Raw genomic sequence first — 57,671 nt, 5'->3', positions numbered from 1 at the left:
ACCCACTGGGCACAACTCCTGCATATTCCCGTCCACTACTTGTGGTTCAAATTGCCAGGAAACAGAGACAACAACAACGATCAGATAGATCGAATACAAGATGATGCAATCATAGATAAAATGTCGACCACCAGTGGTGACGCAACCAACGGGCTTGAATCATTCTCACCGCAAAATAATCGCCCTTCTCAACTCCTCATCCAGCTTGAGATGCTCCGACAAGGCGTTACTGAGGCAATCTCGGGCGACGCAGTGACGACAAGCTGCCTAGACTACTGGGAACAGGTGGTCCTACACCACGGCGAAAGCACTCGACATCGGCCCGCTTCCGTGCAATTAGTAGATTTGGCCACAGACTTCGAAGAAATCCAAAGGTTGCTCACTTACAAGACGTCGTCAAGCTCACTACTTCGCCTGACTCGAATAGCAGCACAGATGGCCGGCCTCATATTCTTGACGCTGATCAAAATAGGCAATCCTGCACATGCCCGAAAATGGATTCGTACAGCGCGAATCGCCGCCGATGAGGTAGGAGACCCCACAATATGCTCGTGGGTCCGGGGACAGGAAGCTTACGTGCACTACTATCGCGGCGACTTTGATGCGGCCAGCACTGCGGCACGCGAGGCCCTGGCAATCGCTGGAAGCACCCCGTGTGCAGGCGTACCACTGGCTGCCGCGCTTCAAGCCAGAGCCGAGGCGAGACTCGGCAATCCTCGGGAGGCGCAGCGCTCACTGGACCGAGCAGAAAGCAGCCTCGAAAACCTACCGGCGGAGACGAAAACTGCTTCCGCCTTTGGTTACAACAAAGCCCAGCTGCACTTCCACGCAGGCAACGCGTACACCCATATGAAAATCATTTCTGCAGCGCTACCGGCCCAAGAAGAGGCATTGAGACTGTACCCAGCTAGCGATTTTCTCGACCGGACACTTGTACAGTTCGATCAAGCCATCTGCCTGGCACTACAGGGCCACAACGATGCCGCCTCAACAATTACACTTAACGAGCTGAACAGCTTGAACGAATCCCAGCGTTCAGGCCTGATCACCCAACGAGCATGGGACGTATATAACACACTTCCAATTACCTATCGAAAACACAGCCAAGCCACAGATCTCCACGATGCCCTGGCACTGACTTCTCCTCAAGAAAGGATATAGCCGTGCCGCCGCTCACCACATCGAGGGCCGAGCCGGACGACATCCCATCCATCGCCATCCTTCTGGAAGAGATGGATCGATTCTACGGCGCAACCACGTTTTCACCGCTCGAAGACCGGCTAGCTGCCATCAAAACGAATCTCTTCGAAGAAAACCTCGGCATACACTTAATGCTAGCCAGGAAGAATAACGAGGTTGTTGGCCTCGCATCCTACTCCTTTCTCTGGCCAGCCGTCGGAGTCACCCGATCTCTCTATTTGAAGGAGCTATACGTAAGCAAGCTCCACCGCCGACAGGGCATTGGAAATCTTCTGATGAAGACCTTAATGGAAGTCGCAGTCGAGAACGACTGTAGCCGCCTGGAATGGACAACCGACCTAGAAAACGAGGACGCTCAGCACTTCTACCGCCAGTTCGGCTCGAACCAGCTATCCACAAAGGCATTTTACCGGCTGACCGACTTTCGTCAGACGAGTCGAGCAATAAATCACCCACACTGATTCGCCAAAGCCCGTCCGGGTCGCAATAGAGACCGGCACCGAAGTACCGGTGTCAGCACAGCGCGGACTTCATTGGACTGGTAGGCCTGGAGTCGCAATGGAGACCGGCACCGAAGTGCCGGTGTCAGATCCCAGCAGCGGCAGCCCGGCTGCGCAGCTCGACGTCGCAATGGAGACCGGCCGCGAACGGCCGATGTCAGTCCGAAGCACGATCGCAAATCGGGCATCTCTCTTCAGATATCAACGAACGCTGCACAGCAGCTACCGGAGTAGCCTACCTTCGGCGGAGCGGGCGACGGTCGCTACATGCGTCACGTCCGAATGCCGCCAGACGTACAAGTCCTGACGCGTCAGCCTGGACGACATGTCGAGCACGAACCTGACCACTACCAGCGGTCCCGTCGAGTTTGAGCACTGGTACGACTTCAGCGAGGGCGGTCCGGTGCACCGGGCACTGCTGCCGTTTCCGGCGGAGTCGCCCGCCCCGTTCGAGATCGCCCGCTGGTCGGTCGCCCCAGGGACGGCCAACGACCTCGACGTACACCGGTCTCGTGAGGTATGGATCATCGTGTCCGGCGTCGGCACTCTGACCTGGGCCGACCAGACAACGGTGCTGCAAGCCGGGGACCTTGCGGCATTTGAGAGCAGGGTGCCGCACCAGGTACGCAATGACGGGCCGGAACCACTACACGCTGTCTCCGTCTACTGGCTGCAACCGGGCGACTGATCTCCCGTCCGCCCGCCGATCGGTCGTGATGTAAGGGTGCACTCCCGGCTCGACCAGGATCAGCGCACCACGCCGACGGGATACGCAGTGGCAAGCGATGAGTGTCACTATCATGGAACGCCGTACAGCCGTCGGACTGGGGCGACCATGGCAGATGAGCGTGGACAGGCGGCACCGGGTGCTGGGCAGTCGTTTTCGCACCGCCAGTTCTGGCTCACGTCCGGGCTGGTCACCATTCTCGGTGCGCTGATCGGGGTCGTCGGCACGCTCCTCGCGGCCGGGGGTGGTGGCGGCGATACATCACCGCCACCCGCTACCGCCGGCTCCCGTTCCAGCGGTACGTCTACCGATGCCAGCAGGCAGGCACCGCCTCAGGCGCAGGATGGGTACCTCGTGCGGTACGAAGACGTACAGCTGACTCTGCCTCGGCCCGACGGCACCTGTCTCGACAACGCGGTGACGTTCGTTTCGTCCCGCCCAACCGTGCAGACCGGAAAAATAGCGGCAGCGAGTACCGGCTCCTACGACCTCGTCTACAGCAACTGCCTCGGGGCAAACGAGTACTGGTTGATCGTGCCGGAGTACGACCGTAGCTTCGCGCGAGTCGAGGGTAAGCCGCCAGCCGCAGAGTGCGCGGATGCCGCCAACCTGCAACAGGGTGCGCCGAGACGGATGCTGGCCCAGTCGATCGAGCCTGGCTCGACCTACTGCATGACCACAGCCAGCAATGGTCTCGTACGTTTCACCATCGTGTCCGTCGACTCCAGTCAGAACCTGGTGATCGTGGCTACCGCCTGGACGCAGAAATGATCCGAGCCGGGTCCAGGTCGGACCCTTGGACACAGGTGCATCTGACTACTCGACGTTCGGCTCGTTGGGAGCGGTTCCTCGCCGTCCTGATAACCGGCAGCACGGTCATCGGGATCGGCATCTCCGTCGTCCACAGCGATACGTGGTGGCAGGTGCTGATCCTGGTCATGGCCGGTTTGGCCCTGTTGATGATCGGGCTCGGCCTGTGGTTCTCAGCAGGCCTGGCAGTCGAGGCCACCGAGAAACTGGAAGCCTCCGGGGGCAGAGCACGCGCCGAGATCCTCGCGGCTGAGGAGGACGGTGACGATGACATCGTCTATCGGCTGGATCTGCGCATCGTTCCGCCCGGAGCTGAGGCGTTCGATGTCACGCACCGATGCAGGAAAGCCGTCTGTATTCAGGCTGCGAAACAGACGCCTCCGGTCCATCTGACTGCTCTGGTCGACCCGGTCGAGCGTACCTGGGGCATCGTGCATCACTGACCACACCGGCCGTGGACACCCGTGCGGCCGTCAGTGACGCCTGCTGTCGAAGGGAACCCGACTCGCCCGCCGACCCGCCCACACCAGTGAAGGTTAGTGACAATCATCACTGTGTCAGTGAAGGCATTCTCCGCCCAGTTGTCGACCTTCGGGCACGAATGACGTCGACTGTCGACGATTGCCCAACTCTGACCCGTCATGGCCTGCAGTTTCACACCTGGAGCGGCGGACCGGGAGCGCGCCGGCATGGCCGCGGCAACGATCGCGAGCGACAGCGAGTCCGGACTACCCCATCAAACTTCGACGATCAAAGATATTGATCGCTACAGATCATTCCCCCTACGATCCACCCGTCGTGTCTGCTCCCTGGCGGAGGGTGACGGGTGATGAAGAGGTTGCGGGGTGCACTCGTTGTTGCACTGCTGTTGGCGCTGGTGGTCGGCGTTGGCGGCGTGGAGACGTTGCCGCCGGGTGGGCCCGATCGGCTGGCGGGGGAAAAGGCCGCTGCTGATCAGGATTCCGGATTGCTGTCCCGGCTGGGAGATGCGGCTCGTGCCCTGGTCGGCGGCGGATCGACCACACCGCGACAGGAGCGGGTAAGTCCGGGCCTGACGGTCGAGCGCACGGCCCCGGCGGGCCGCACGGTCAAGCCGGCGAAGCGGGTACGGGAGGTGGTGGCCCGTCGTACGGCAACCACCCGGGTCTTTGAGATGTCAGACGGCCGGGTGCAGGCGGAGGTGTCGACGAAGGCGCGGTTGTACCGCGATGCGGCGGGCCGATACCAGCCCATTGACACCCGCGTGCGAGCCGCCGGAGCGGGTGCGTACGCCAACACCAGCAACACGTTCACCAGTCGGTTCGCCGGCCGCAGCGACGATCTGGCGCGGTTCGAGTTGGGCGGTGAGCGGGTCGTACTGGGCCTACCGGGCGCAAGCCGGTCGGCGCAGTCGCAGGTCGACGGTGACACGATCACCTACCCGGATCTGCTGGACGGGGCGGATGTCAGCTATCAGGTGACCAGCCAGGCGTTGAAAGAGCTGATCACGCTGAAGCGGGCATCGGCCGCCGCCTCGGTGACGTTCCGGTTGGATCCCGGCCGGCTGCGTGTGTCGCAGCGCGAGGATCAGGCGATCGAGTTCCGGGATCCAGACAGCGGACGAGTGCTCCTGGTCATGCCCGCGCCGTTCATGTTCGACTCCCGCGATGATGCCGGGTCACCGTACGGGAAGGTATGGAGCGACAAGGTAACCCAGAAACTCGCCACCATCGGTGGTGTCACGACGGTGACGATCGCAGCGGATCGGGAGTGGTTGGCCGATCCCGCTCGCGTGTTTCCGGTGACGGTGGACCCGACGATCAAGATTCAGCCGACGGTGTCCCAGTCCGAGGACGCGATGATCACCTCAGACGACCCGAACGGCAACTACGACGGCAACTGGCGGTTGTCGGTCGGGACGACGACTTCGTCGCGGGCACGCAGTCTGGTCAGGTTCGATCTGTCGAGCGTCCCCTCGAACGCCACGATCGACTCGGCGTCGTTGCAGATGTACTTCGACCAGGAGCACACGACCAACGAGTACGACGTGCCGCTGGAGGCGCGTCAGGTGACGGCGCCGTGGAGCGAGTCGTCGGTCACCTGGGCGTCGATCAACACGAGCATGGGCACCGGGGCGGCCACCGTGGTCACGGTGGACGACTCCGAAACCAGCAAGATCGGCGTAAGTGGGGACTGGCCGGTGTCGACCAACACCGACCTCATCAAGTACGGCATCAACGGCACCTACCGGTTCAACAAGAACACGGTGGCGGGTGAGACGTTCACCTGGGTACCCACCCTGCCCGAGGACGGCAACTACACCGTGGACGCCCACTACGTGGCCGCGTCGGACCGGTCGACGGCGGCCCCGTACACGGTGCACCATAACGGCGGCAGCGCCACCAAGACGGTGAACCAACAGGGACCGCTTCCAGCACACTGGGCGACGCTGGGGACGTTCCCGTTCAGTGCCGGTACGACCGGGCGCGTCGTTCTTGGCGACACCGGAGTGTCCGACTCCGTCGCGGTGAACGCCGACGCGGTGCGCCTGACCAAGGCCGGCGCGGTGAAGAAGGCCAACGAGTCGAGCGTCTGGCACAGCTACCCGGTGACGAACCTGGTGCAGTCGTGGTTGACGGGGACGCCGAACTACGGATTCATGCTGAAGGCCGCGGACGAGACCAATCTGGGGCGTGGCGGTCCGCGTTATGAAGCGGCTGAGTACGCCTACAACGGGGAAAACGAGAACACCCCAAAGCTGATCATCAACTATGGCCGGCCGGGGGTGTCCCTGGATCCGCCAACGAAGATCTACTCCACCGGTGCCGAGCTGAAGTGGTCCGGCTACACCGGCAGCGACATCGTGGAGTACCAGGTGCACCGGTCGGTGTGGCAGACGTACACCCCGTCGGCGGCCACGCTGGTCGCTCCCGTGGCCAGGACCGCAACGACGTTCACCGACACCACCGCCGTGCCAACCCCGGTGGACTCCACCGATCCCTTCGGCCAGGTCTACTACTACATGGTGGCGGTGAAGACCGCTGACGGCTCGCTGATTCCGGCACCGACGCAGATCGTACGGCTGCCGCGCGCCGGACGGGTGGTGCAGATCCTGCAGGGCGACGCGGCGGACACCACACTGTCGTCGACCCGGTCGACCACCGGGCACGACGTGCTTGCCGGCAACCCGTGGCTGATGGTGGCCAACGACTCCAGTACCTATGGCACGACCCGGGCGGTGATCCGCTTCCCCGGGGTGTCGGCCATCCCGGCCAACGCCCAGATTCTCGACGCCGAGTTCGACCTGTGGTCGGTGAGCACCCCGACGCCGGCCAACGCCACCTACGAGGTGCACGCCCTCAACCGGTCCTTCGATGAGGCCACCGCCTCGTGGTCGAAGGCCGACGCCGTCAACAACTGGACCACGGCGGGTGGGGACTTCGACCCGGCCGTGCCGGACGCGGTGACCGGCAACACCGACGACCCGGCCTGGCGCATCTGGTACGTCAAGGACGCCGTCCAGGGCTGGGTGGCCGGCACGAGCAGCAACAACGGCCTGCTGGTGAAGTTGGCCAACGAGACCACGCCAGCGGAACGGACGATCTTCCTGTCCAGCGAGGCAGCGGAGCCGCAACTCCGCCCGAAGCTGGTGGTCACCTACATCGAGCCGATCGCCGAGTCAACGTACTACGCACCGGCCACGCCGGCCCAGGTGGCTCCGGCCAGCACCTACAGCGCCCCGGTGACCGTTTCGAACCCGACCCGGACCGACTGGAAGGCGACCGACTGGGAGTTGTCCTACCAGTGGGAGCGGGCCGACGGCAGCCCAGCGACGGATGCCAGCAACCAGGTGGCCACCGCACTGCCGAAGGACATTCCGGCCGGCGGCACGGTGGACATCGCGGCGCAGGTGAAGACCCCCGTGGCGAGCACCGAGGGCAACAAGCGCACCGACTACGTGCTCAAGTGGCAGTTGCGTAACAAGGCCACCGGCAAGTGGCTGTCGGAGACGACTCCCATTGCTCCGCTGCCGCAGAACGTGGCGGTCGAGGAGCCCACATCCGATCAGTTGGGGTTGGAGAAGTTCTACTCGTACGCGGGAAAGAACACCGGTGCCGGCGGCACTCTGATGAACAACCTGTACGCCGGGAACACCGTCTGGTCGTACGACGCGTTCAGCAACCCGTCCCGGGGCCTCTCCACCTTCGTACGCCTGGCCTACAACTCCCTCGACACCTCCGACACGGTCGCCGGGTACGGCTGGTCGTTGCAGGCCTCGTCGATGATGCGACTCGGCACGCCGCTGGACTTCCACCCCAACCCCAACCCGACCAAGGTCACCCTTACCGACGGGGATGGCACGAGCCACTGGTTCACCTGGGACGCTGCCGCCGGGCGGTGGAAGAGCCCCAAGGGTGTGCACCTCTACCTACAGCGTCTCGTCGAGTGCGGCAACAAGACCGAGGAGTCCCGAGCCTGGTTGTTGACCCGCCCGGACCGTACCCAGTTCTTCTACGACTGCGACGGTTACCTGTCGGCGGTGGCGGACAACAACGGCAACGAGCTGCTGTTCACCTACGAGGAGCGGAAGTCGAACAACAAGCCGACCAAGTTCCTCAAATACCTCACCGACCCAACCGGCCGGCAGACCCTGACCATCGACTACTACGGCAAGGGCGAGGACTACGACTACATCGATGACACGACGTGGACCCGTCAGTCCGCCACCAGGCTGACCAACCCGCACATCATCGACCACGTCAGGCAGATCACCGACGTCTCCGGTCGGAAGCTGACCTTCACGTACACCGACAAGGGGCTGCTCGGTGAGTTGATCGACGGCGCCGGCTCGGACCAGCCCAAGGTGTTCAAGTTCGCCTACGACATGACCCAGGGCAACAAGAACGTCAAGCTCGTGCGGGTCACGGATCCTCGGGGCAACGCCACCAACCTCGCCTACTACTCCCCACCGCAGGACGATCCGAAGTTCCACTGGGCCACCAAGACCTACACCGACCGGCTGGGGCACCCGTCGCAGTTCGCCTACACCGATCCGGACGGCCCGCAGGGCAACACCATCCACACCACGGTCACCGACGCGGAGAACCACGCAACCACCTACCAGATGGACGGCTACGGCCGGCCGACGCAGACCACCAACGCCAAGAACCAGGTCACGAAGCTGGGGTGGGACGACGACCACAATGTCGTCCGGCTCGAAGAGCCGAACGGAGCCGTTTCCACCTGGTCCTACGACCCGAAGACCGGTTATCCGCTGGAGAGCAAGGACGCCGAGGCGGTCAGGAACGGCACCCCCGGCACGGTCCTGACCTACCAGTACCAGCTCGACGGGTACGTCGCAGACCTGACCAGTAAGACCAGCCCGGAGGGCCGGAAGTCGACCTTCGGCTACACCCTCGAAGGCGACCTGGAATGGGTGGTCGACCCGCTCGGTAACACCACCACCGACCCGAACGACTACCGGACCTCCTACACCTACGACGACTGGGGCCAACTGCTAACGGCGACCGACGCAAACGGCAACGTCACCACCAACAGCAGCTTCGACCCCAACGGCTACCCCCGGACGATCACGGATGCCCTCGGGAAGTCGACGGCCTTCGTCTACGACGTGCGCGGCCAGGTCCTCAAGGTCACCGACGCGTTGGGGAAGGAGACCACCCAGACGTACGACACGTTCGGCCGGCTCCTGGTGAGCAAGGTCCCGAAGGACCAGGCCGCCGAGAAGTTCATCACCACTCCCGCGCCGGTCTACGACCCGAATGACAACGTCACCGAGTCCACCGCACCGAACGGCGCGGTCAGCACAGCCGTCTACGACCCGGCCGACCAGCTCACCTACACCCTTGCCCCGGTGGACCAGGCCGGTGACCCGGAGCGGAAGACGTCGTTCACGTACGACAAGGTGGGCAACCTGCTCACCACCACCGAGCCCAAGGGCAACCTGACCGCCACCGCAGGGGACTACGTCACCACCAACACCTATGACGAGGTCTACCAGCTCACCCAGGTGGTCAACGCCGCAGGCCACAGGATCAGCTACGAGTACGACACGGTGGGCAACGTCGTAACCGTCATAGATCCGCGCAAGAACGTGACGGCCGATACGGCGGACTACACCACCAAGTACACCTACGACTGGGCGTACCGGCTCATCAGGACCACCGACGCGCTGGGCAAGTACACCACCACCACGTACGACCGGGACGGCCTGGTCACGGCCTCCACCGACCAGCTCGGCTACACCACCCAGGTCACCTTGGACGCGCGGGGCAACCCGACCGAGGTGAAGGTGCCACATCGGGACACCGCCGGCGTCATCAGCTACAACACCACTCGCTACGAGTACGACCAGGTCGGCAACCGGACCAAGGTGATCAGCCCCCGGGGTGTGGCCACCACCGACGACCCGGACGACTTCACCGAGGTAGCCGTCTACGACGCACTCAACCGGATCAAGGAAACCCACACCGCGTACGACAGGGACCACGCCCGCTACAACGCGCCGGACAGGACCATCTACTCGTACGACGACATCGGCCGACTCACCACGGTCAGCATGCCGCCGTCAGCCGGTGAGTCGGTACGCAACGACACCTCCTACACCTACTTCGACAACGGCTGGACGCGGTCGAGCACGGACCCGTGGGACATCGTCGCCACCTACGACTACGACCAGCTCGGCGCGCAGACCGCCCGTACGCTCACCTCGGCGGGTGGCTCGTCGAACCGGACCATGACCTGGACCTACTACCCGGACGGCAAACTGAAGACCCGCGCCGACGACGGTGTCCCGGTCGGCAGACAGGTCGTGCTGGTCGACAACTCCGACTTCAACAACACGACCGTCACCGGCACCTGGGCGGCGGCCGGTACGGCGGCCGGCAGGTACGGCCACAACTACGCCACCAACGCTGCCGGGACCGGTGCCGACAAGTTCACCTGGCAACTCAACACCCCGCAGGCCGGCACCTACGAGGTCTTCGCCCGCTACCCGCAGGTGACCGGTGCCGCAGCCGACGCCAGATACACGGTCACGCACAGTGGCGGCAGCACCGTCAAGACGGTCGACCAGACCACCAACAGCGGCACCTGGGTGTCGCTCGGCTCCTACAGCTTCGCGGAGGGCAACACCCACAGCATCTCGCTGTCGGACCAGGCCAGCGGCACGGTGGTCGCCGACGCGGTCAAACTCGTCCGTGACAACTCCAACGACACCGACAACGAGAAGCACGACTACGCGTACCAGTACGACGCAAACGGAAACCTGACCACCATCACCGACGCCTCCCCCGGCACACGCGTCGACACGTACACGGTCACCTACACCGGATTGAACCAGGTCCAGAAGGTGATCGAGGCCAAGGCCGGCACGACGGTCAACACCACCACCTTCGGCTACAACGAGAACAGCGCCCCGAAGACCAGGGAACACGGCAAGCAGTACGCGACCTACGAGTACGACGCGCGGGACCTGTTGTCGAAGGTGACCAACGGAAAGTCGGCGACCGATGCCGACCCGAAGGTGACCACGTACACCTACACGGATCGCGGCGAGCGGCTTCGCGAGGTCAAGGGCAACGGCAACACCGTCGACTACACGTACTACCTCGACGGGCGTCTCAAGACCCAGGTCGAGAAGAAACCGAACGGCACGCTGGTCTCCGACCACGTCATCGAGTACGACGCCAACGGCAACCGGTCGCGCGACACCAGCACGAAGATGAACGCCGACAACCACGCGGCGACCCTGAGCAGCGTCACCGACTACGCCTACGACCCTCGAAACCGAATCTCGTCGGTCACGATCACGGGCACCGGGGCGGGCACCGAGACGTACGTCCACGACGCCAACAACAACGTCATCGAGCAAACGATCAAGGGCACCACGACAAGCTTCAACTACGACCGCAACCGTCTCCTCACCGCCACGGCCGGTGGCTCGACAGCGTCCTACAACTACGACCCGTTCGGTCGACTGGACACCATCACCTCCGCCGGCACGGTGATCGAGCGCAACGTCTACGACGGCTTCGACCACGTCATCGAAAACCGTAAGGACAACGGCACCAGCACCTCGACCACGAAGTACACGTTCGATCCGCTGGACCGGACCACCACGAAGACCACCGACGCCGGTACGGCGAAGGAGAAGACCACCGTCTTCAACTACCTGGGCCTATCGACCGAGGTCCTCGACGAAGAAGTCGCCGGCACGGTGACCAAGTCCTACCAGTACTCCCCCTGGGGTCAACGGCTGTCCCAGGTCAAGCACAACAGCGACGGTACGGAAGAGGACGCCTACTTCGGCTACAACCCGCACACCGACGTCGAGCAACTGACCAACGCAGCCGGCGACACCAAGGCCACCTACGGCTACAGCGCGTACGGGAGCAACGACGACGCCCAGTTCACCGGCATAGACAAACCCGACACCGCCGAGCCCACCAAAGAGCCGTACAGCGCATACCGGTTCAACGCCAAACGCTGGGACCAGAACTCCGGAAACTACGACATGGGATTCCGGGACTACAGCCCCGGCCTGAACCGGTTCCTGTCCCGTGACACCTACAACGGTGCTCTTTCAGACCTCGACCTGGGCCTGAATCCCTGGACCAGCAACCGATACGCCTTCGCGGGTGGAAACCCGATCAGTGGCATCGAGAACGACGGCCACAACATCTTCGGAGACATCGTCGGTGGCATCGTCGACGGCGCCAAGGACTTTGTCGGCGGTGTCGTCGACGGAGTCGTAGGCACCTACAACCACATCGTCGATGGTTACTCCGCAGCCGGCGACACGATCCAGGCCGCCGCAAGTGGTGACTGGGACGAGGCAGGTGACTCGGCCAAGAAACTCGGCGGCACGCTCGTCGCCGGCTACACCTCGCCCTACACCATGGTGTGGAGCATGGCCACCGATATCGGCAGCACCTGGTGGACCGGCGTCCAAGCAGCGGCCAAAGGGGACCTGGGAACCGTAGCCCGCTCTGGCACCAAGAACCTGCTGAACATCGGCAGCGTGGCTGCCCCGACCAAGATCCCCGCGCTGCGCGGCTGCCGCGGAAACAGCTTCGTCCCGAGCACCCTGGTGGTAATGGCAGACGGATCACGCAAGGCGATTGAGGAGATCCGCGTCGGAGACGAGGTCCTGGCCACCGACCCCGAGACCGGGCTGACCGAGGCGCGCTCGGTGGAGGCGCTGATCGTCGGCGAAGGTCAGAAGGACCTGGTCGAGGTAACTGTGGACACCGACGGGGCGGACGGGGACAAGAAGGGCAGCGTCATCGCCACCGACCAGCATCCTTTCTGGCTGGAGGATCTCAAACGATGGGTCGATGCCGAGGACCTGAAGCCCGGCAACTGGCTGCGTACCAGCACTGGGAACCTGGTCCAGGTCATCGAACTGAAGGAGTGGACCCAAGCTGCCCGAGTCCACAACCTGACCATCAGCGGCATCCACACGTACTATGTGGTAGCTGGCGACGAGCCAATCCTCGTACACAACTGTGGTAAGACCCCTCCGGGCGTTAGCTGCAACTGTTTCCCCGCGACGGGTGCGGGTCCAAACGTTCCGCCTATTCGCGTTGAGGGGGCGTGGACTCGAGGTGACATCGGACGAGGGGCACATGGGCTTCGCCCGAGACACTTGGGCGACAGAATTGAGATACACCACGCAGATCAGTTGCCTGGCTCGCCAATCCATGAACTAGATCAGGTGGTCCATAGAGGGCCTGGGTCACAGTTGCACCCGAATATCCACAACCAGGGGGTAACCAAGGCTATGCGAGCGGAGGACACCAACCTACACTGGTGGTATCGCTCGCAGGAGCAGGGCTGGGGCTTCTACGACCCCGATCTGTGGTTCGACAATTGGCCTGATTAGAAACGGCAGGGAGAGGTACTGGTGGAGTTCGACGAGTTTGAAGCCCAGGTTGAGGTCTTTCGCGCAGAAAGAGCGAGTAGGCGATATCCTCCTGGGTTTCAACTCTTTGACTCTTGGACGGCAACTCGCGACGATATTACTGCGGTTGAGGAAGAGTTGGGGACGGAACTACCATCGAAGTACAAGATGTTCATGCAGGTATTCGGCGGAGGTGCATTCTCATTCGTCGAACTATTGCCAGTCAAGTCGCCAGATGGCCACACAGAGGATCTACTAACCGTAAATAAGGGACAGTTCGCTGTTCGCAATTTTGTTGCAATTGCCCCCGTTGGCACCGGCGACTGGTGGGGATTTGTGTCTGAGAACGGCGCGTGCCAAGAGTGGGTGAGCTTCCTCGACCATGAAGACGGCGCTGTCCAGCTTGACTCCGCAGACTTCCTTGAGTTCGTATCGTCTAAGGGGCTGCGCATAGGTCGTTGACATCTGCGAATACTCGTCGACATTCCGGCATCGACGGTCAGACCATGTCGCTTGACCCATGGGGGTGATGCGAGATCGACCAATGTCAGCTCATGGTTGCTGAGTGTGGGACTGTTCAATGACGCAACGCGTGAACATGCGACAGCAGTTCCCGACACACCGATACCATGATCGTCATCCACGGCGAAAGATAGATGGCAGCCGATGGATGGGAGTTGAATCCTGATGTCGAGATAGCCAGGTACGACTGGCAGAGACTGAAATCCTTCAAAGGTGACGCCGCTGCTCTCCCGTCAGCTATCAATGCACTTGTGTTCGCAGAGTCGGAAGAGTCGGCGGAGAAGGCTTACTGGCAAATCGACAACGTCGCCCTACTTCAGGGGCGCCTTTCAGAATGCGTCGCCCCGCTAGTGTCACGCCTGGTCGCGGGTCTACTTCATGCATGCAGCAGCGGTCGCGCCTACATCCTCGACTTGCTGGCGGCCATCGCCGATGACTACGACGATCACGTTGATATCGGACACGTCGGTCCGGTCTCCGTCAGGGACTGTGCGCATCGGATGGTGGTGCAGTTTTCTCTGCATGTAGACGAGCTACGACTTGCTGGAAATCCGAGCTGTGTAGACATACTTCTTATGCGCGAAATCTACGAGGAAAGGCTTACGGTACAGGTGAAGCAGATCCTCGATGAAGCTCTTCACCTAGATTCATGCGCCAATATCATCGACCTCATCGAGACTTCGTTGGCGGATCTAGGCTGAATGGTGAACGGTCACCGAAGATTCGAGTGTTGATGATTGGTTAGCGTGAAATTGTAGCCCTTCCAGCTAACCGTCGCGAGTGTCCGTGCTGCAATTCAGCGTAAGCGTCGAGTTGATATTCGGATAACTACACCATCTGATGGCGTAGGCGCGGTCGGGGTCGGTTAGTCGCATATAGATGAGCGACGTGGAGGGTGCGGCCGATGTCGACCGACGGGTAGCCACCATTGCATACTGCCTCTCGACACGTGTCCTTAGCGCATCGTCTAGGACGATCAGCCGAACCGTGGTGCGTCGGCCGGTTCGGACGGGCCGTGGTAGATCGAGTTGTAGAGGATTGGGAACGCGGATCGGAGCCAACTCCGGAAGGTGTTCTCACCACCGGTGGTGACGTGCCCCTGGCCGACGTCGAATGAGACTACGTTTGCCAGCCCAGCGAGCGCCTGCTGGTCGTAGCCGTTGCGCACCAGCGTCCTCGGCACGTTGAACTGGTCCCGGTTGGTCGGTGTCGCGTCCCTGCCCGGCAGGTCGAATAGCTCCCGCGCGGTGTTCGCGCCGTCGCCGATGGCAACCGGGTCGCCGCCGCCCTGGTACGAACGCCCGCAACTACGCCCAGCCGGCTTAACCGACGCCGCGAGCACAGCCGAATTCCGCCCGCGGGCCGCTACCCAGGGCGTGGTGTAGATGGCGTAGACGGCACGTCGGTCTCGGTGGACACCCGCCCGAGCACTGCGCGGACCTGGGCGGTCGGTCGGATGATCATCGTCCCGGGCGCGAACAGGTGTTCCGCCCCGTGAGGTTGGGGATGCGGCTGGCGGAAGATTGGCCGGCGAGGGTGGTGTGTCTGCGGTGATGATCGGGCGGTTTCCAGGGGTGGTCGCAACGCCTGCCCGTTGGGGCCAGGGTCACTGGCCGCGCCGTTGCCCAGCGGGACCTTCGGCCCTACTGGCCAGGGTGTTGCCGACGCAGGGTCGACGGGAGTGCACGATCCACGGAAGGTGACCATGACGACGACCGGGCCCCTGCGAGTCGACCTCCATATCGGTAAGGAACAGGCCCGCACCGTCCATCGGCCGTTCTTCACCGCCGCGATCCTCTCCGTCCTGACCGTCGGCGCCAGCTGGGGGGTGCTCATCCTGTGGCGGATCGGGTTCGCCGAACGCTTCACCGGCGTATCGATCCACGAGATCAACGCACACGGGTACGCCCAGATCACCGGCTGGGTCGGGCTGTTCATCATGGGCTTCGGCTACCAGGGGTTGCCGAGGATCATGCGTACGAAGCTGGTCGCTCCTCGCCTGGCGATGGCCGTCTTCGGGGTCACGCTGGCCGGCCTGCTGCTCGCCACCACCGGTCTGGGCGTGGCCGGCCGGGGCACGACGGCGACGTGGACCATCATCCTGGCCGTGCTCGGACACGCGCTGACGTTGGCCGCGACCGTCACCTTCGCGGTGCAGCTAGCGATCACGTACCGGCGCAGCGGCCGAGTGGTGCGCCCGGGCTTCGTCGGCTTCGTCGGCTCAGCGCTCGTCTGGCTCGTCGGCCAGGCCGCCTTCGCCCTCTGGCACACCTGGATGACGATGACCGCCGGCAGCCACGAAGAGATGCTCTGGTACATCGCCACCTACCAGGCCCCACTGCGTGACCTCCAGATCCACGGGCTCGGGCTGTTGATGATCCTCGGCCTCTCCAGCCACCTGCTGCCGCAGTTGTTCGGGGTGGCCCGCACGTCGAACCGCCGGGTCTGGACGGCGCTGGTCCTCATCAACCTCGCCATCGTCGGCGAAGTCGTGGTGTTCGTGTGGTACCGGTGGGTCGACGACCACCGGGTGGCCGCGCTGCTCATGGTGCCGTGGCTGATGCTCGCCGTCGGCACCGCAATCATGGTTTGGCCCTGGCGGCTGTGGCGCCGGCTGCCCCGGGCAGACCACCGGTCCGGCAAGTTCATCCGGGCCGCGTACGGGTGGCTGGCGGTCTCCCTGGTGATGCTGCCGCTGATGCCCATGTACCAGATGGTCAGCGGCATACCCTTCAGCCACGCCTACTACGGGGCGATCCGGCACGCCATTACCGTGGGCTTCATCTCGTTGATGATCATGGGCGTGTCGGCCCGCGTGGTACCCACCCTCCGCGGCATACCCCCGAGGTCGCTCGGGTCGCTCATGGGCCCGTTCCTGCTGGTCAACACCGGCTGCCTGCTACGGGTCTCGCTGCAGACCCTCACCGACTGGCATCCGGTCTTCTTCGCGGTGGTCGGCGTCAGCGGTCTGTTCGAACTCACCGGCCTGGCCTGGTGGGGTGCGGAGATGCTGCGACTGATGCACCGGCCGGTGGTGCACGGACGCGACCGGTCCGGAGCCCTGGTCGTGGCTCGGCCGCCCATGGCTTCCGCAGCGCTGTGACGCCGGTCACCATTGCCTGCTAATTGACCTAGGTCATGCAGGCGACTCGCGCCACCACCCACGATGGCCGTACGTGAAGCAGGAGGGAGTCCAGGTGCACGAACACGACGACCGGTGGTGGAACCGGCTGTGGCACCGGGTCGCCGGACACTCACCGGACACCGCGGACCAGGTCCACTCCGCGCTGGAGTCCTCGCGCGAAGGCATGCGGGCACTGTGGGTCTCCCTGCTCGGTATGGGGGTGACCGCCGTCGTTCAGGCGGTCATCGTGGTGCTGTCCGGCTCCGTGGCGCTGCTCGGCGACTCGTTGCACAACGTCGCAGACGCGCTGACCGCCGTACCCCTGGGCATCGCCTTTCTCATCGGCCGGCGGGCCGCGACCCGCTCCTACACCTACGGCTACGGCCGGGCCGAAGACCTCGCCGGAATCGTCATCGTGGTAGCCATCGCCAGTTCTGTCGTCCTGGCCGGGTGGACAGCGGTCAACCGCCTGCTCCACCCGGCAGAGGTCACCCATCTGCCGTACGTGGCCCTTGCGGGAGTTGTCGGTTTCATCGGCAACGAACTGGTTGCCCGGTACCGAATCCGGGTGGGCCGGCGGATCGGTTCGGCCGCGCTGGTCGCCGACGGCCTGCACGCCCGCGCCGACGGGTTCACGTCGCTGGCCGTCATCGCCGCCGCAGCGGGTGCCTGGGCCGGTTGGAGCTGGAGCGACCCGGTCGTAGGACTCGCCATCGCCGTGGCGATGACCTTCACGCTCAAGGACGCGACCCGCGAGGTGTACCGGCGGCTGATGGACGCCGTCGACCCGGCGCTCGTCGACCAGGCCGAGGCGGCACTGCAGGCCGTCGCCGGGGTACGCGACGTAACCGCCGTACGGATGCGGTGGATCGGCCACCACCTGCACGCCGAGGCCGACCTCGTCGTCGACGCCGACCTGACGTTGCTGGCCGCGCACGAGGTGGCCGCCGACGCCGAGCACCAACTCATGACGGCCATACCGAGACTGGCCGGTGCCACCGTGCACACCGACCCCGCCTGTTACCCGGGCGCGCATCACCACGCCGACCTGTCCCAACAGCGCCGGGACCGGCTCGCCCAACTCGCACAATGACCACGTGCGTTACGGGGTGCAGAACCATCTTCGTGGCACCCCGAACGCCGCCATCACCAATCTGAAAGGAATCCGCAGGTGAACGACCGTGCCGAAAACCTCGTGATGACCGACCTCGCCGATGTCGCCTCCCTGGTGGACATCGCGCCGGACAGCACCGTCTCGCGCACCGTGCTCAAGGCCGAAGGCACACGGCTGGTCCTCTTCTCGTTCGACGAGGGCCAGGAGTTAACCGAGCACACCGCCGCTGTCCCCACGCTCGTACAGGTGCTCGACGGGCGGCTGCTGGTGACCGCGGCCGGGCGCCAGGTGGAGCTTCGTCCCGGCGGGGTGATCCATTTTGGTACGCGGCTGCCGCACGCCGTGCTGGCCCTGGAGCCCAGCCGGATGCTGTTGACGATGCTCGATCCACGACAGACCTCGTAAGTGTCAACGAGGGTCCTCGGTGCCCGGGCTTGGTACCGCGCTCGTGGATGCTGTCGTCGTCGGTAATGGCTTTGTGGGCTCGCCATTGCTGCCCGTGGGTCGGTACCCCCATCTCGGCGGCAGGCCGCAAAGCTGCGCGGCACCGCGCCGACAAGGGACGGGTATCGGGCCGCGTCAGCTCGTCTCTGCTCGGATCGCCGACAGCATGACCTCACGGGCCGGCACGGGTGGGTCCTCGGTGATGCGGGTGAGCCCGGCGAGCCCGACCCCGAGCATGAGAATTCGCCCGGCAGCCGCCCGCGCCGACGCACTGTCGGAGTCCCCGTCCAGGACCAGGGCAAGGACGTCGGTCAGCCGGGCGAGTGTCTCGACGTAGCTCCTCGCGATGAGGGGGCGTAGCTGCGCGTGTGCGCCCGTCTCAGCCCACCGCGCAAGCGCGCGCCCGTCTCCGTCGGCGTTCACCAGGTCGGCGAAGAAGAGCACGAGCGCGTCGTACGCGTTGCGGCCGACGACGCTGTGCTCGTACGCGTCGATCTCTTGCTCGGCGTAGTGCCGCCAGGCCTCTGCGGCGAGTTCCTCGGTCGAGGCGAAGTGGTGGTGGATCTGCCCCTGCGACCCACCGAGTTCGTCTGCCACGATCCGGGCCGTCACCGCGCTCAGGCCGTCCCGCCTGACCACGGCAGCCGCCGCCTCGACGATCGAGCGACGCCGCTCCGCCCGTGCCAGGTACGCCATCATCCCCTCCCTCGTACGGTTTGCCGGGTGCTGGACACCGAGCGTAGGAACGCGACGGTACGCGCCCGCAGCCCCTCCCTGCGCGCCTGGATGATCTCGTCGACCGGTGGGTCGAGTGGTCCGGTGACGGGCGCACTGTGCACCTTCGTGGCGCAGTCGAGGTCGGTGCACAGGAGGATGCCGAGCGTGCTCAGCCGCTGGCGCTTGTCGGTGGAGGGGCGTGGTGCGGCGAAGAGGGCAACCTCGTTGAAGCGGCGCATGAACTGACACAGGGCGCACATGACCGCTCGCCTGTCGTGCTCAGCCCGGCTCGGACTCTGGCGGAGTACCACGCCCGACGCCGTACCGTCGATGTCGGTGACCAGGTAGGCCCGCATCGGTGCTCGGGGGTCTCGCCACCCGAGATAGTCGAGTTTGTCCCACACAACCCTGTCGAACCAGGCTGGCAGACGCACCTTGCTCTCGGCCGGGTCCAGGTTGGCGATGGCACCGCGCACCTCGTCCCGGGTCATGACCCGCACGAGTTCTCCCCCTCCCGATCATTTCTGTACATGGCTACAAGTTGTAACACGGTACAAAATCCTCGTCCACTCGGTTCATCCCGTCGCAGCGGTCTGCGTATCGTCTTGACGGGCAATCCGGTTGGTAGGCGACCGGGAGAAAGAGGGATCATGTGTGCCACGCGCCGCCACACGCCTCTGTCGCGGGCGTGCCCGGAACCGCACCCCTGTCCCAGGCCGATGCGGATGGAGGTACTACGCCGGGTTCCGTTCTTCGGCCGGTTGTCCACCGAAGAGTTGGAAGGCGTGGACGCGCGCGCGGTGGCCCGTGGATACGGGGAGGGCACCGCCATCTACCGCGCCGGAACTCCGGCGCGCAGCCTGTACATCCTCGCCTCTGGTCGCGTGAAGATCACCCGCCCTCGACCGGGCGGCGGTGACGTGGTCGTGGACATGGTCCTGCCGGGCGAGCACTTCGGCGCGCTGCCCTCGCTCGGCCAGCAGACGTACGAGGACACGGCCGAGGCGCTCACCGTCTCCTGTGCGTTGGCCATCTCCCCGGAGGATCTCGATCAGATTCTCCGCACGTACCCGCAGGTCGCGCTCGAGCTGATCCCGATGCTGGCACAGCGGCTGGCCGAGGCGAGACGGGTGATCACGCGGCTCAGCGGAGACAGCGTCGAACGACGACTCGCCGGTACGCTACTCGCCCTCGCCGACCGCGCCGGCCACGTACAGCGGGAGGGCACCCTGCTGCAGCTTCCGCTCACCCGAGCGGATCTCGCCGGCATGAGCGGGGCCACAACCGAGTCGGTGAGCCGGACACTGAGCCGATGGCGACGGTTGGGGATCATCGACTCGGGACGGCGGTGGGTCGCGATCCGCGACCGTACGGCCATCGAGGCCAGGGCCGGCGCTGTTCAGCAGGGCTCCGCACCGGCGGCGACCGGCGAGCCCGGCTGACCGGGCCGAGGCCGCCAGCATCTCGCTGGCGGCACCGCAGCGGCTGGTCGCGTGGAGCGTCGCTGCGGTCAACTCGGCTGTCGATGCGGCCCTGACCTGCTCGGACGGTGCCAGCCAGCTGGAGTTCCGTAGGCGGACGAGTGATCGCGGCGGGCTCTGGGGCACCGGGTCAGCGCGCCGCCGCCGGGCAGCTATACGCGTGCCCCCGGGTGTGGATGGCCGTGGTCGTGTGCCTCGTGATCATGGCAGTGCCCGTCGTGCGGACCTTCGGCGGTTACCCGGTCCCACGCCTCGATCGGCAGCGCGATGATCGAGGCGGGGAAGAGGCCGTGCTCCTCGTTGTCGATGTGCCGGTGCAGCCGGTCCAGTGCGGCGAGCACCGCCGGCCAGTCCGGTGCGGCCCGGTCGACCGCGCCGAGCACGCCGTGGATGTCGTCGTGCTCGGCACACAGCTTGTCGACTGCCTCGGCGAGGCTGCCCTCGACTCGAAGCTCGACGAACAGGCCGGTCTCCTCGAGGCTGGTGTGCGGCATGAGCAGCGTAAGCAGCTCGTCCAGGGCCGTGACGGGGTCGGCCTCGCCGTGGGTGATCGCCCGGCGGAGTCGCCCGGCGGCGTTGCTGATCTTCTCATGCTCCTCGGTGAGCCGGGCGATGAGCGGGAAGTCCCGGCAGCCGCAGTAGTTACACATGATCAGAATCCTTCTGGCAGCGTTTTCCGAACAGGGGCGGGCGCGTTCGACACGCCCGCCGGCTGCCTATTCGATGAGGTGGATACAGCGATCCAAAGGGGGTTACCGGTCAGACGGTGGCCGGCTGGCGGTGCAGCCGGATCTGCCACACGTCGGGGCCTTCCTGCAGCCACTGCGTGTCGATCTGCCCGGGGTAGCGGGCGTCGATCTCGGCCAGCAGCGGCCGTGGGGCGTGCGGGGCGACCAGCACCAGCGCTCCGTCGGCAGGCAGCGCACCGATTGCGGCCAGCACCCGGGCGTGCCGCTCGGCGTGCGGCAGGCTCCGTACGTCCAGGCGCGCGTCGACGGCCAGCACCGGTGCCGGCGCGTCAGCCGAACCCTGCGAGCAGCCGCACCCGCCGCAACCACACCCGCCACCGGCGGCCTCGTCGGCTCCGAGCATCTCGTGCATGCCCTCCAACAGGTCGGCCAGCGACACCTGCGGCGCGTCGAGCAGCAGCGGCAGGATCAGGTTGTTTTCCTTCGCCAGGTGCACCTCGAAAAGCGCGGCCAGCGCCCGCGCCGCTGCGGCGGCATCCACCGGGGTCCCCGCTGCCTCGATCTCGGCTACCAGGGCGGTGATCGCCTGGTGCTCGACGAGCATCCCGTCGACCAGCAGTCGTCCGCCGGGCTGCTCGGCGGCGGCGGGGTAGAGGCCGGCCTCTTCGGCGGCGGCGTGCGGCACCAACTCCTCGCGCAGCCAGCTCAGCAGAACCTGCCGCTGCTGCGGCCATACCGAGCCTGCCTCCTGGCCCGTTGCGGCGTCGCGCAGCGCCGCCACATGGCCGGCCAGATCGGTGGACAGCTGGGTGTGGTGGGCCACCACCGCTGCGGCGGCGCGGCGGTCGGCATCTGACTGTGACATGGCTTGCCTCTTCCGAGTTTTCACTACCGTCTGACGTTATAAACGATAGTCCTCGTAAGATCCATGGCGACAGCTCGCCCGGAGAGACGAACGACACGTCCCGGCACCGTTCGCCCGGTTCGACTGCCGCCTGCTGCCTGGTGGAAGTGGCGGGCAGCGGGTGTCCCCGTCCTGTCACCAGTTCCGTACGGCGATCAGCTTCTCCGGGTCGGCCTCGGTGAAGCCGTACGCCGTCGCCACGAAGTGGAAGCCTGCACCGATCTCCTCCCGGGCCACGGTTTCGATCTCACTACCGGCCGCGTCGAACTCCGTCTCCAGGGCGTTGAACTCCTCCGTGGCCACCTCGGTGAGCGCGTAGAGCGTGGTCAGGTCCGGTGGTTGCTCGGCCTCGATCCGTTCACAGAGCCGCAGCAGGATCGCCCTGCCCTTGTCGACCAGGTGATCGGGGAAGTACGCGTCCTCGTACATCTCCTGTAGGAATGCATACGCTGCCACCTGCTGGTTCCTGACCGGCACCGGATTCTCCTCCTGTCTGGGAGCCGAGCCGTCATCCTGCCGGCCACCTCTGACACTGCCGGTCGACGCGCCACCGGTGCCGGCCCGACGACGTCCCACGGTGGCGGATACGCCCGCAGGGGGCGTGACCATGGCGGTCACGCCCCCTGTCGGTTTTCGGTCCCATATCCTCCGGCGTTGGTGCCGCTGGTCAGTCGGAGCAGTGCTCGATGCCGTTCCCGCAGTTGACGGGCCGGTTCTTGGTGATGGACGACCTACCGTCGATCTTGGTCTTGGCGTCCTTCGCGAAGAAGCCGCCCGGCTTCGCGGTGGAGTTGTTCTCGGTCAGCCTGCTCTTGAACACCGAGACCTGACCCTTCTCGGCGTGGATGCCGCCGCCCTTCGAGAGCGCCCCGACCCCACTGTTGCGGTTCACCTCGGTTCCCCGTACGAGAAGGGTCGACTTCTCTGCGAAGATGCCGGCACCGTTCCCGCGCCCGGTGTTCTCCTCGATGAAGCTGTCGTCGGCCGCGACGAGGCCGTTGACGGTGGCGATGCCGCCGCCGTTCGTGGTCGACGTGTTCCGGTGCACCGTCAGGTTGCGCAGGGTGATCACCGCGTCCCGGTTGAGGATGCCGCCACCGACCTTGGCGAAGTTGCGGATGACGTCGGTGTCCCAGACCTTGGTCCGGGCGTTGACGCTGGCAATGCCGCCACCCTCGGTCGCGTTGTTGTAGGTGAAGGCGGTGGTGGCGACATCGGCCGCGCCCTGGAAGTTGGCGAAGCCACCACCGAACGCGTTGGCGCTGTTGTTGGTGAACTCGGAATCGGCCATGGTGAAGACGCCCCCGTTGAGGATGGCCCCACCCTTGCCTGACGCACCGGCCGCCTGATTGTCGTGGAACTTGCTGTCGACCACGGTCATGTGGCCGTCGTTGAAGATGGCGCCACCGCCCCCTTCCGCGGCGAGCGCGGTGCTCTGGGTGATGGTGACCCGCTCGACGGCGGCGGTGGCGTCGTGGTCTACCTGAATGCTTCCGCCGTTTGCGGCACGCCCGTTGGTGAGGGTGAGGTCGACCAACTTCAGCTCGCCTCCGCCGCGAACGGTGAAGAACCGGAACACCGCAGCGTCGGTGCTCCGGCTGATGGTCGCGCCCGCACCGTTGATGGTGATCGGGTGGTAGATCACCGGCAGGCCGGACTCGGCGTCGCTCTGGTCGGGCTTGGCCAGCGTGTACGTGCAGCCGGCCGCCAGCGCGATGTTGCCGCCACCCTCGTTGTTGGCGCGGACCAGGGCGGAGACCAGTTCGCTCGAATTGCACGGTACGGCGGTCGCCTCGGACGTCCTGGGGGTCTCCGCCCTGTCCCCACCGGTTCCGTCCTTGTCCCCACCGGTTCCGTCGGTCGGGTCTGCCGTCGCGGGCGCGTGTGCTCCGGGCTGGTCCTCCGGGGCCGGTTCCCGGTCCTTCTGGCCAGCCTGTTCGGCACCGCCATTCGCGGCGATCGAGGTCAGTTGCCCCAGGCCCGGACCGCCCAGGGCGTGGCTGCCACCGACCATCGAGACGATGCCGAGCCCGGCCGCTCCCATGGCCACGCTTCTGGCGACCAGTCCGCCGGCTGGGAACCAGCGTCGTCTCGTTCGTTGTACCGGAGGCCTTTCGGAATCCTCCTGACCCCTGTGAAACCTGGACATCAAGTTCTCCTGCCCTACCCAAGGCTTGACCACGCCGACATGGGCGCGGAGGGCGACGGATCGTCGCCCGCTGGTGGCCACGGTAGGGCGACTACCCGGAGGAAGCAGGCCTAGTGTGAATAAAGCACACGATACGGTGGATTGCGGTTATCGACTCCCGACAGGCACATGTCGGGTCGGCCTACCCGCCATTGGCAATCAACTCGCTATCGACGCGTTCCTGCCGATAACGGGCGCACGAGACCCGTGCTGCGGCGTCATCGGCATGATCGTCGAGAACCGGGCCGGTCAGCCCGCCACCGTGTACCGGCCGTCGGCGGTGTGCTGGATCCGGCCACTCATCTCGGCGATGCGCAGCCCGTACCGCAGGTGCCTGTCGCTCTTCTCCGTCCGGCGGCGGTAGCCGAGCAGTTCCAGGGCCGACCGGAGAAGCTGGTCCTCGTCGAGCGGCGTGGACCGTACGACGTGCACCAGGGCGTTCGCGACCTCCTCCGGCGGCACCTCGCCGATCGCCCGGTCGGTGCTGACCTGGGTGACCCGGATGCCCCGCCAGGTGAGCGGGTTGACGCCGGTCGGCCACACGAAGGTGCCGACCTCCGGATGCTCCCGTACGAGTTCGGGGTCGACCAGCGCCAGCACCGCGGCCCGGCGATCCGCCCGGACCCGGGTGTACTCGAACCGGGCCAGCGTCAGCCGAGCCAGTCGGTGCTGCTCGATCGGCCCCTCGGCGGCGAGGATCTCCCAGAGCGCCTTACGGACCGTCGGCTGGGCGCCCTGCTCGACGCCGGCCGCGCCGATGTCGGCCTGGGTGCCGAGCACGGTCGGCAGGTACGGCACGAACGGTCGCACCCATGCTCCGCCGTCACCCTCCGGCGGTGCCTCGTCGTCGATCGCGGCCACCGGCTCGGCACCGGGTTCCATCACCACCTCAGCCGCTGCTCCGATGGCCGCTGCTCCGGTGACCACTGCTCCGGCGGCCGGTTCCGCATCGGTCCGGGCCGCTGCCTCGACGGCGGCTGCGGTGGCCACGGCCGCCCCGATCCGGTCGAGCAGGGCGTCACGGTCGAGGATCCAGGTCGGCAGCCAGAACCGGACCACCTGCGACCAGCCCATGATGGTACGCAGCAGGTCGGGTGCCGAGTCCCGGTCGACGACCGTGTGCCGGCGACTCCACTCCGGACCGTCGAGCATGATCGCCACCTGCCAACGTTCCGCCCCGGGGGCCCGTACGGCGATGTCGACGGTGAAATCGGACAACCCGTGGGCGGTGGTGACCTCGTACCCACGGGCCCGGATCGCCTCGGCGACCTCGTCGCGTACCCGGCTCGACCGGTCCGTCCGGCCGCTGGCCAGGTCACCGAGCCGGTCGGTGCCGGCGGCGGCCAGTTCGCAGTACGCCCGCAGGTGTTGGGTGCCGACCGCGGTGGTCCGGGCCAGGTCGATGTGACCGGGGTCGAACGAGGCGAACAGCGCCACCTGTCGCCGGGCCCGGGTGATGGCGACATTCAACCGCCGCTCCCCACCGGCCTGACTCAACGGGCCGAAGTTGAGCGGCAGCTGGCCGGTCTCCGGGTGCGGTGAGAACGCCAGCGAGAACAGGACCACGTCCCGCTCGTCACCCTGCACGTTCTCCAGGTTCTTGACGAAGATGGGCTCGGCGACGGCGGACAGGTGCTTGCGGACCAGCGGATCGCTGCTCTCCTCCAGCAGGTTGAGGATCAGGTTCCGTTGCTGGATGTTGCAGGTCACCACGCCGATCGACTGGTCGGCGGTGGCCGGGTCACGCAACCGGCGGCCGACCTCCGCCACGATCGCCCGGGCCTCCACCTCGTTGGTACGGGTGGCTCCCCGGTCGAAGTGGCCGTCGACCCGGTGCCAGCGGATGCCGGCCGAGCCGTCGACTCCGGGAGACGGCAGGCTGGAGAGTTGGCTGTCGTAGTAGTAACGGTTGGAGAAGGCGATCAGCGATTCGTCGTGGCTGCGGTAGTGCCAGGACAGCCAACGTTGCGGCAGCCCGGACTCGACCGCCTCGGTGAGGATGCTCTCCAGGTCCTCGGGTACCGGCCCGTTCTCCTCCACCTGCTCCTCGACACCGTGGGCGGCCTGCATCACCGTCGTCGGCGGCATCTGCCGGGAGTCACCGACGATCACGACTGCCCGTCCCCGGCCCATCGCCCCGACCGCCTCGGCCACCCGGATCTGGGACGCCTCGTCAAAGATGACCAGGTCGAAACGGTGCGCTCCGGGCGCGAGGAAGTTCGCGGCCGACGCCGGGCTGACCAGCACGCAGGGGGTGAGTGCCAGCACCAGGTCCGGGTACGCCTCGAACAGCTCGCGGAACGTCTTGCCGCCGCGCTTGCGACGCAACTCGGTCACGAAGTCGGTGAACCGGCCCCGCTGGTCGGTCGGGTCGAAGGGACGGCGGCGTACGAGCACCGACGGCAGCCGCTGCGGTAGCGCCGTACGCAACTCCCGGGCGGCCGACTCGAACTGGACGATGTGCTCGTCGTGCTGGTCCGGGTCGAAGTCCTGGAGCCCGCCGACCCGGAGTCGCTCGGGCAGCGACGCCGTGGCGATCCCCCGCTGGTACGCCTCCTCGACCTGCTGCGGGTCGACCTGCCCGGTCAGCAACCGGGCGCGGTAGTCGCCGAGACCGGCGGCGGCCAGCACGTCGCCGTGGACGAGCAGGTCGGCCCAGCGGTGGAGCGGAAACAACGCCTCGGTTCGCAGCTCGTGCAGCCAGGTCGCGCCGTCGCGTTGCCACGCGTCGAGCCAGGACGACCCACCGGCCCAGAGGTCCAGCTCGGCGGTCCCGGTGCGCAGTACGCCCTGCCAGGCACGCCACCGTGCGGCGACCTGGTCCAGCAGGATCGCCCCCGACTCGCCGAGGCTGTTGTGGAACAGTTCCCAGGCTGCCGGGTGGGTCGCCAGCAGGTCCCGGCTGGCCTGGGTCGCCTGCACCGCCTCGTACAGCTGCACCTCGGCGTCCGGGTCGGCCGGGTGCCAGTCGGTCGGCAGCCACAGGCCGCCGGCCACGGCCAACTGCTGGAGCAGCGCGTCGGCGTGCGCCTGCGCCGCCACCAGGCGGCTCAGGATCAGTTCGACCTGCTCGGGGTCGATCGCGGTCAACGGCTGGAGGTAGCCGGCCAGTCGTTCGGTGATGGCCCGGCGACGTCTCGCCTTGCCGAACAACCGCCTGGTCGTCGCCTGCGCCTCGGCGTACCACGCCTCCAGTTCACCGACGCGCATGACCTCGGGCCGGAAGGTGGTCAGCTCGCCCTCGTAGTTGTGCTGGTACTGCGCCAGCTCGGTCCGCAACCGGCTGACCGCCTCGTCCCAGCCACGGTTGGCCGCCTGCTGGGTGGTGTCCCAGTCGGGCAGCAGGCCCCGTACGGCCAGCCAGGCGGCGGGCGTGAGGTCACGGATCGCCTCGGGGCCGGGCAGGTCCCGCAGCAGTGACATCAGCTGAGGCTCGGCGGCGAGTTCGGCACGGCTGGCCTCCAACTCGGCGGCGATCTGGGTGACCGCCTCGACGTGCAGGCCGGTCAGGTCCCGGCAGCCGCTCAGCGCCCACGGATGGTCCGGTCGCAGCCGGGCCGCGTGGGCGGCGGTGGGAAACTCCCGCAGGGTCTCCTCGACCTGTGCCCGTACGGCCTGCGGAGCGGCCAGGTAGGACACCGGGATGGGCGCGGTCGGCCCGTCGCCGTACGCAAGGACCTGTTCGTACGCCGACCAGAGCGACCGGCCGGCGGCGTTCTCGGCGTGCACCTGCTCCGGGTAGCGGGCCAGCGGGACGAGCCGCGTACGGTAGGCGGTCTCGACAGCTGCCCAGGCGTTCTCGTCGCCGGTCTCCCGCTGGTCCAACGCCTCCCGCAGCTGCTCCCGGATGGCGTTGATCGACTGCTTGCGGCCGTGCAGGTCGAGGGCGAACGGGCCGAGGCCGATCTGGTTGAGACGGCGCTTGGCGACCTCCAGCGCCGCCTGCTTCTCGGCGACGAAGAGGACCGAGTGGCCCTCGGCCACCGCCTTGGCGATCATGTTGGTGATGGTCTGCGACTTGCCGCTGCCGGGCGGTCCTTCGAGGATGAACGACTGGCCCCGCTCGGCCATGACGATCGCCTGCATCTGCGATCCGTCCGCCGGGATGGGCAGGTGCAGCTGCGCCTCGTCCACCTCGGCGTCGCCGGCGGCGCGGGCCGGGTCGTCGAACGAGTCGCCAAAGGACTCGACCAGGTGCCGGACGACCGGGTTCTCCATGAAGACCGGCCAGTGGTCGGTGAGGTCACGCCACATCTGGAAGGTGGAGAACTGCAACAGGCGCAGGTTCGCCGCCTCGTCGATGCGGTAGTCGAGCCGGTTGTCGATGAGCCTGGTCTTGATGGCGGCCAGGGTCCGGGGGATGTCGATGCCCCGCTCGTCGAGCGCCGGCTGCTCCAGTTCCGCGATCCGTACGCCGTGCTTGACCCGCAACCATTCGATCAGGCAGTAGTTCGGGGTGGCGACCTCGGAACCGTCGATGACGATCCCGTACGGACGCCGCCCGGTGCCGCCTTCGATGCGTACCGGCAGCAGGAACAACGGTGCGTGGGCCTCTCCACCGGTGGTCTTCGGGTGCACGAGGGTGCCGATGGTCAGGTAGAGATAGTTTCCTCCGGTCTCCTGTTCCATCGTGCGGGCCTCGCGCTGCAGCTCCCGCATGGTGTCGGTGTAGCGCGCCTCGGTGACCGCCCCGTAGAGGCGGTGGCTGGTGCGCAGTTCCCGGGTGAGGACCTCGGGGTCGAGTTCCTGCACCCGCCGGGCACCACCCCGGTCCGCCAGGTGGCCGACCGCGTCCTGCGAGGCGATCTCCAGCTGCCTGCCGTCGTGGATGAGGTCGTCTAGCAGGGCGAGCGCTCCGACGGGCACGTGGAGTTCCAGTCCCCGGCCCCGGGTGGGCAGGTTGAGCAGCGGATTGCGCAGACTGAGGTCGAGCAGTGTCTTCTTCCACCGCTGCACGCGCGCCGGTGACGTGTCCGACTGCGGTGGTGCGTCGTCTCCGTCGGCGGCGCTGCGGTGCAGCTTCGTACGCGCTCCGCCGAGCGGCAGATCGATCGACTCGGCACCGAGGGCGTCCCCGGCGGTCGGCGGCGGTGTCTGCGCCGTGTCCGTCGACGGCAGCGGGCGGACACCGGAACGGTGTGCCAACCGGATGTCGACGACCCCCCGCAGGTCCCGGGCGGCCTGGTCACGGAAGTGTTCGAGCCCGGCCTGCACCGCCTCCGGGAAGCTCGCCGGCTGCCCGCCGCCCCCGATCCGGGACAGCTCCACCGGCACCGCCCGACCGGATTCGACCATCGAGACCAGCAGGCCGGGTTCGGTCACGGTCACCGAGCCCAGCCGCTCCTCGTCGAGCAGGAATCCGGCGAAGACGTGTCCCCGGGCGATCCAGATCAACGGGTGCAGTCCGGCCGCCGCCAGACACGCGGAGTACGTCGTCGCCAGGTCGAGACCGGTGCCGATCCGTCCGGTGAGGACAGTGGCGGTGGTGCGTACCTTCTGTCGGGTGTTCTCGAACGGTGCGGGCAGCGGCCGGGCGGCGATGCCCAGGTGGCGCAGTGCCTCGTAGACCGCGCCGGCGATGTGTGCGGCCCGTTCGGGTCCGGCCTGGTAGCCCTGCAACGCGCTGGAGTTGGTACGCCGGAGCAGGATCTGCGCCGCGGTCTGGAGGATCGCGGCGACCGCCCTGGTGTCGGGCTGCACGAACGCGGCCAGGGTGTCGTACAGCGCCGGGCTGTTGAACCATTCGTCGTGTGCCAGCACCGACGACGGTGCCGACAGACGCAGGTCGGGGCGGCCGGGGCGGTGCACCGTCAACCGGTAGTCGACCGGGAACGCCTCGTCGATTCGGCTCAACTGTTCCGGATCCGGGGCGAGGTCCGCGAAGTAGTCCCAGCCCATGGTCGCGCCGGGCCGGAGCACCCCGGTGACGGTACGCCGCCACGACTCGGTCAGTTCCCCATGCGCGCTGCGCAGTTCGAGCGTCAGCACCATCCCGGAGAGCGGGGCTTCGCCGAGGTTGGTCAGCGACAGGTGACGGACCAGCGGCACCCGGTTGCGTACCAGGGCGTAGGTGATGGCCGGCTGCACGAGCAGTTCGACCGCGAGCTGCCCGTCGTCGGTCGTGAACTGCTCAAACACATTGTCGGGCAAGGGTTTCTCCAAGAGCCGGAGTGGAGATCGTCAGCTTACGGAGTGGGGACGAACGTTCCTCGGCTCGGGTCCGACCTGCCATCCGACCGGGCCGCATCCGGTTCGACCACCCACATGGGACCGATCTCGCCCAGCTCGCTGAGCGGTTCGACGAACTGCTACCCCTGGTGTCCTCCGCAGCCCCGCACCTGGTCGCCCAAAGGTCAGCAAGTGGTGTGTCGTGGGCCCCGGCCCCCCCCCCCCCCCCCCCCCCCCACGACCGTGGCGTGGGTCGGCTCAGCGGAGCGCGCCGGTGATGATCCACAAGTGGCCGAACGGGTCACGGATGCGGCCCGAGCGCTTGCCATAGGGCCGGTTCTCGATCGGCACGACCACCTCGGCACCGTGGGTGACCATGCAGACCGACTTCTCCGGCCCTGGCGGCGGCCACGAGCCGGCCCCGGGCAGACTCGAAGCGGACGAGCCGTTGGCACTCCTTCGGCGTCACCCCGAACTCGGTACGAACCGTACTGCTCAGGTGCCGCCGGGAGCACCCGAGCAGCGCATCGGTAGGCACGGTCACCCCTGCCACAGTACGACCGTTGAGGCGGCGCTGATCAGCGGATCCGGTCTGGCGCGGCACGGTCCTGTCCCAGCCGGTGACTACCATTGCCCGGTGATCACATCGCCGGTCCCGTCCGATGCCCTCGCCCGCTTCCCCGGGCTGGCGAAACTCGGCCGGACCGCCACCCGACTGCATCCACGACCGGGGACGGTCACCGCCCGGGACAGTCATGTCGGTGGGCCGCTGCGCTGGCCGGTGGACGAGCCGTGGCCCACGTGCGACACCCCGTACACCGCCCGGGAGGAGGTGCCGCTCCCGGCCGAACTGGTGGCCCGGCTACACGATGCGCAGGCCCGTCGTACCGTCCGGCATGTGCTGGCCGAGGGCGAGGCCGAGGTACACGACAAAATCGCCCGGCTGGTCGGTCCGGGCTTCAGCGGCTGGGGCTCGGTCAACGGCGGGCCGGTCGTCGGCTACCGGTACCGCCCGAAGCCACATCCTCGCCCCAATCCGATGGTGGCGCTGGCCCAGCTGCGGGCCGTGGACGTGCCTGATCTGCCCCGCCCCGGCGGTGCCGACCTGCTCCAGGTGTTGTGGTGCCCGTTCGACCACGACGAGACCTCCCTGCACGGCCCTCGCCTACACCTGCGGTGGCGACGCGAGGCGGAGGTGACCGAGATCCTCGCCGATCCGCCGACCGGCGATGTCGGCAACGACGGATACCTGCCCCGTCCCTGCCGACTGCACCCCGAGCAGATCGTCGAATACCCGTACCCGGAGGAGCTGCCGAACCACCTCCGCGCACAGGTGGACGACTGGGAGGAGGAGGACGAGGACAGAGACGAAGACTACGTCGACACCTTCATGGCCCCCGGCTGGAAGGTCGGCGGGTATGCCAAGTGGAACGTCACCGACCTGCTCCCCACACCGTGCCCACGTTGCGCCGGTCCGACCACACTGGCACTCGTCATCGACTCGTCCGAGTACGACGGCGGAACCCGGGACCGGTGGTGCCCGGTCGAGGAACGGGACGTGGACGGGGCGCACCCGGACCGGCTCGCGCTTCAGGAGCCGACCGGGGTCACCGTCGGACGCTGGGGCGCGCTGCGGATCTTCATCTGTCCACGGTGTCCGGACATCCCGTTCCGGCTCGACCTTCAGTAGTCCTCGACTTCAGTAGTCCTCGACTTCAGTAGTCCCCGACTTCGGAAGTCCTCGACTTCGGAAGTCGACGCCGGCCACCGCCCCGCACCGGTTCGAGCGCGGCGGCCAGCCGTTCGAGCCACTGGCTGGCGAGAAGACCCGTACCGGCACCAACCAGGGAGCCGACTGATCAGGCGGCTCCTGGCCTGGCGGACTGCACGCTGGCCGTGCCCGCCTTCCAGGTGCGGTAGCCGCCGTCGAGGTTGTGCACCCGGTAGCCGTGGCCGGTGAGCAGCGCGGTGGCCGTGTGTCCGCGCTGGCCGACCTGGCAATACACGATCAGGGCCCGGTCGGGCACCTCGGCCATCCGCTCGCGCAGTTCGTCCAACGGCAGGCTGATCGCTCCCGGCAGATGGCCAGCCGCGTACTCGGCCGCGGTGCGCACGTCGAGCAGCGCGGCGCCGGCCTCGACCGCAGCTGCCACCTCGTGCCACTGGATGCTCTGCTCGCCGTCGGACAACTGGTTGCCGGCGATGTAGCCGAGCATGTTCACCGGATCCTTGGCCGACCCGAACGCCGGGGCGTACCCCAGTTCCAGGTCCGCCAGTTCGTCGGCGCGCAGGCCCGCGTACAGAGCGGTGGCGAGCACGTCGATACGTTTGTCGACGCCCGCGCCGCCGACCGCCTGCGCCCCGAGGAGGGTTGCGTCGTCCGGATCGAGAAGGAGCTTGAGCGACATCGGCTCGGCGCCCGGGTAGTAGCCCGCGTGTGATGCTGGATGGGTGTGGATCACCCGGTAGGGCCGTCCGGCGGCGCGTAGCCGCTTCTCGTTCGCGCCGGTGGTGGCGACTGTCAGGCCGAAGACCTGCACGATCGCCGTACCGATACGCCCACCCAGCCGCACCGGGAGCCCGGCAATGGCGTCGGCGGCCAGCCGCCCCTGCCGGTTGGCGGAGTTCGCCAGCGGGATCAGCGACGGCGCACCGCCCACCCGGTCCACCTTCTCCACGGCGTCACCGACCGCATAGATGTGCGGGTCACTGGTGCGCATGGTCTCGTCGACGGCGATCCCGCCGCGCGGACCGAGCTTGAGGCCGGCGCCGCTGGCCAGGTCGGTCTCCGGCCGTACGCCGATGGCCAGCAGCACCAGGTCTGCGTCGAGCAGCCGGCCGTCGTGCAGTTCGACCACGTCGGCGAGGACCTTTGTCACCGTGGCACCGAGGTGCAGGGCCACGCCGTTCGCGGCCAGTTCGGCATGGACCGGCGCGGCCATCTCGGGGTCGAGCGGCGCCAGCACCTGGGCGTCGCGCTCGACGACGGCGACGGTGAGGCCCCGGCGGGCCAGGTTCTCCGCGACTTCCAGGCCGATGAACCCGCCGCCGACGACGACCGCCGTGCGGGCGCCGCCACGCACGGCGGCAGCGAGCCGGTCGGCCTCGGCGACAGTGCGCAGCGTCAACGCCCGCTCGACGCCAGGCAACTCCGGCACGACCGGTGCGGCGCCCGGGCTGAGCACCAGATGGTCGTAGCCCTCGTCGTACTCCCGGCCGGTAACCAGGTCACGCACCCGCAGCCGACGGGTCTCCCGGTCGATCGCCAGAACCTCGGTGCGCACCCGCACGTCGAGCCCGAACCGGGTATGCAGGCTCTGCGGGGTCTGCAGCAGCAGGTCGTCGCGGCGCTCGATCACGCCGCCGGCGTAGTACGGCAGCCCGCAGTTGGCGTACGAGACCTCCGGCCCCCGCTCCAGCACCACGATCTCGGCCCCGGATGCCAGTCGGCGCAGCCTGGTCGCCGCCGACATGCCACCGGCCACCCCGCCAACCACGATCGTCCTCACCATGCCCCCTCGCGTCCGGGCGGCCCTGTCACCGCCAAGGCGAGATTACCCCCTGGGGTATATGGGCCGCCGGGCCGAAAGTCCCGAATTCGCCGTCCGGCGAGACCGCCGGCACGGTCACCTGGACCGCCTGGAACCAGGACCTCGCGGGGATGACGTAGTGGTTGCCGCCGACGGTCCGGAGCTGGACACCGCCGGTCGAACCGGTGTTCTGGCCGATGGTGGCGACCTCGGTGCCCGACTTACGCCCCGGTCACCGTCACGACCTCGCCGGCGATGAGGGTGGCGCTGTCGGTCGTGATGGTGGTGGCGTCGGCCGTGTTCTGTTGGCGCAGCTCGCTGGGTGCTGCGGCGGCGGGCACGACCGGTACGGCGCTCAGGGTCGCGGCAGCGGCCAGCGGCAACCAGGCTTCGCGATCTTCGTGGCCCAGGGCACCTCTCGGCCAGAGACATCCATGGGTACGGCAGACACTCGGGCGCTTCGCCAGGGATGCCAACAAATCCGAGACGGCGGCTTCCTTCCATGGCACAAACCCGCCACACTGGTACGCCGAATCACAGGCGGAAACGTCATGCTGTCGGACGTGTTGGGACTGTCCCCTGAGGAGTCGGACGCCTACCGCGCCCTGATCTCGGTCGCCTCCGCCACCCCCGCCGAACTCGCCGGCCTCGTCGGCGGCGACACCAGCGAGGTCGCACGCAGGCTCAGCCTGCTCGAAGACAGGGGCCTCACCGCCCGCAGTCTCGGCGACACCACCCGGTTCGTCGCCTCCCCACCGGCGGCGGCACTGCGGGCGCTGCCGATCCAACGGCAGAACGAGATCAAGCTGGCCGAACTCGAGATCGACTCACTCGACGAGATCTACCGGACGGCCACCCTCAGCCGTGGGGTGGCGGACGTCGTCGACGTCGTACACGGCGTGGAGGCCATCCGTGAGCGGTTCGGGCAGCTACAACTCGGTGCCCGCGAAGAGGTCATGAGCTTCGTCAAGGCACCCGTGACGGCGATCAGTTCGGCCGAGAACGTGGCCGAACACGCGGCCCTGGCCCGGGGGAGTGGGCCAGGGCGACCCGGGTCGTCACCTCGGCGGACACCATCTCGGAGGTTGCCGGTGGTCAGGTCGACGACCTGGACGTGCAGATCGTCAGCCTGCTGCTGACCGGCCTCACCGACCACGCCGTCGCCACCCATCTGGAAACGTCGCTGCGTACCGTCCAACGTCGGGTGCGTAGCCTGATGGACCTGGCGCAGGTGCAGACCCGGATGCAACTGGGCTTCCAGGCGGCCCGCCTGGGTTGGCTCGACGCCGGTTAGCTCGACGCCAGTTAGGCAGCTGGCAGGCAAGTCCCCCGCGGGTCGGGCTGCGCCGGTTCGTACGGGATGCAGGTCTCTGGCTGCCCTGTTCCTGCTGGCACTCTCCTTCGGCACCGATGACACGATCGTCGCGGGAATCCTGCCCGAGATCGCCGCTGACCTGCGGGTCTCCGTTGCGGCAAGCGGGCAGCTGGTCACCGTATTCGCGTTGACCTTCGGTGGTCCGCTCGCCGTGCCGACCGCTGCAACAGGGTGCCTGATCGTTGCCCTGTCGTTGTTCGTCACAGCCTTCGGGCTGGACCGTCAACCCCGTCGATCATGAAGTTATAGCCGGAATCAGAGATCAAACCGGGCTATAACTTCATGATCAACGGAGGAGGCGGGGAAGCTCCCGCGCGTCCAGCTCAGAGGGCCCGGATGGTGAGGGCGGCGTCCAGGGCAGCGATGGTGGCGGACCAGCCCTTGTCCTCGGCGGAGCCCGGCAGACCGGCCCGGTCCCGGGCCTGGTCGAGGGTGTCGACGGTGAGTACGCCGTGGGCGACCGGCTTACCGGTGTCCAGCGCGATCCGGGTCAGCCCCTCGGTCACCGACTTGCAGACGTAGTCGAAGTGGGCGGTGGCTCCCCGGACCACGACGCCGAGCGCCACCACCACGTCACAGCGGCGGGCCAGCGCCTGGGCGACCACCGGAAGCTCGACCGAGCCGGCCACCCGGGCGGTGACCACGTCGTCGACACCGCAGGCCTTGGCGGCGGCGACCGCCCGGTCGAGCATGTGGTCGGTCAGTTCACCGTGCCAGCGGGCGGCAACCACCCCGACGGTCAGCCCGGCGGCGTCCACCGTGGACGTGTCCGGTTCTCCGAAACCTGCCATCGTTATGCCAGTCCTTCCGTGACCTCGTCCAGTTCGTCGAGCAGGTGCCCCATCCGGTCCCGCTTGGTGCGCAGGTAGCGCACGTTCTCCGGGTGTGGGCGGATCGGCAGGCCCTCACGGCCCACGACGGTCAGCCCGTAGCCTTCCAACCCGGCCCGCTTGGCCGGGTTGTTCGTCAGCAGGCGCATCGAGCGCACGCCCAGGTCGTAGAGGATCTGCGCGCCGGTGCCGTAGTCGCGGGCGTCGGCGGGCAGGCCCAGTTCCAGGTTGGCGTCGACCGTGTCCCGGCCGAGGTCCTGCAACTGGTACGCCTGGAGCTTGTGCAGCAGGCCGATGCCCCGCCCCTCGTGGCCGCGTACGTAGAGGACCACGCCCCGCCCCTCCTCGGCGACCCGGGCCAGGGCGGCGTTGAGCTGTGGGCCGCAGTCGCAGCGCAGTGAGCCGAACACGTCCCCGGTCAGGCACTCGGAGTGGACGCGGACCAGCACGTCCTGCCCGTCGCCGAGGTCGCCGTAGACCAGGGCGACATGTTCGGCCGGGTCGTGTTCGGCGCGGTAGCCGAAGGCCCGGAAGACGCCGTGCGGGGTGGGCAGCCGTGCCTCGGCAACCTGCTCGACCTGCTTCTCCGTACGCCGCCGGTAGGCGATCAGGTCGGCGATGGTGATCAGCGTCAACTGGTGCTCGGCGCTGAACTTCTCCAGGTCGGGCAGGCGCATCATGGTGCCGTCGTCGTTGACCAGTTCGCAGAGCACACCGGCCGGGCGCAGTCCGGCCAGCCGGGTCAGGTCGATGGCGGCCTCGGTGTGTCCGGGACGGCGCAGCACCCCGCCGGCCTTTGCCCGCAGCGGTACGACGTGTCCCGGCCGGGCCAGGTCGGTGGGGCTGGTCGCCGGGTCGGCCAGCAGCCGGATGGTGTGCGCCCGGTCGGCGGCGGAGATGCCGGTGCTGACGCCTTCCCGGGCGTCGACGGTGACCGTGTACGCGGTGCCCCGCCGGTCCTGGTTGGTGTGGTACATCGGCGGCAGTTCGAGGCGCTCGCAGTCCTCCTCGGTCAGCGGCGCGCAGATGTAGCCGGAGGTGTAGCGGACCATGAAGGCCAGCAGTTCGGGGGTGGCGAGTTCGGCGGCGAAGATCAGGTCGCCTTCGTTCTCCCGGTCGGCGTCGTCGACGACCACCACGGCGCGACCGGCGGCGAGATCGGCGACGGCCTGTTCGATGGTGCCGAACCGGCTCGGGCCGGAACCAACCTCACCCGGACCGACCTCGCCCGGACCAACCTCGCCCGGACCAACCTCACCCGAACCAACCTCGCCCGGACCGGGCTCACCGGCTCCGTTCATGCTCTCCACGATTCTCATGCGACTGCCTCCGCGTAACTCGGCAGAGAGGGGCTGGGTACCCGCCGGGACGCCCGCGAGGTACGCAGCCAGCTGACGAAGCCCCATCCGCAGAAGAGGCCGTAGACGGCGTACATGGCGGCCGAGGGGTAGAACCCGCCGGCCAGTAGCAGTGGGACGCCGACAGCGTCGACGGCGATCCAGATCAGCCAGAACTCCACCCAACCCCGGGCCATGCCGTACGTGGCGAGCATGCTGCCGACCAGGATCCAGGCATCCGGCAGGGGTCCCCACGAGCCTAGGGCCAGCAGGATCGGGTAGGCCAGTGCGATGGCCAGTACGGTCACGCCGACCATCACCAGTCGTTCCCGGCCGGTGGCCCAGCGGGGCGCCACCGCCGCGCCTTCCGGTGCCGCGCCCGCCCGTCGGGTACGCGACCAGCGCCACCAGCCGTAGGCGCTGACGGTGAAGAAGGCGACCTGCCGGCCGGCCTGGCCGTAGAGGTCGAGGGCCTGCGGGGTGGTGAAGACCCCACCGAGGAAGACCGTGAGCAGCAACGCGTTGCCGAACATGCCGACCGGCCAGGCCCAGACGACGCGACGTAGCCCGAGCAGCGCCGATGCCAGGCCGAAGCCGTTGCCGACGATCTCCCGCCAGAGCACGGTCGAGCCGGCCACCTCCAGGCGGGCGTCGAGTAGCCAGTACAGCGGTTCCATCAGCGGTTTCCCAACAGGCGCTCGACGTACTTGGCCAGCACGTCGACCTCCAGGTTGACCGGGTCGCCGATGCCCTTGTGGCCGAGGGTGGTGAGCTTGAGCGTGGTCGGGATCAGCCCGACGGATAAGCTGTCGTCGGTGACCTCGGCGACGGTCAGCGACACCCCGTCGACCGTGATCGACCCCTTCTCCACCACGTACCGGGCGATCTGGCCCGGCAGGGTGAACCGGACGGTCTCCCACTGGGCGGCGGGTTCCCGGCTGAGGATCTTCCCGACGGCGTCCACGTGCCCCTGCACGAGGTGTCCGCCGAGCCGGCTGCCCAGCGTGGCGGCCCGTTCCAGGTTGACCGGGTCGCCCGGTTGCAGCACGCCCAGCGACGAGCGGCGCAACGTCTCCCCCATGACGTCGGCGGTGAAGGTGCCGTCGGCGACGTCGACCACGGTCAGGCAGACCCCGTTGACGGCGATGGAGTCGCCGTGGCGGGCGTCGGAGGTGACGACCGGCCCGTGTACCGCCAGCAGGGCGGAGTCCTCGCTGGTGTCGGTCAGCCGGACGACCGACCCCAGTTCCTCGATGATTCCGGTGAACATGTCTCAGCCTTCCCTCTTGCGGGGCAGCGCGGTGATCCGCAGGTCCGGACCGACCCGGGTGATGTCGACGAAGTCCAGGTCGATGGCGTCGGCGATGGTGTGCACCCCGGCGTCGGCCAGCGCGGTCGGCCCGGCGCCGAGCAGCTTGGGCGCGACGTACCCGATGATCTTGTCGACCAGGCCGGCGGCCAGGAACGATCCGGCCAGGGTCGGCCCGCCCTCGAGCAGCACGGACCGCGCGCCGCGCTGGTAGAGGGCGGCCAGCAGCGCCGGGAGGTCGACCCGGCCGTCGGGGCCCGCCCCGACCTCCGCGCTGGTCGCGATCCAGGTGCGGGCGGCGGCGTCGCGCACCCGGGCGTCGGCCGGGGTACGACCGGAGCTGTCGACCACCACCCGTAGCGGCTGCCGGATGGCCAGGGTGCCGTCGCGCAGGTTACGGGCGGTCAGCCGGGGATCGTCGGCCAGCACGGTGCCGGATCCGACGATCACGGCGTCGACGGTGCCACGTAGGGCGTGTACGTCGATCCGGGCCGCCTCGGAGGTGATCCACATGCTGGTGCCGTCGGTGGCTGCGGAGCGTCCGTCGGCGGTGGCCGCGTACTTCCAGATCACGTACGGCCATTCCCGCCGTACCGAGGTCAGCCAGGCGATGTTGGCGGCTTCCGCCTCGGCGGCGCGTACCCCGGACTCGACCTCGACCCCGGCGGCCCGCAGCGTCGCGGTGCCACCGCCGGCGATCGGGTTGGGGTCGTTGACGCCGATCACCACGGTGGCGACGCCGGCCTGGATGAGCGCCCGGGTACACGGCCCGGTACGGCCGGTGTGGTCGCAGGGTTCCATGGTCACCACGGCGGTGCCGCCCTTGGCCCGGTCACCGGCCTGGGCCAGCGCGACGATCTCGGCGTGCGGGCCGCCGGCGTAGGCGTGGAATCCCTCCCCGGCGATCTCTCCGTCGGCGTCCAGGATGACGCAGCCGACCACCGGGTTGGGACTGGTCGTGCCCAGTCCTCGGGCAGCCAGATCAATCGCTCGACGCATCGCCTCGTCGGTGGAGACGCTCGCCATCGGCCGGCCCCTACTTTCTTCGCTCGCCTGTGGGGCGCGCGGGCGGGGGCGGGGAGGCAGACGTGGCCGGGTGGCCCTGGGCAGGCGGAGTCCGGGTACGGCAAAGCCGGCCCCGGGAGTTTCCCGGACAGCCCGGACCCGGGCCGCCGAGAACTCCGCCGCCGCGCGCTGTCTCCCATCCGGACTGTCTGAGCGTGGGCGGTCTGCCCGCGCTCAACCGTCGGCCCTGGGTTCACACCAGGTCCACCGGGCGGCAGAGCCGACCGGGTCGCGGGCTTACCACGGTCGGGCCGTGGATCACCGCCGGTTCGGAATTACACCGAGTCCCGCCAGCGCGTGGTGGGTACGGTGTGAGTCTTACACGGAATCGACGTTTCGTCGCGGCTGAGGGGAGCAACTTCACAGTCGGGCCGCAGCGGGGCCGGGCCCGCCCCGGCGGCAGGACCGGGGCCCGACCACCCCGCCCGGGCGCGGATTCCGGTGCGGGATCCGCTGGTCAGCCCGTGGCGCGCCGCCGGTCGAGGGCGACGTACGACCCGGGTTGGCCCTTGGCCACGCTCTTCATCTCCGAGGCGACGGCGATCGCATCCATCGGGTTGGTGAACCGCCGCTCGGCGACCGACACGGAGACCCCGATCGACAGGGTGACCAGGGCGGCGCGTTGGATGTTGCCCCGGCGGTCCCGCAGTTCGACGTAGCCGCGTCCCCGGTCCTTCGGATCGTAGAGATCGTCGGCGGCCTTCTCGAAGTCGATCACGGCCCGTTCGGTGAGTGGTCGCACCTGGTCGGGCGCGCAGACGATGACGAAGTCGTCGCCGCCGATGTGGCCGAGGAACGCCGGTGGAAGTCCGACGGCAACCACCGCCCGGTGCAGGCTACGGGCCAGGGCACTGATGAACTCGTCGCCGCGACTGAAGCCGTACCGGTCGTTGACGCTCTTGAACCGGTCGATGTCGATGTAGCCGACGGCGTAGTCCACGCCACTGCGGATCCGATCGGTGATCTCCCGGCGGACCCGGCTGTTGCCGGGCAGCCCGGTCAGCGGGGAGACCTCGCGGAACTCCTTGTTGCGGCGCAGCGTCGAACTGACCCGCGCGATGAGTTCGGCGGTGTCGAACGGTTTGACCACGTAGTCGTCGGCCCCGGCGGTGAGGCCGTGGACCTTGTCCACCGTCATCCCCTTGGCGGTCAACATGATCACCGGAAGGGCGGAGGTCAGCGGGTTGGCCCGCAGTCGCCGGGTGAGTTCGAGGCCATCCACGCGCGGCATCATCAGGTCGACGACGGCGAGGTCGGGACGCCGTTGCTCGACCTTCTCGAGGGCTTCCTGACCGTCGCTGGCCCGTACCACGTCGAAGCCGTGCAACCGCAGGTTGAACTCGACGAACCGGGCGATGTCCTCGTCGTCGTCGACGACGAGGATGAGGTCTGGTTGATCCTCGGCCGGCTCCACGGTCAGTCCTGCCGGCTGGTCCGCTCGGCCAACCGGCGCAGTTTGTCGATCGCTTCGGCCGGGTCCGCCGCACCGTAGATGGCGGTGCCGGCCACGAAGGCGTCCGCTCCGGCGGCTGCGGCCTGCTCGATGGTGTCGGCGGCGATACCGCCGTCGACCTCGATCCGTAGTTCGAGGTGCCCCGCGTCGACGTGCCGCCGGGCGGCGCGGACCTTGTCCAGCAGTTCGGGGATGAACCGCTGACCGCCGAAGCCGGCCTTGATCGTCATGATCAGCAAGGTGTCGAAGCTGGGCAGCAGTTCGAGGTACGGCTCGATCGGGGTGTCCCGGTCGATCGCCAGGCCCGCCTTCGCCCCGGCCGCCCGCAGGTCCTTGGCCAGGGCGACGGGATCGTCACAGGCCTCGGCGTGGAACGTGACGTTGTAGGCACCCGCGTCGGCGTAGGCCGGGGCCCACCGGCGCGGATCCTCGATCATCAGGTGCACGTCGAAGGGCAGCGACGTCGCGGCCAGCAGGCTCTGCACCACCGGCAGCCCGATGGTCAGGTTCGGCACGAAGTGGTTGTCCATCACGTCGACGTGCAGCCAGTCGGCCGCGGACTCCACCACCTTCACCTCGTCGGCCAGACGGGCGAAATCGGCGGCGAGGATGCTGGGCGCAACTATGGGCGCTGGTGCGGTCACGGCGACAGTGTACGAACGCCACCCGACGTTTCCTCACCGGCTACCGCCGCGCGGCAAACCGTCCACTATCCGGGACGACCGCGCTACCAGCCTGTTTGGCCTGCTCATCGGGCTTTCCAAAAGTTTGTAACAGTCATGTTTCAGCTCTTCCGCCAGCCGCTCGGCCTGACATAGCGTGCCCGCCAAGACCAGAGGTCAGACCTCCATCCTCTGACCTTTGACCTCCTCAGACCTTTGACCTATGAGGTGAGCGGCGTTGCAGGAAACCGCAGACAGGTACCGCGGCTACCGATCCTTCGACTATCTGGAGCCACACCGGGACTACAAGGTCTTCGAGTTGGCAGCGGAGATCGGCCGGGTACCCGAGCACGACCTCGGCCTGACCGACAGCCAGCGGGCCCGGGTGACCCAGTTGCTCACCGAGCACATGGCCATCTCGCTGCACGAGCACCCGAAGATCCTGCCGGCGGACGTGTCGCAGCTGCGTGACTACAACCGGACCGGTCGCAACTCCTTCGGCTTCGAGGGCCTGGCCCGCTCCGGCATGACCGCCGTGTTCGACAACTTCATGAACGGCACCGGCTGTGTCACCAGCGAGCACGCCTGGAAGTGGGACGACGTCATCTACGACATCGGCCTGCGCTTCGCCGACGTCGCCAAGCAGGACTACGTCGTCGTGGCCACCACGCTGGAACAGATCTTCGAGGCCAAGCGCAACGGCCAGCTCGCCCTGGTGGCGGGGCTGGAAGCAGCCACGATGATCGAGAACGAGCTGGACCGTATCGACATCCTCTACGGCTTCGGCGTACGCCAGATGGGCATCGCGTACAGCCAGGCCAACATGCTCGGCTCCGGGCTCTCCGAGGACCGCGACGGCGGGCTGACCCACTTCGGTCGGCGCGCGGTGGACCGGATGAACAAGCTCGGCATCGCCATCGACATCTCGCACTCCGGCGACCAGACCTCGCTGGACGTGATCGAGGCGAGTCGGGTACCGGTGTTCATCACCCACGCCGGTGCCCGCTCGGTCTGGAACACCCCTCGGATGAAGCCGGACGAGGTGATCCGGGCCTGCGCCGAACGGGGTGGCGTGATCGGCATCGAAGCCGCACCGCACACCACCCTGTCGGCCGACCACCCACACCACTCGCTCGAGTCGGTGATGGACCACTTCAAGTACTGCGTCGACCTGGTCGGCATCGACCATGTCGCGTTTGGCCCGGACACCAACTTCGGTGACCACGTCGGGCTGCACGACAGCTTCACGCAGCACCTGGCGATCGGGAAGGCCCACGGCGTGGTGGACCACCCCCGGGTGCCGTACGTGTCCGGCATGGAAAACCCCGCCGAGTGCTTCAGCAACATCGTCGGGTGGCTGGTCGCGCACGACTACTCCGATGACGAGATCGCCAAGGTCATCGGCGGCAACATCATCCGGGTTCTTCAGGAGGTTTGGTGAAAAACATAGTCAAGGGCCGGTGGCGGGTTGCCGTCGCGCTCGGCGCGGTGGCCGCGCTGGGTCTCTCCGGTTGCAGCCTCAACGAGGACAACGGGTCGTCGAGCGGCGGCTCGGGTGACGGCTCGGTGCTGCGCATCGGCACCACCACCGACGTCAGCAACTTCAACCCGCTCCAGTCGCTGAGCAAGACCGACTCGTGGATCCTCAACGCGATGTACCCGCACCTGCTGCGGATCGACGAGAACGCCAAGAAGGCGCCGGAGCTGGCGAAGGAGTACAAGTACGAGGACGGCGGCAAGACCGCGGTCTTCAACCTGCGCGACGACTTCAAGTGGACCGACGGCAAGCCCGTGGTCGCCGAGGACGTCAAGTTCAGCGCCGAAATGATCATGAAGTACAAGCTCGGCAACGTCGCGGCCAAGCTGACCTGGGTCGAGTCGATCGAGGCGCCGGACGCCACGACGGTGAAGTTCAAGCTGTCGCAGCCGTACGCGCCGTTCGCCGAGGGCGTCGGCTTCTGGATGTCGATCGTGCCGAAGCACATCTTCGAGACCGCCGGGGACCTCTCCAAGTTCCCCAACGACTCCAACTGGGTCGGTGCCGGACCGTTCGTGCTGGACAGCATGACCAAGGGCCAGCGCTACGTCATGAAGCGCAACGAGAACTACCCGCTGGCCCCGGGTGGCAAGGCCGCGGTGAGCCAGGTCGAGTACCGGGTCTACCCGGACGTCAACACGATGATGCTGGCGCTGCGCAACGGTGACATCGACATGATGGGCACGCCGGTGCCGGTGTCGGCGGCGAAGACCTTCGAGAACGACTCGAAGATCAAGCTGGAGAAGGTCGGCGCGCTCGGGTTCGCGCACCTGACCTACAACATGAACAACAAGCACCTGGCCAAGCAGGAGGTGCGGCAGGCGCTGTCGATGTCGGTCGACACCAAGGCGATCATCTCCTCGGTGCTCCAGGGCGACGGCCAGCAGATGGCCGGCCCGATCTCGCCGATCTTCGCCGACTACGACAACACCGAGATCCAGCCGTACGCGTACGACCCCGAGGGCGCGAAGGCCAAGCTGAGCGCGGCCGGCTACAAGGACGCCAACAACGACGGCTTCTTCGACGGACTCAGCATCGGCGTGGCCTGTGACCAGTCCAACGCCAACATCACCCGCGTGGTGCAGCTCTTCCGCGAGAGCGCGGCCAAGGCCGGCATCAAGCTGGAGAACCAGTGCGTGGAGCGGAACACCTTCCTGACCCGCACCAAGAACGGTGAGTACGACATCGACGCCTCGCAGTGGGGCGTGTTCGACAACCCGATGGACCAGCTGCGCAGCACCTACCTGTCCAGCAACCCGGGTGGCATCAACTACAACCTGCTCAAGTCCGACGAGATGGACCAGCTGATCAACGACGCGGCTGGCACCACCGACGCGGAGGCGTTCAAGACCAAGATCAAGAACATCGACAAGGTCGTGCACGAGCAGGCGTACCTGACCCCGCTGTACGTGGAGAACTTCCAGTTCGCCTACAACGCCAGCAAGTTCACCGGCTTCGTCGCGTCGCCGTCGGACCTGCTCGGCATGGTCACCGCGTACTCGTTGGCGCAGGTCACCCCGGTCAAGTAACCCGAATCAAAGGGAAAGGAGGGGTCCCCCGTGGTGCGTTTCGTGCTCAGCCGGGCACTGAAGGCCGTCCTGACCGTGTGGATTGCGATCACTTCGACTTTCTTCCTGCTCCGGCTCCTGCCGGGGGACCCCACGACCCTGATGGTCGAGGGGGACATGACGCCGGAGATGCAGGCGGCGCTGCTCAAGACGTACGGCCTGGACCGTCCGCTGTGGGAGCAGTACGTGTCGTACCTGCGGGAGCTGCTCCAGGGCAACCTGGGCATCTCCTTCCGGCAGATCCAGCCGGTCACCGACATCATCCTCGACCGCCTACCGTGGACGCTGCTGCTGGCCGGCACCGCGTTCATCCTGACCGTCGCCGTCGGTATCCCGATCGGCGTGACCGCCGCGGTCAACCGCGGCAAGCTGATGGACCGTCTGCTCCAGGGCTTCGGCATCAGCGCGAACGCTCTCTTCGTGCCCAGCGTCGCCATCCTGCTGCTGGTCTTCTTCGGGGCCCAGCTCGGCTGGTTCCCGATCGGTGGGGCGATCGACCCGGACACCCGGGGCGCGGCGGCGTACCTGAGCCTGGCCCACCATCTGGTGCTGCCGGTGCTGTCGCTGGTGCTGGTGCAGCTCGGGCCGTACGCGCTGACCCTGCGCACCAACATGATCGAGGTCCTCGGTGAGGACTACATCCGGGCCGCCCAGGCCCGTGGTCTCTCGGCCCGACGCCGGGTCTGGAAGCACGGTCTACGTAACGCGATCCTGCCGGCGCTGACCCTGATGGGTCTGCAACTGGGCACCCTCGTCGGTGGCGCGGTGCTCACCGAGACGGTCTTCGCCTACCCCGGCGTCGGTCGGCTGATCTACGAGGCGGTCGGCCAGCAGGACTACCCGGTGATCCAGGGGGCGTTCATCATGCTCGCCGTCACCGTGGTGGTCGCCAACGCGCTGACCGACATGCTCTACGCGGTCCTCAACCCCAGGATCCGGCTATGAATGCCGTCCTGTTCGCCGCCACCATCAACGAAGGGAGGGTGCCGTGAGCGCCCCTGTGCTGACCGAGCAGTCGGTACCGCCGGTCGTTCCGACCGCCACCAGGCGATCCTGGTACGCCTACCTGCGCCAACCCTCCGCAGCATTGTCCGTACTGGTGCTGGTCGTGATGGTGCTGATGGCGGTCTTCGCGCCGCTGATCGCCGACGAGCCGGCCGGTGCCGGCCCGGACGTGCTGCAACCCCCGTCCGGAGCGCACTGGTTCGGTACCGACGACCTCGGGCAGGACATCTTCGCCCAGGTGGTCTGGGGCACCCGGACCAGCCTGGTGATCGGTCTGGCCGCTTCGCTGATCGCGATCGTGCTGGGCACCGCGATCGGGCTGGCCTCGGCCTACTTCCGCCCGATCGACGCGGTCGCCACGGTGATCACCGACGTGATGCTGGCGCTGCCCACCCTGCCGCTGATGATCATGCTGGCGGCGGTGGTCAACCCCAGCGTCGTCACCCTGACCATCATCATCGGCCTCTTCGCCTGGCCCGAGGTGGCCCGACTGATCCGGTCACAGGGCCTGGTGATCAGCGCGATGCCGTACATCGACGGGGCCCGGGTGCTCGGTGCCACCGGTTGGCGGATCGTCACCCGGGAGATCCTGCCCGCGGTCGTCTCGCTGATGATCGTGAGTGTGCTGCTCACCGCCTCCCGGGCGGTGATCTCCGAGGCCGGCCTGAGCTTCCTCGGTCTCGGCGACCCGGACGCCTGGTCCTGGGGCCGCATCCTGCTCAACGCCCAGCGCAGCGGCACGATCGCGATCGCCTGGTGGCAGACCCTCTTCCCGTCGCTGGCGATCCTGCTGCTGGTGCTCGCGGCGACCCTCGCCGGCACGCGGTTCAACGACGCCCGTGACCCCCGCCGCAACGGAGGCTGACCAATGCGACTTCCTGACAGCTTCTACACCAGTGTCCGGGCCCGGCTCGCCGAGGCGCTCGACGAGCGTGGCCTGGACGGCTTCCTGGCCACCTCCCCGCCGGACGTCGCCTTCCTCAGCGGCTTCTTCTACATCGCCACCGAACGTCCGGTCTACCTCTGGATGCCCCGGGAGGGGGATCCGCTGCTGGTCATCCCCCGGCTCGACGAGGAGTACGCCGCCCAGCAGGGCGTGCAGATCACGACGGTCAGCTACTTCGAGTACCCGGGCGTGGTCAGCGCCGAGGAGACCCTGGCCTCGGCCCTGTCCCGGCCGGGCGGCCCGGTACGCCGCATCGGTGTGAGCGCAGGCCTGTCGGTCGGCGCGTTCCGGGCACTGTCGCGGGCCATCGCCGGCGCCGAGTTGGAGACCACGGACGCCGTGGCCCAGCTACGGCTGTGCAAGTTCCCCGAGGAGATCCCGTTCCACGAGGCAGCGGCGCGGATCTGCGACGAGATGCTCGGTGCCGGCCGGGCGCTGATCGAGGACGCGCTGGCCAGCGGAGGTCCGCTGCCCCGCGAGGACGAGATCGCCCGGCACGTCATCGGCTACGGCACCGACCAGATGTACGCCCACTACGACCTGGTCGTCTACACCACCAAGCTGGCCGGCGGGCTGGTCTACGCCGGACCGAACTCGGCCCTGCCGCACGGGTTGCCGACCCGGCGGCGGATCCAACCGGGCGACACCCTGATCCTCTCCCTCGGCGCGGCCGTGGCCAGCCGGTTCGTGGAGAGCGAGCGCACCTTCATCGTCGGCGAGCCCACGGCGGAGCAGGTGCGCTACTACGAGGCGGACCGGGAGGCGCAGGAGGTCGGCACCCAGGCGATGCTGGCCGGCCGTACCTGCGCCGAGGTCAACAGGATCTGCCTGGACGTGCTGCGCGAGCACGGGCTGGGCGACTACATCCGGCACCGGCAGGGGCACGGCATCGGGTTGCAGAACCACGAGGCGCCGTGGGTGGAGGACGGCGACGACACCGTCCTCGCCCCCGGGATGCTGCTCTCCAGCGAGCCCGGCGTCTACGTACCCGGCCACGCCGGCTACCGAATCTCCGACACGGTCCTGGTGCAGGAGTCCGGGCCACGTCGGCTCACCAGCTACCCGCGCGATCTGGAATCCAACGTCATTCAGGGGGTCCGATGAAAATCAACGGCGCAGAACTGGTCGTCGAGGCGTTCGGCCCGGAGGACGGTCCGGCCATGATCGTGCATCACGGTGCACCCGGGCTGGGCTCCCGTAACGAGCCGAAGCGCAGCTTCGGTCCGTTCTCCGACCGGATGCGGGTCATCGTCTTCGACGCCCGGGGCTCCGGCGAGTCCAGCGACGACGAGCCGTTCACCCACGAGCAGTGGGTGGCCGACGTGGACGCGATCCGGGAGCACTTCGGCTACGAGAAGATCGTCATGGCCGGTGGCTCGTACGGCGGGTTCATCGCCCTGGAGTACGCCGTCGCCCACCCGGACCGGGTCTCCGCGCTGGTGCTGCGGGACACCGCGGCGGACACCGCGCACGACCACCTGGCCGTCGAGCGGGCCCGCAACACCGACCGCTCGGTGATCCCGGAGTGGGTCATCGAACGGATCGGCACCGGACGGTTCGAGAGCAACGAGCAGCTGCGGGAGTACTGGCGGGCCATCCTCCCGCTCTACGACCACCAGCACGACCCGGCCAAGGACGAGGCGAAGCTGGCGGCCACCCGGTTCCACTACCGGACGCACAACGCCGCGTTCGGGCAGAACATGCCCCGCTACGACCTCAAGCCGAAGCTGCCGTCGATCACCTGCCCGACCCTGGTCACCGTGGGCCGGCACGACTGGCGTACCCCGGTGGCGGCCTCGCAGGTGATCGCGGACCTGATCCCCAACGGTGAGCTGGTGGTCTTCGAGAAGTCCGGCCACTCGCCGCAACTGGAGGAGCCCGAGCTGTTCCAGCAGGTGGTGCGCGACTTCCTCGGCAGAGCCGGAGTGCTGCGATGACCCTCTTGGAGATCACCGACCTGCGGGTCGCGTTCCCCGGCCCGCTCGGGCCGGTAAACGCGGTCAACGGGGTGTCGCTCCAGGTCGACGCCGGAGAGACCCTGGCCATCCTCGGCGAGTCCGGCTCCGGCAAGAGCGTCACCGCGCAGGCGGTGATGGGCATCCTCGACACGCCACCGGCCCAGATCAGCGGTTCGGTCCAGCTACGTGGCCGGGAACTGCTGACCCTGCCGCGCAAGCAGCGCGACCGGATCAGCGGCGAAGAGATCGGCATGGTCTTCCAGGACGCGATGGCCGCGCTCAACCCGGTCTTCACCGTCGGGCACCAGATCATGGAGGTGCTGCGGGTCCGCCGGGGCATGTCCAAGGCCGACGCCCGTCGCCGCGCCATCGAGCTGGTCGACCGGGTCCGTATCCCGGCCGCCAAGGACCGGATCCGCGACTACCCGCACCAGTTCTCCGGCGGGATGCGCCAGCGCATCATGATCGCACTGGCCATCTCCCTGGAACCGGACCTGCTGATCGCCGACGAGCCCACCACCGCACTGGACGTGACCATGCAGGCCCAGGTGATGGAGCTGCTGGCGGAGATCCAGCGGGACAGTGGGATGGGCCTGCTGCTGATCACCCACGACCTCGGGGTGGTTGCCGAGGTCGCCGACGACGTGGCGGTGATGTACGCCGGCCGGATCGTCGAGCGCGGCACGGTCGAGCAGATCTTCGCCGGCCCGGCCCACCCGTACACCGAGGGGCTGCTGGCCTCGATGCCCCGGGTGGACCGGCGTGACGAGGAGCTGTACGCGATCCCGGGTGCCCCACCCAACCCGGCCCGGCTCCCCACCGGTTGCCCGTTCCACCTGCGTTGTCCCCGGGTCACCGACGAGTGTCGGGTGACCCTGCCGTCGCTTCAGGTGCTGCCCGCCAACCGGGCCAGCGCCTGCCACCACCACGAGGAGGTGCTCGGTGCCACCCAGCGATGACGTGGTGCTACGGGTCGAGAACCTGGTCAAGCACTTCCCGATCAAGGGACGGGTTCCGTTCACCTCCGGCGGGGTGGTCAAGGCCGTCGACGGGGTCTCCTTCGACCTGCGCCGGGGCGAGACCCTCGGTGTGGTGGGCGAGTCCGGCTGTGGCAAGAGCACCCTGGCCCGGATGCTGGTCGGGCTGGAACAGCCCACCTCCGGCGAGGTGCGTTTCGGCGAGTCGGTGGTGCACAAGGCCAGGGGCCGGGAACTGCGGGCGCTGCGCCGACGGATCCAGATCGTCCTCCAGGATCCGTACACCTCGCTGAACCCGCGCCGGACGATCCGGGAGATCCTGCTCCAGCCGTTCGAGATCCACCCCGACGTGCTGGCCAAGGGCCGCCGGCTGGACCGGATCAGGGAGCTGTTGGACCTGGTCGGCCTCGACGCGAGCCTGCACCTGGACCGCTACCCGCACCAGTTCTCCGGTGGGCAACGGCAGCGCATCGGCATCGCCCGCGCGCTCGCCCTGCAACCGGACGTGATCGTCTGCGACGAGCCGGTCTCCGCGCTCGACGTGTCGGTGCAGGCCCAGGTGGTCAACTTGCTGGAACGGCTCCAGGAGGAGCTGGGGGTGGCGTACGTCTTCATCGCCCACGACCTGTCCGTGGTGCGGCACATCTCCGACCGGGTGGCCGTGATGTACCTCGGCAAACTGGTGGAGACCGGCCCCGAGCAGGGGCTGTACGACGCACCTCGGCACCCGTACACCAGTGCCCTGCTCTCGGCGGTGCCGGTGCCCGATCCGGCCGGACGGGCGGCGCGGCAGCGCATCCTGCTGGCCGGTGACCCGCCCAGCCCGGTGAACCCGCCCTCCGGCTGTCGGTTCCGTACCCGTTGCTGGCAGGCCACCGAGACCTGCGCCACCACCGAACCGCCGCTGGCTGACGGCAACCATCCGGTCGCCTGCCACTATCCGCTGGCCGCGTAGGGCGACCGGCAACTGTCCGAAAAGGAGAAGGTGCCTTGCTGCAAGAACCCGCGCCCCGGTACCAGGGCCACAAGTCCTACTCGTACCTGGAGCCGCACTCGGACTACCGGGTCTTCCCGCTGGCCAAGGAGGTCGGTCGGGTGCCCGAGTACGACCTCGGCCTGTCCGACGCGCAGCGCGAGCGGGTGACCCGGCTGCTCACCGAGCACATGGCCATCTCGCTGCACGAGCACGCGGTGGTCCTGCCCGAGAACGTGGGGCAGCTGCGCGAATACAACCGGACCGCCCGTCAGCGCACCGGCTTCGAAGGACTGTCCCGCTCCGGTCTGACCGCCGTGTTCGACAACTTCATGGCCGGCGCCTCCTGTGTGACCAGCGAGAACGGCTGGAAGTGGAACGACCTCATCTACGCCCTCGGGATGCGGATGAGCGACATCTACAAGCAGGACTACGTCACGCTGGCCACCTCGCTGGCCGACATCTACGAGGCGAAGCGCAACGGTCAGCTCGCCCTGGTCGCCGGGCTGGAGTGCAGCAGCCCGATCGAGAACGAGCTGGACCGGATCGACATCCTGTACGGCTTCGGCGTGCGGCAGCTCGGTATCGCGTACAGCCAGGCGAACATGCTCGGTGGTGGACTCTCGGAGCGCCGCGACGGCGGGCTGACCCACTTCGGTCGGCGGGCGGTGGACCGGATGAACAAGCTCGGCATCGCCATCGACATCTCGCACTCCGGCGACCAGACCTCGCTGGACGTGATCGAGGCGAGTCGGGTGCCGGTGTTCATCACCCACGCCGGTGCGCGTGCGGTCTGGGACACCTCGCGGATGAAGCCGGACGAGGTGATCCGGGCCTGCGCCGAACGGGGTGGCGTGATCGGCATCGAAGCCGCACCGCACACCACCCTGTCGGCCGACCACCCGCACCACTCGCTCGAGTCGGTGATGGACCACTTCAAGTACCTCGTGGACCTGGTCGGCATCGACCATGTCACCTTTGGACCGGACACGATGTTCGGTGACCACGTGGGCGTGCACGTCACCTACGCCAGTGGCTACGCCCACGACGCCGGCAACCGGCCGGAGCACCCCCGGGTGGAGTACGTGGCCGGTATCGAGAACCCGGGCGAGGCGTTCGGGAACATCGCCGGTTGGCTGGTGAAGCACGACTACTCGGATGACGAGATCGCCAAGGTCATCGGTGGGAACACCGTCCGGGTACTCGAACAGGTCTGGTGATCCGGGTCGGCCGGTGGCCCGATCGACGCCGCGACTGGCGCGCTACTACACTCCGTAGGCCACCGGCGGCAGCGCGAAGTGCGAAGAGGTGAGAGTGGATGGCTCGGCGGGAAACGACGTTGCAGGCCGCACAGGGCCGGCTACGCGTGTTGATCGAGAACGAGTTCCGGCCGGGCGACAAGCTACCCAACGAGCGGGAACTGGCCGATCACCTCGAGGTCAGCCGGGCCACCGTCCGTGAGGTACTCGGTCAGCTCGCCGCGGAGGGTGTGGTCACCCGTACCTGGGGAATTGGCACCTTCGTGCACGACGCCGGCGCCCGCGTTCCGGTTTCGATCGGCGACGTGGTCGCCCTCCGGGACCGGATCACCGCCTCGGGCCATCAGCCGACCCTGCAGGACGCCTCGGTCACCCGGACCGGCTGCCCTGCCGACTGCGCCGACGTGCTCGGCCTGCCACCCGGTGCGCCGGTGTGGCAGGTCGACCGGCTCTTCGCCGTGGACGAGGTGCCGGCCGCGTGGATCCGGGACCATCTGCCGCTCAGTTTCGAGGGGCGGGCCATCGATCCGTCGGGCCTGGTCAGCATCGATCTGGACCTGTTCGAGTTCCTGGCCACCGCCACCGGCATGCCGGTACGCCGGGCGGAGATCGAAATGGCCGCCATCCTGGCCGACGAGGAGGCGGTGGTCCGACTCGGGGTACCGGCCGGTCATCCACTCGTCTACGGCACCCAGATCGGCTACAGCCCGGACGGTACTCCCCTCTTCCACGGTCACCTCACGGTCCGGACCGACGTACTGACCCTCAAGATCACTCGGGGCGGCTAGGTCACCGTCGATCTCGGTGACCCACGATCGAAGGGTTTCCTCTAGCATCTGCGCATGCAGAGTGGATCGAGCCGCAGCTATACCGCCGAGGGTGTGACGGCGTTGCGGGCCGTGGGGGCACGCGAGCGGGACCCGAAGTTGCGGAACCCGGACCATCTGGCAGAGCAGTTCCTCACCTGGCCACTTCGGACCCGGGTCCGCTGGGCACCCCTACGCGTCGCCTCTGTCGCGGTCATCGAGCGGCTCCTGCCCGGTCTCTACCGGTTCGTGACCGCACGGACCAAACACATCGACTCGGTGCTCGTCGACGAACTGGGGTCCGGCGCGGTCCGACAGTTGTTCATCCTCGGCGCAGGCGCGGACAGCCGGCCGTACCGCTTCCGGGAACGACTCGACGGTGTACGGGTCTTCGAGTTGGACCATCCCGCCACGTCGGCGTGGAAACAGCAGCAGACCCGGAAACTGTTCGGTCAGCTACCCGCCCATGTGCGTTACGTGCCGATCAACTTCGACAGCCAGCCGCTCGCCACCGCGCTCGACGAGGCGGGAGCCGATCGCAACACACCGTCGCTGTTCATCTGGGAGGGGGTCACGCCGTACCTGACGGAACAGGCGGTGACCGCGACCCTCAGGGAGATATCGCGTTTCGCCACCGGATCGAGCGTGCTGTTCGACTACTTCTATCACGACGCCATCCATGACCCGACCCGGCACGTGGACGCCCCCAAGTTCCACAGCTACCTCGGTCGACGTGGCGAGCCGCTGACGTTCGGTATCGAACCGGACCAGATGGCGGCGTACCTGGCCACCCATGGGCTGACCCTGGCCTCCCACGCGTACCCGGCCGACCTTGCCGACCGACACCTCGGCGGAGCACATCAGGTGCTTCCCTTCTCGGCCATCGTGCACGCCCGTACCGCTGGATGATCCGCGTCCGGTGACGAGAACCTGCATCCGGCACCGGACGCCCCCTCCGACACTTAGGACAACCACCCGGAAGGTGGGGCCACCGGGTCCGCGTATGCTGCTGCGCGCGGCGACGGCGAACCGGAGCCAGCCGGATCACCACGGAGGCGTACGGATGCGACGCTGGCTGACCATGACCGCCCTGGGTAGCGCTGCGATGCTGGCGCTGACCGGCTGCGCCAACCCGGGTGGTGTCGACGGCGACCTGACCAACAACTGGGCCGCACTCGGCGAGCCCAAGCAGGCCGTACCACAGGCCGGCACCTGCCACCCGCTGTACGAGAAGTTCGGCAGCCTCACCATGTACCGACCGGTGGAATGCGGCCAACGCCATTTGGCGGAAACCACTTATATCGGGTCCTTCACCGGCGAGGACGCCAGCCGCACCACCCGACCGCCGGAGGGTTCGCCGGCCATGCGGGCCGCCTGGCGGGAGTGTGACACCAGGACCGCAGAGTTCCTCGGCGGGGACTGGCGTACCGGCCGACTGACGATGACCCTCATCCGGCCATCGGTCGCGGGCTGGAGCGGTGGCGCCCGCTGGTTCCGCTGTGACGTCAGCGAAGCGAAGAGCGTGGACGACGACGAGCCGGTGTACCGGACCACCAGCCTCAAGGGCGCGTTGAGTGGTTCGTCCAACCTCAGACTCGGCTGTTTCGCCCCGAAGATCCGCGGCGAGGACATCGACGCCATGCAGGAGGTGGCCTGCAGCACCCGGCACGACAGCGAATTCGTCGGCGTCTACACCGCCCCGGACGGTTCGTATGAGGCGTTCATCAAGGACTACGACCGCATGCACCGGGGCTGCCTCCCCGTCATCGCGGCCTTCGTCAAGGTTCCCGTCGACGGCGACCTCAAGTACCGCAGCGGCACGATCGTCTACCCGATCAGCGAGGAAAGCTGGAAGGCCGGCGACCGGGGCGTACGCTGCTTCCTCTGGATCAGCAAGCGCAACTTCACCCGGTCGATGAAGGGTGCTGGCAACAAAGGGCTACCGGCCACCTAGCGCCAACCGTAATGCGCCCGATCGAACAGGAATCCACTACGGGCAATCGAAGATCGGCGAGCCGACGAAAACAGCCGCGCCATGAATGTCGTAGGCTCGCTGCCTACGATCCATACTGTGTCCGGACAACGGCCAGTCAAACCCGAGGAGGACGCACGGATGCGACGGTGGTTGACCACGATCGCCCTGGGCGGCGTCACCGCGCTGGCGCTGACCGCCTGCGGCAACCCGGCCGGCGTCGACGGCGACCTGACCAACAACTGGGCCGCACTCGGCGAGGCCAAGATCTTCGTACCTGCCGCTGACACCTGCCACGCGGAGGAGGGGGACGGCTCGCTGCGCTCGTACAAGCCCATCGACTGCGGCCAGTCCCACAAGACGGAGACCCTCTACATCGGCACCTTCACCGGCAGTGCCACCAGCCGGGAGAGCCCGCCGTCGAACGACTCCGACGAGATGCGTACCGCTCGTCAGGAGTGCCACACCAAGGTGACCGAGGCAGTTGGCGGTGACTGGCGCGGAGCCCGACTGTCCCTGTCCGTCGTACTTCCGAGCGAGCAGGCGTGGACCGGTGGCGCACGGTGGTTCCGGTGTGACATCAGCGAGGTCGAGAGCCTCGATGACGACGACGTCGTGGCGCGGACCAGCAGTGTCAAGGGCGCGCTGAGCAGCACGTCGGAGCTGGCCCACACCTGCTTCACCCCGAAGCTGGCCGGCAGTGCGTTGGACAGCATGACCCCGGTGGCCTGCACGGCGAAGCACCGCAGCGAGTTCGTCGGCATCTACACCGCCCCGGACGGCACCTTCGACGCGATGAAGGCGAACTCCACCCAGACCCACCGACAGTGCCTCTCCGTCGTGGCGTCCTACGCCAAGGTGCCCAACGACGGAGACCTCAAGTACCGCGCCGGCACGATCTACTACTACCCCTCCCGGTCCGACTGGGAGGCCGGCGAGCGGGGCATCAAGTGCTTCGTCTGGGTCAGCAGCCGCGACCTGACCGGCTCGGTGAAGGACGCCGGCACCAAGGGGCTACCGATCAACTACAAGTAGTTCGTACCTCTCGTCGAGAAGAGTAGGAACGAGCTGAGTCAACCAAATGTGGAGCGGTCCCGGATCCGGGACCGCTCCACATTTGGTTACCGCCGGCGGATGAGCACTCTTGCGTGCTGGCTCTGCCCCGGGACCACGATCTGCTCGGTGCAGGCGCCTCCACCCGTAGCCGGTCACGGAGAACGTCGGCGTCCTCGCGGTCGCGCCGTACTACTACCTCAGCCGCGACGCAGCAACGCCAGGAACATCGCGTCGGTGCCGTGCCGCTGTGGCCAGAGCTGAACCGTCGGTCCGTCGCCGAGGCCGGGCATCCCGGACGGCAGCAGTGGCCGCGCGTCCACGAAGTCGACCGGCACCCCGCTACGCCGGGCAGCCTCGGTAACCGTCACATGGGTTTCCACCGTGTGCGGCGAGCAGGTCACGTAGCCGACCACTCCACCCGGCCGTACCGCCCGGAGAGCGGCGCTGAGCAGCTCACGCTGTAACCGGGTCAACGGGGGCAGATCGGAGGGCTGACGCCGCCAGCGGGACTCCGGTCGCCGCCGCAGCGAGCCGAGACCGGTGCACGGTGCATCGACCAGCACCCGGTCGAACGATGCCTCCGGCAGGTCCCGATCCTTACCCACCGTCCTGCCGTCGGTGGCCAGTACGGTGACCGGGAATCCCCGTACCGCCTGGGAGACCAACCGGGCCCGGTGCTCGGCCACCTCCACGGCGGTGAGCGTCGCCCCCCGCTCGGCCGCCAACGCGCCGAGCAGACCGGCCTTGCCTCCCGGCCCGGCACACAGGTCGAGCCAGCGGCTGTCGGACCCCTCGACCGGAGCCAACGCCAGCGCGTTGGCCACCAGTTGGGAGCCCTCGTCCTGGACGTGTGCCCGGCCCTCCCCGATGGCCGCCAACTCACCGGGCGCGCCGCCCGGCAGATAGACGGCGTACGGGGAGAACGCACCCGGCGCACCGCCCACCTCGTCGGCCAACTCGACCGCGTCGGCCCGTCCCGGCCGGGCGCACAGGTGCACCGGGGGACGCTCGTTGTCCTCGATCAGCAGCCGGGTGGTCTCCGCCAGGTCACCGCCCAACGCCTCGGCGAACGCCCGGATGATCCACTGCGGATGGCTGTAGGCCAGCGCGAGGTGCCCGATCGGGTCGGTCTCCGCCGAGGGGGCCACCTGGGCGATCCAGGTGTCCAGGTCCTTGGTGGCGATCTCCCGTAGCACCGCGTTGGTGAACCCGACCGCGCCGGGCGCGACGGCCCGCACCAGGTCGACCGTCGAGGAGACGGCCGCGTGCGCCGGTACCCGGGTGTGCAGCAACTGGTAGGCGCCCAGCCGTAGCGCGTCACGCGCTGGCGGGTCGATGCGCTCCACCTCGCGACCGGCCGCCGTCGCCACGATCGCGTCGAGGGTGCCCAGGGCCCGCAGGGTGCCGTAGGTCAACTCGGTGGCGAACGCCGCGTCCCGGCCGTGCAGCCGGCGGTCGCGCAGGATCGCCGGCAGGACCAGGTTCGCGTACGCGTCATCCCGGTGCACCGCCGCGATCGCCTCGTACGCCGCCTGCCGGGCCAGGTCGAGGGTCGGGCGGG

Annotated in this window: 48 protein-coding genes and 1 riboswitch (1 of these 49 running past the window's edge); of the genes, 29 read left to right on the top strand and 19 right to left on the bottom strand. The window is 67.6% G+C overall.

Annotated features, from left to right (window positions below; translation table 11 throughout):
• The 8 genes from ACFQ4H_RS16550 to ACFQ4H_RS16515 form a co-directional block, all read left to right on the top strand.
• Positions 1-1,161, top strand: partial view of a helix-turn-helix domain-containing protein gene (locus ACFQ4H_RS16550; protein ID WP_377571861.1) — the 3' portion only. 285 nt of this gene lie to the left of the window's left edge; only the last 1,161 of its 1,446 coding nucleotides appear in the window; its start codon lies beyond the left edge, outside the window; it ends in the stop codon at positions 1,159-1,161.
• 2 nt (positions 1,162-1,163) lie between these two features.
• On the top strand, positions 1,164-1,661 hold the full coding sequence (locus ACFQ4H_RS16545; RefSeq protein WP_377571860.1) for a GNAT family N-acetyltransferase: 498 nt from the start codon (positions 1,164-1,166) through the stop codon (positions 1,659-1,661).
• A 364-nt stretch (positions 1,662-2,025) separates the two neighbouring features.
• On the top strand, positions 2,026-2,388 hold the full coding sequence (locus ACFQ4H_RS16540; protein ID WP_377571859.1) for a cupin domain-containing protein: 363 nt from the start codon (positions 2,026-2,028) through the stop codon (positions 2,386-2,388).
• 147 nt (positions 2,389-2,535) lie between these two features.
• Positions 2,536-3,198 carry a hypothetical protein gene (locus ACFQ4H_RS16535; protein WP_377571858.1) on the top strand — a complete coding sequence of 221 codons (663 nt, stop codon included), beginning with the start codon at positions 2,536-2,538 and terminating at the stop codon, positions 3,196-3,198.
• 35 nt (positions 3,199-3,233) lie between these two features.
• Positions 3,234-3,680, top strand: a complete 447-nt coding sequence (locus ACFQ4H_RS16530; protein WP_377571857.1) for a hypothetical protein — start codon at positions 3,234-3,236, stop codon at positions 3,678-3,680.
• A 386-nt stretch (positions 3,681-4,066) separates the two neighbouring features.
• A complete protein-coding gene (locus ACFQ4H_RS16525) occupies positions 4,067-13,123 on the top strand; it encodes a golvesin C-terminal-like domain-containing protein (RefSeq protein ID WP_377571856.1) in 9,057 nt (3,018 codons plus the stop codon).
• Positions 13,124-13,144: 21 nt separating this feature from the next.
• Positions 13,145-13,603 (top strand): SMI1/KNR4 family protein, encoded by a 459-nt coding sequence (locus ACFQ4H_RS16520; protein ID WP_377571855.1) that lies wholly within the window; start codon positions 13,145-13,147, stop codon positions 13,601-13,603.
• A gap of 194 nt (positions 13,604-13,797) precedes the next feature.
• Positions 13,798-14,364, top strand: coding sequence for a hypothetical protein (locus ACFQ4H_RS16515; RefSeq protein WP_377571854.1), 567 nt, complete (start codon positions 13,798-13,800; stop codon positions 14,362-14,364).
• Positions 14,365-14,639: 275 nt separating this feature from the next.
• Here the strand turns inward: ACFQ4H_RS16515 and ACFQ4H_RS16510 are convergent, their stop codons facing one another.
• Complete coding sequence (locus tag ACFQ4H_RS16510) at positions 14,640-15,005, bottom strand: hypothetical protein (RefSeq protein ID WP_377571853.1); 366 nt, start codon at positions 15,003-15,005, stop codon at positions 14,640-14,642.
• A gap of 363 nt (positions 15,006-15,368) precedes the next feature.
• Here ACFQ4H_RS16510 and ACFQ4H_RS16505 point away from each other — a divergent pair, with 363 nt between their 5' ends.
• The 3 genes from ACFQ4H_RS16505 to ACFQ4H_RS16495 all read left to right on the top strand — a co-directional run bounded on the left by ACFQ4H_RS16505 (position 15,369) and on the right by ACFQ4H_RS16495 (position 18,306).
• A complete protein-coding gene (locus tag ACFQ4H_RS16505; protein WP_377571852.1) occupies positions 15,369-16,766 on the top strand; it encodes an NnrS family protein in 1,398 nt (465 codons plus the stop codon).
• 73 nt (positions 16,767-16,839) lie between these two features.
• Entirely contained in the window at positions 16,840-17,880 is a 1,041-nt protein-coding gene (locus ACFQ4H_RS16500) for a cation diffusion facilitator family transporter (protein WP_377571851.1), read from the top strand.
• 78 nt (positions 17,881-17,958) lie between these two features.
• Positions 17,959-18,306, top strand: a complete 348-nt coding sequence (locus ACFQ4H_RS16495; protein WP_377571850.1) for a cupin domain-containing protein — start codon at positions 17,959-17,961, stop codon at positions 18,304-18,306.
• Between the two features lie 174 nt (positions 18,307-18,480).
• Here the strand turns inward: ACFQ4H_RS16495 and ACFQ4H_RS16490 are convergent, their stop codons facing one another.
• Both ACFQ4H_RS16490 and ACFQ4H_RS16485 read right to left on the bottom strand, forming a co-directional pair.
• Positions 18,481-19,041, bottom strand: a complete 561-nt coding sequence (locus tag ACFQ4H_RS16490) for a TetR family transcriptional regulator (RefSeq protein WP_377571849.1) — start codon at positions 19,039-19,041, stop codon at positions 18,481-18,483.
• Complete coding sequence (locus ACFQ4H_RS16485; protein WP_377571908.1) at positions 19,041-19,553, bottom strand: FBP domain-containing protein; 513 nt, start codon at positions 19,551-19,553, stop codon at positions 19,041-19,043. Before ACFQ4H_RS16485 ends, ACFQ4H_RS16490 begins: the two co-directional genes overlap by 1 nt.
• Before the next feature lie 234 nt (positions 19,554-19,787).
• Between ACFQ4H_RS16485 and ACFQ4H_RS16480 the strand changes: the two genes are divergently transcribed.
• Complete coding sequence (locus tag ACFQ4H_RS16480; RefSeq protein ID WP_377571848.1) at positions 19,788-20,504, top strand: Crp/Fnr family transcriptional regulator; 717 nt, start codon at positions 19,788-19,790, stop codon at positions 20,502-20,504.
• 191 nt (positions 20,505-20,695) lie between these two features.
• Here ACFQ4H_RS16480 and ACFQ4H_RS16475 read toward each other — a convergent pair whose 3' ends face one another.
• The 6 genes from ACFQ4H_RS16475 to ACFQ4H_RS16450 all read right to left on the bottom strand — a co-directional run bounded on the left by ACFQ4H_RS16475 (position 20,696) and on the right by ACFQ4H_RS16450 (position 30,870).
• Complete coding sequence (locus ACFQ4H_RS16475) at positions 20,696-21,193, bottom strand: hemerythrin domain-containing protein (protein WP_377571847.1); 498 nt, start codon at positions 21,191-21,193, stop codon at positions 20,696-20,698.
• Between the two features lie 109 nt (positions 21,194-21,302).
• On the bottom strand, positions 21,303-22,097 hold the full coding sequence (locus ACFQ4H_RS16470) for a DUF2249 domain-containing protein (protein ID WP_377571846.1): 795 nt from the start codon (positions 22,095-22,097) through the stop codon (positions 21,303-21,305).
• A gap of 174 nt (positions 22,098-22,271) precedes the next feature.
• A complete protein-coding gene (locus ACFQ4H_RS16465) occupies positions 22,272-22,592 on the bottom strand; it encodes a DUF5713 family protein (protein ID WP_377571845.1) in 321 nt (106 codons plus the stop codon).
• Positions 22,593-22,803: 211 nt separating this feature from the next.
• Positions 22,804-24,180 carry a hypothetical protein gene (locus ACFQ4H_RS16460; protein WP_377571844.1) on the bottom strand — a complete coding sequence of 459 codons (1,377 nt, stop codon included), beginning with the start codon at positions 24,178-24,180 and terminating at the stop codon, positions 22,804-22,806.
• Positions 24,181-24,573: 393 nt separating this feature from the next.
• Entirely contained in the window at positions 24,574-30,474 is a 5,901-nt protein-coding gene (locus ACFQ4H_RS16455) for a DUF4011 domain-containing protein (protein ID WP_377571843.1), read from the bottom strand.
• Between the two features lie 276 nt (positions 30,475-30,750).
• Positions 30,751-30,870 carry a VOC family protein gene (locus ACFQ4H_RS16450; protein WP_377571842.1) on the bottom strand — a complete coding sequence of 40 codons (120 nt, stop codon included), beginning with the start codon at positions 30,868-30,870 and terminating at the stop codon, positions 30,751-30,753.
• 259 nt (positions 30,871-31,129) lie between these two features.
• On the opposite strand from ACFQ4H_RS16450, the gene ACFQ4H_RS16445 reads away from it, so the two are divergent.
• Positions 31,130-32,182, top strand: coding sequence for a hypothetical protein (locus ACFQ4H_RS16445; protein ID WP_377571841.1), 1,053 nt, complete (start codon positions 31,130-31,132; stop codon positions 32,180-32,182).
• Between the two features lie 169 nt (positions 32,183-32,351).
• On the opposite strand, the gene ACFQ4H_RS16440 is transcribed toward ACFQ4H_RS16445, so the two are convergent.
• Positions 32,352-34,004, bottom strand: coding sequence for an FAD-dependent oxidoreductase (locus ACFQ4H_RS16440; protein ID WP_377571840.1), 1,653 nt, complete (start codon positions 34,002-34,004; stop codon positions 32,352-32,354).
• A gap of 239 nt (positions 34,005-34,243) precedes the next feature.
• Positions 34,244-34,405: a hypothetical protein gene (locus ACFQ4H_RS16435; RefSeq protein WP_377571839.1), complete on the bottom strand. Its 162-nt coding sequence runs from the start codon at positions 34,403-34,405 to the stop codon at positions 34,244-34,246.
• 168 nt (positions 34,406-34,573) lie between these two features.
• Here ACFQ4H_RS16435 and ACFQ4H_RS16430 point away from each other — a divergent pair, with 168 nt between their 5' ends.
• Both ACFQ4H_RS16430 and ACFQ4H_RS16425 read left to right on the top strand, forming a co-directional pair.
• Positions 34,574-35,161 carry a TrmB family transcriptional regulator gene (locus tag ACFQ4H_RS16430; RefSeq protein WP_377571838.1) on the top strand — a complete coding sequence of 196 codons (588 nt, stop codon included), beginning with the start codon at positions 34,574-34,576 and terminating at the stop codon, positions 35,159-35,161.
• On the top strand, positions 35,137-35,316 hold the full coding sequence (locus ACFQ4H_RS16425; RefSeq protein ID WP_377571837.1) for a hypothetical protein: 180 nt from the start codon (positions 35,137-35,139) through the stop codon (positions 35,314-35,316). The genes ACFQ4H_RS16430 and ACFQ4H_RS16425 overlap by 25 nt, the downstream gene beginning before the upstream one ends.
• A gap of 404 nt (positions 35,317-35,720) precedes the next feature.
• Here ACFQ4H_RS16425 and ribH read toward each other — a convergent pair whose 3' ends face one another.
• Positions 35,721-36,188 (bottom strand): 6,7-dimethyl-8-ribityllumazine synthase, encoded by a 468-nt coding sequence (ribH, locus tag ACFQ4H_RS16420; protein ID WP_377571836.1) that lies wholly within the window; start codon positions 36,186-36,188, stop codon positions 35,721-35,723.
• A 2-nt stretch (positions 36,189-36,190) separates the two neighbouring features.
• Positions 36,191-37,405 carry a bifunctional 3,4-dihydroxy-2-butanone-4-phosphate synthase/GTP cyclohydrolase II gene (locus tag ACFQ4H_RS16415; RefSeq protein WP_377571907.1) on the bottom strand — a complete coding sequence of 405 codons (1,215 nt, stop codon included), beginning with the start codon at positions 37,403-37,405 and terminating at the stop codon, positions 36,191-36,193.
• Between ACFQ4H_RS16415 and ACFQ4H_RS16410 the strand changes: the two genes are divergently transcribed.
• Positions 37,385-37,564 carry a pentapeptide repeat-containing protein gene (locus ACFQ4H_RS16410; protein WP_377571906.1) on the top strand — a complete coding sequence of 60 codons (180 nt, stop codon included), beginning with the start codon at positions 37,385-37,387 and terminating at the stop codon, positions 37,562-37,564. The two genes, ACFQ4H_RS16415 and ACFQ4H_RS16410, sit on opposite strands and share 21 nt — an antisense overlap.
• Here ACFQ4H_RS16410 and ACFQ4H_RS16405 read toward each other — a convergent pair.
• From ACFQ4H_RS16405 to rpe, 5 genes are all read right to left on the bottom strand, one after another.
• Positions 37,543-38,241, bottom strand: a complete 699-nt coding sequence (locus ACFQ4H_RS16405; RefSeq protein WP_377571835.1) for a nicotinamide mononucleotide transporter family protein — start codon at positions 38,239-38,241, stop codon at positions 37,543-37,545. The two genes, ACFQ4H_RS16410 and ACFQ4H_RS16405, sit on opposite strands and share 22 nt — an antisense overlap.
• Positions 38,241-38,834 carry a riboflavin synthase gene (locus ACFQ4H_RS16400; RefSeq protein WP_377571834.1) on the bottom strand — a complete coding sequence of 198 codons (594 nt, stop codon included), beginning with the start codon at positions 38,832-38,834 and terminating at the stop codon, positions 38,241-38,243. The genes ACFQ4H_RS16405 and ACFQ4H_RS16400 overlap by 1 nt, the downstream gene beginning before the upstream one ends.
• A 3-nt stretch (positions 38,835-38,837) precedes the next feature.
• Complete coding sequence (gene ribD, locus ACFQ4H_RS16395; protein WP_377571833.1) at positions 38,838-39,899, bottom strand: bifunctional diaminohydroxyphosphoribosylaminopyrimidine deaminase/5-amino-6-(5-phosphoribosylamino)uracil reductase RibD; 1,062 nt, start codon at positions 39,897-39,899, stop codon at positions 38,838-38,840.
• A gap of 163 nt (positions 39,900-40,062) precedes the next feature.
• A riboswitch (FMN riboswitch) is annotated at positions 40,063-40,237 on the bottom strand.
• Between the two features lie 158 nt (positions 40,238-40,395).
• Positions 40,396-41,352, bottom strand: coding sequence for a response regulator (locus ACFQ4H_RS16390; protein WP_377571832.1), 957 nt, complete (start codon positions 41,350-41,352; stop codon positions 40,396-40,398).
• Positions 41,353-41,354: 2 nt separating this feature from the next.
• Positions 41,355-42,035: a ribulose-phosphate 3-epimerase gene (gene rpe / locus ACFQ4H_RS16385; RefSeq protein ID WP_377571831.1), complete on the bottom strand. Its 681-nt coding sequence runs from the start codon at positions 42,033-42,035 to the stop codon at positions 41,355-41,357.
• Between the two features lie 256 nt (positions 42,036-42,291).
• On the opposite strand from rpe, the gene ACFQ4H_RS16380 reads away from it, so the two are divergent.
• The 13 genes from ACFQ4H_RS16380 (at position 42,292) to ACFQ4H_RS16320 (ending at position 56,089) form a co-directional block, all read left to right on the top strand.
• Entirely contained in the window at positions 42,292-43,494 is a 1,203-nt protein-coding gene (locus ACFQ4H_RS16380) for a dipeptidase (RefSeq protein ID WP_377571830.1), read from the top strand.
• The gene (locus ACFQ4H_RS16375) at positions 43,491-45,119 is read left to right on the top strand and encodes an ABC transporter substrate-binding protein (protein ID WP_377571829.1); all 1,629 of its coding nucleotides are present in this window, start codon (positions 43,491-43,493) and stop codon (positions 45,117-45,119) included. The genes ACFQ4H_RS16380 and ACFQ4H_RS16375 overlap by 4 nt, the downstream gene beginning before the upstream one ends.
• Positions 45,120-45,149: 30 nt before the next feature.
• Complete coding sequence (locus tag ACFQ4H_RS16370) at positions 45,150-46,103, top strand: ABC transporter permease (RefSeq protein ID WP_377571828.1); 954 nt, start codon at positions 45,150-45,152, stop codon at positions 46,101-46,103.
• A gap of 43 nt (positions 46,104-46,146) precedes the next feature.
• Entirely contained in the window at positions 46,147-47,028 is an 882-nt protein-coding gene (locus ACFQ4H_RS16365) for an ABC transporter permease (protein ID WP_377571827.1), read from the top strand.
• Between the two features lie 3 nt (positions 47,029-47,031).
• Positions 47,032-48,213 (top strand): M24 family metallopeptidase, encoded by a 1,182-nt coding sequence (locus tag ACFQ4H_RS16360; RefSeq protein WP_377571826.1) that lies wholly within the window; start codon positions 47,032-47,034, stop codon positions 48,211-48,213.
• On the top strand, positions 48,210-49,046 hold the full coding sequence (locus ACFQ4H_RS16355) for an alpha/beta fold hydrolase (RefSeq protein WP_377571825.1): 837 nt from the start codon (positions 48,210-48,212) through the stop codon (positions 49,044-49,046). Before ACFQ4H_RS16360 ends, ACFQ4H_RS16355 begins: the two co-directional genes overlap by 4 nt.
• Positions 49,043-50,026 (top strand): ABC transporter ATP-binding protein, encoded by a 984-nt coding sequence (locus tag ACFQ4H_RS16350; RefSeq protein ID WP_377571824.1) that lies wholly within the window; start codon positions 49,043-49,045, stop codon positions 50,024-50,026. Before ACFQ4H_RS16355 ends, ACFQ4H_RS16350 begins: the two co-directional genes overlap by 4 nt.
• Complete coding sequence (locus ACFQ4H_RS16345) at positions 50,010-50,999, top strand: ABC transporter ATP-binding protein (protein WP_377571823.1); 990 nt, start codon at positions 50,010-50,012, stop codon at positions 50,997-50,999. Before ACFQ4H_RS16350 ends, ACFQ4H_RS16345 begins: the two co-directional genes overlap by 17 nt.
• A 35-nt stretch (positions 51,000-51,034) precedes the next feature.
• A complete protein-coding gene (locus ACFQ4H_RS16340) occupies positions 51,035-52,237 on the top strand; it encodes a dipeptidase (RefSeq protein ID WP_377571822.1) in 1,203 nt (400 codons plus the stop codon).
• 98 nt (positions 52,238-52,335) lie between these two features.
• Positions 52,336-53,064 (top strand): GntR family transcriptional regulator, encoded by a 729-nt coding sequence (locus ACFQ4H_RS16335; RefSeq protein ID WP_377571821.1) that lies wholly within the window; start codon positions 52,336-52,338, stop codon positions 53,062-53,064.
• A 54-nt stretch (positions 53,065-53,118) separates the two neighbouring features.
• Complete coding sequence (locus tag ACFQ4H_RS16330; protein ID WP_377571820.1) at positions 53,119-53,991, top strand: SAM-dependent methyltransferase; 873 nt, start codon at positions 53,119-53,121, stop codon at positions 53,989-53,991.
• A gap of 154 nt (positions 53,992-54,145) precedes the next feature.
• Entirely contained in the window at positions 54,146-55,036 is an 891-nt protein-coding gene (locus ACFQ4H_RS16325; protein WP_377571819.1) for a septum formation family protein, read from the top strand.
• Between the two features lie 159 nt (positions 55,037-55,195).
• Positions 55,196-56,089, top strand: a complete 894-nt coding sequence (locus ACFQ4H_RS16320; protein WP_377571818.1) for a septum formation family protein — start codon at positions 55,196-55,198, stop codon at positions 56,087-56,089.
• Between the two features lie 218 nt (positions 56,090-56,307).
• Here the strand turns inward: ACFQ4H_RS16320 and ACFQ4H_RS16315 are convergent.
• Positions 56,308-57,671: RsmB/NOP family class I SAM-dependent RNA methyltransferase (locus ACFQ4H_RS16315; protein WP_377571817.1), on the bottom strand; the 1,364-nt coding region annotated here is incomplete at its 5' end.

It is taken from the genome of Micromonospora sonneratiae, assembly GCF_042679305.1.
GTDB classification, from domain to species: domain Bacteria; phylum Actinomycetota; class Actinomycetes; order Mycobacteriales; family Micromonosporaceae; genus Micromonospora_H; species Micromonospora_H sonneratiae.
The sequence above is the reverse complement of the archived record's forward strand: the minus strand, read 5'-3'. Positions and strand labels throughout refer to the sequence as shown.

Bases quoted from the DNA above. Each gene is read 5' to 3' on its own strand.
- ACFQ4H_RS16540 (WP_377571859.1), top strand. From the start codon at position 2,026: ATGTCGAGCACGAACCTGACCACTACCAGCGGTCCCGTCGAGTTTGAG.
- ACFQ4H_RS16535 (WP_377571858.1), top strand. From the start codon at position 2,536: ATGGCAGATGAGCGTGGACAGGCGGCACCGGGTGCTGGGCAGTCGTTT.
- ACFQ4H_RS16525 (WP_377571856.1), top strand. From the start codon at position 4,067: ATGAAGAGGTTGCGGGGTGCACTCGTTGTTGCACTGCTGTTGGCGCTG.
- ACFQ4H_RS16515 (WP_377571854.1), top strand. From the start codon at position 13,798: ATGGCAGCCGATGGATGGGAGTTGAATCCTGATGTCGAGATAGCCAGG.
- ACFQ4H_RS16505 (WP_377571852.1), top strand. From the start codon at position 15,369: ATGACGACGACCGGGCCCCTGCGAGTCGACCTCCATATCGGTAAGGAA.
- ACFQ4H_RS16490 (WP_377571849.1), bottom strand. From the start codon at position 19,041: ATGGCGTACCTGGCACGGGCGGAGCGGCGTCGCTCGATCGTCGAGGCG.
- ACFQ4H_RS16485 (WP_377571908.1), bottom strand. From the start codon at position 19,553: ATGACCCGGGACGAGGTGCGCGGTGCCATCGCCAACCTGGACCCGGCC.
- ACFQ4H_RS16480 (WP_377571848.1), top strand. From the start codon at position 19,788: ATGGAGGTACTACGCCGGGTTCCGTTCTTCGGCCGGTTGTCCACCGAA.
- ACFQ4H_RS16475 (WP_377571847.1), bottom strand. From the start codon at position 21,193: ATGTGTAACTACTGCGGCTGCCGGGACTTCCCGCTCATCGCCCGGCTC.
- ACFQ4H_RS16470 (WP_377571846.1), bottom strand. From the start codon at position 22,097: ATGTCACAGTCAGATGCCGACCGCCGCGCCGCCGCAGCGGTGGTGGCC.
- ACFQ4H_RS16460 (WP_377571844.1), bottom strand. From the start codon at position 24,180: ATGGGAGCGGCCGGGCTCGGCATCGTCTCGATGGTCGGTGGCAGCCAC.
- ACFQ4H_RS16450 (WP_377571842.1), bottom strand. From the start codon at position 30,870: ATGGTCACCCACGGTGCCGAGGTGGTCGTGCCGATCGAGAACCGGCCC.
- ACFQ4H_RS16440 (WP_377571840.1), bottom strand. From the start codon at position 34,004: ATGGTGAGGACGATCGTGGTTGGCGGGGTGGCCGGTGGCATGTCGGCG.
- ACFQ4H_RS16430 (WP_377571838.1), top strand. From the start codon at position 34,574: ATGCTGTCGGACGTGTTGGGACTGTCCCCTGAGGAGTCGGACGCCTAC.
- ribH (WP_377571836.1), bottom strand. From the start codon at position 36,188: ATGGCAGGTTTCGGAGAACCGGACACGTCCACGGTGGACGCCGCCGGG.
- ACFQ4H_RS16405 (WP_377571835.1), bottom strand. From the start codon at position 38,241: ATGGAACCGCTGTACTGGCTACTCGACGCCCGCCTGGAGGTGGCCGGC.
- ACFQ4H_RS16400 (WP_377571834.1), bottom strand. From the start codon at position 38,834: ATGTTCACCGGAATCATCGAGGAACTGGGGTCGGTCGTCCGGCTGACC.
- ribD (WP_377571833.1), bottom strand. From the start codon at position 39,899: ATGGCGAGCGTCTCCACCGACGAGGCGATGCGTCGAGCGATTGATCTG.
- ACFQ4H_RS16360 (WP_377571826.1), top strand. From the start codon at position 47,032: ATGCGACTTCCTGACAGCTTCTACACCAGTGTCCGGGCCCGGCTCGCC.
- ACFQ4H_RS16355 (WP_377571825.1), top strand. From the start codon at position 48,210: ATGAAAATCAACGGCGCAGAACTGGTCGTCGAGGCGTTCGGCCCGGAG.
- ACFQ4H_RS16350 (WP_377571824.1), top strand. From the start codon at position 49,043: ATGACCCTCTTGGAGATCACCGACCTGCGGGTCGCGTTCCCCGGCCCG.
- ACFQ4H_RS16335 (WP_377571821.1), top strand. From the start codon at position 52,336: ATGGCTCGGCGGGAAACGACGTTGCAGGCCGCACAGGGCCGGCTACGC.
- ACFQ4H_RS16330 (WP_377571820.1), top strand. From the start codon at position 53,119: ATGCAGAGTGGATCGAGCCGCAGCTATACCGCCGAGGGTGTGACGGCG.
- ACFQ4H_RS16325 (WP_377571819.1), top strand. From the start codon at position 54,146: ATGCGACGCTGGCTGACCATGACCGCCCTGGGTAGCGCTGCGATGCTG.
- ACFQ4H_RS16320 (WP_377571818.1), top strand. From the start codon at position 55,196: ATGCGACGGTGGTTGACCACGATCGCCCTGGGCGGCGTCACCGCGCTG.